Origin of the sequence: Chryseobacterium echinoideorum, assembly GCF_007474535.1 — a bacterium.
Taxonomy (GTDB): Bacteria; Bacteroidota; Bacteroidia; order Flavobacteriales; family Weeksellaceae; genus Chryseobacterium; species Chryseobacterium echinoideorum.
Genome location: NZ_VKNW01000002.1, coordinates 230686 through 288356 on the forward strand (window position 1 = coordinate 230686; position 57671 = coordinate 288356).

At 35.9% G+C, this 57671-nt stretch carries 48 protein-coding genes (2 of these 48 only partly in view); 30 read left to right on the forward strand and 18 right to left on the reverse strand.

What is annotated here, in order from left to right:
- Positions 1 to 1591: the 5' portion of an outer membrane beta-barrel protein gene (locus FOL89_RS03420; RefSeq protein ID WP_144281446.1), read on the reverse strand. It extends 641 nt beyond the left edge of the window; the window shows 1591 of its 2232 coding nt (coding positions 1-1591); it begins with the start codon at positions 1589 to 1591; its stop codon lies beyond the left edge, outside the window.
- 75 nt (positions 1592 to 1666) lie between these two features.
- Entirely contained in the window at positions 1667 to 2503 is an 837-nt protein-coding gene (locus FOL89_RS03425; protein WP_144281447.1) for a DUF5694 domain-containing protein, read from the reverse strand.
- A gap of 185 nt (positions 2504 to 2688) precedes the next feature.
- On the opposite strand from FOL89_RS03425, the gene FOL89_RS03430 reads away from it, so the two are divergent.
- Both FOL89_RS03430 and FOL89_RS03435 read left to right on the forward strand, forming a co-directional pair.
- A complete protein-coding gene (locus tag FOL89_RS03430; RefSeq protein ID WP_144281448.1) occupies positions 2689 to 3705 on the forward strand; it encodes a sensor histidine kinase in 1017 nt (338 codons plus the stop codon).
- Positions 3692 to 4375, forward strand: coding sequence for a LytR/AlgR family response regulator transcription factor (locus FOL89_RS03435; RefSeq protein ID WP_144281449.1), 684 nt, complete (start codon positions 3692 to 3694; stop codon positions 4373 to 4375). The genes FOL89_RS03430 and FOL89_RS03435 overlap by 14 nt, the downstream gene beginning before the upstream one ends.
- Before the next feature lie 55 nt (positions 4376 to 4430).
- Here the strand turns inward: FOL89_RS03435 and FOL89_RS03440 are convergent, their stop codons facing one another.
- Entirely contained in the window at positions 4431 to 6698 is a 2268-nt protein-coding gene (locus tag FOL89_RS03440; protein WP_144281450.1) for an aconitate hydratase, read from the reverse strand.
- 311 nt (positions 6699 to 7009) lie between these two features.
- Positions 7010 to 9790 (reverse strand): bifunctional aconitate hydratase 2/2-methylisocitrate dehydratase, encoded by a 2781-nt coding sequence (locus FOL89_RS03445; RefSeq protein WP_144281451.1) that lies wholly within the window; start codon positions 9788 to 9790, stop codon positions 7010 to 7012.
- Between the two features lie 312 nt (positions 9791 to 10102).
- Here FOL89_RS03445 and FOL89_RS03450 point away from each other — a divergent pair, with 312 nt between their 5' ends.
- From FOL89_RS03450 to FOL89_RS03505, 12 genes are all read left to right on the forward strand, one after another.
- Positions 10103 to 10873 carry a WG repeat-containing protein gene (locus tag FOL89_RS03450; RefSeq protein WP_144281452.1) on the forward strand — a complete coding sequence of 257 codons (771 nt, stop codon included), beginning with the start codon at positions 10103 to 10105 and terminating at the stop codon, positions 10871 to 10873.
- A 254-nt stretch (positions 10874 to 11127) separates the two neighbouring features.
- Complete coding sequence (locus FOL89_RS03455; protein WP_144281453.1) at positions 11128 to 13230, forward strand: TonB-dependent receptor; 2103 nt, start codon at positions 11128 to 11130, stop codon at positions 13228 to 13230.
- Between the two features lie 211 nt (positions 13231 to 13441).
- The gene (locus FOL89_RS03460) at positions 13442 to 14206 is read left to right on the forward strand and encodes an HU domain-containing protein (protein ID WP_144281454.1); all 765 of its coding nucleotides are present in this window, start codon (positions 13442 to 13444) and stop codon (positions 14204 to 14206) included.
- Positions 14194 to 14721: an acyl-CoA thioesterase gene (locus FOL89_RS03465; protein WP_144281455.1), complete on the forward strand. Its 528-nt coding sequence runs from the start codon at positions 14194 to 14196 to the stop codon at positions 14719 to 14721. Before FOL89_RS03460 ends, FOL89_RS03465 begins: the two co-directional genes overlap by 13 nt.
- Positions 14722 to 14742: 21 nt before the next feature.
- Complete coding sequence (locus FOL89_RS03470) at positions 14743 to 15942, forward strand: beta-ketoacyl-[acyl-carrier-protein] synthase family protein (protein WP_144281456.1); 1200 nt, start codon at positions 14743 to 14745, stop codon at positions 15940 to 15942.
- Entirely contained in the window at positions 15939 to 17000 is a 1062-nt protein-coding gene (locus tag FOL89_RS03475) for a beta-ketoacyl synthase N-terminal-like domain-containing protein (protein WP_144281457.1), read from the forward strand. The genes FOL89_RS03470 and FOL89_RS03475 overlap by 4 nt, the downstream gene beginning before the upstream one ends.
- 147 nt (positions 17001 to 17147) lie before the next feature.
- Complete coding sequence (locus FOL89_RS03480; RefSeq protein WP_144281458.1) at positions 17148 to 17903, forward strand: polysaccharide deacetylase family protein; 756 nt, start codon at positions 17148 to 17150, stop codon at positions 17901 to 17903.
- Positions 17896 to 18522, forward strand: coding sequence for a LolA family protein (locus FOL89_RS03485; protein WP_144281459.1), 627 nt, complete (start codon positions 17896 to 17898; stop codon positions 18520 to 18522). Before FOL89_RS03480 ends, FOL89_RS03485 begins: the two co-directional genes overlap by 8 nt.
- A 19-nt stretch (positions 18523 to 18541) precedes the next feature.
- Positions 18542 to 19129: a hypothetical protein gene (locus FOL89_RS03490; RefSeq protein ID WP_228444849.1), complete on the forward strand. Its 588-nt coding sequence runs from the start codon at positions 18542 to 18544 to the stop codon at positions 19127 to 19129.
- Position 19130: 1 nt separating this feature from the next.
- A complete protein-coding gene (locus FOL89_RS03495) occupies positions 19131 to 19505 on the forward strand; it encodes a 3-hydroxyacyl-ACP dehydratase (RefSeq protein ID WP_144281461.1) in 375 nt (124 codons plus the stop codon).
- Positions 19502 to 19987: a hypothetical protein gene (locus tag FOL89_RS03500; RefSeq protein ID WP_144281462.1), complete on the forward strand. Its 486-nt coding sequence runs from the start codon at positions 19502 to 19504 to the stop codon at positions 19985 to 19987. Before FOL89_RS03495 ends, FOL89_RS03500 begins: the two co-directional genes overlap by 4 nt.
- Entirely contained in the window at positions 19987 to 21159 is a 1173-nt protein-coding gene (locus FOL89_RS03505) for a DUF2062 domain-containing protein (protein ID WP_144281463.1), read from the forward strand. Before FOL89_RS03500 ends, FOL89_RS03505 begins: the two co-directional genes overlap by 1 nt.
- 46 nt (positions 21160 to 21205) lie before the next feature.
- Here FOL89_RS03505 and FOL89_RS03510 read toward each other — a convergent pair whose 3' ends face one another.
- The gene (locus FOL89_RS03510; RefSeq protein WP_144281464.1) at positions 21206 to 22405 is read right to left on the reverse strand and encodes an endonuclease/exonuclease/phosphatase family protein; all 1200 of its coding nucleotides are present in this window, start codon (positions 22403 to 22405) and stop codon (positions 21206 to 21208) included.
- 239 nt (positions 22406 to 22644) lie between these two features.
- Here FOL89_RS03510 and FOL89_RS03515 point away from each other — a divergent pair, with 239 nt between their 5' ends.
- From FOL89_RS03515 to FOL89_RS03555, 9 genes are all read left to right on the forward strand, one after another.
- Positions 22645 to 25374 (forward strand): TonB-dependent receptor, encoded by a 2730-nt coding sequence (locus tag FOL89_RS03515; protein WP_144281465.1) that lies wholly within the window; start codon positions 22645 to 22647, stop codon positions 25372 to 25374.
- 10 nt (positions 25375 to 25384) lie between these two features.
- Positions 25385 to 27481 (forward strand): DUF5689 domain-containing protein, encoded by a 2097-nt coding sequence (locus tag FOL89_RS03520; protein WP_144281466.1) that lies wholly within the window; start codon positions 25385 to 25387, stop codon positions 27479 to 27481.
- Between the two features lie 345 nt (positions 27482 to 27826).
- Positions 27827 to 29269: a tetratricopeptide repeat protein gene (locus FOL89_RS03525; protein WP_144281467.1), complete on the forward strand. Its 1443-nt coding sequence runs from the start codon at positions 27827 to 27829 to the stop codon at positions 29267 to 29269.
- A gap of 290 nt (positions 29270 to 29559) precedes the next feature.
- Positions 29560 to 30006: a helix-turn-helix transcriptional regulator gene (locus tag FOL89_RS03530; RefSeq protein WP_144281567.1), complete on the forward strand. Its 447-nt coding sequence runs from the start codon at positions 29560 to 29562 to the stop codon at positions 30004 to 30006.
- Positions 30007 to 30047: 41 nt separating this feature from the next.
- Positions 30048 to 30617, forward strand: a complete 570-nt coding sequence (locus FOL89_RS03535; RefSeq protein WP_144281468.1) for a hypothetical protein — start codon at positions 30048 to 30050, stop codon at positions 30615 to 30617.
- Positions 30618 to 30682: 65 nt separating this feature from the next.
- Positions 30683 to 35824 (forward strand): vWA domain-containing protein, encoded by a 5142-nt coding sequence (locus FOL89_RS03540; RefSeq protein ID WP_144281469.1) that lies wholly within the window; start codon positions 30683 to 30685, stop codon positions 35822 to 35824.
- Positions 35825 to 35904: 80 nt separating this feature from the next.
- A complete protein-coding gene (locus FOL89_RS03545; RefSeq protein ID WP_144281470.1) occupies positions 35905 to 36453 on the forward strand; it encodes a hypothetical protein in 549 nt (182 codons plus the stop codon).
- A 169-nt stretch (positions 36454 to 36622) separates the two neighbouring features.
- Entirely contained in the window at positions 36623 to 39154 is a 2532-nt protein-coding gene (locus FOL89_RS03550) for a DUF6923 family protein (RefSeq protein ID WP_185146903.1), read from the forward strand.
- Positions 39155 to 39179: 25 nt separating this feature from the next.
- Positions 39180 to 39698 carry a hypothetical protein gene (locus tag FOL89_RS03555; RefSeq protein WP_144281472.1) on the forward strand — a complete coding sequence of 173 codons (519 nt, stop codon included), beginning with the start codon at positions 39180 to 39182 and terminating at the stop codon, positions 39696 to 39698.
- Between the two features lie 187 nt (positions 39699 to 39885).
- Here FOL89_RS03555 and FOL89_RS03560 read toward each other — a convergent pair whose 3' ends face one another.
- From FOL89_RS03560 to FOL89_RS03595, 8 genes are all read right to left on the reverse strand, one after another.
- The gene (locus FOL89_RS03560; protein ID WP_144281473.1) at positions 39886 to 40647 is read right to left on the reverse strand and encodes a sulfite exporter TauE/SafE family protein; all 762 of its coding nucleotides are present in this window, start codon (positions 40645 to 40647) and stop codon (positions 39886 to 39888) included.
- The gene (locus FOL89_RS03565; RefSeq protein WP_144281474.1) at positions 40638 to 41090 is read right to left on the reverse strand and encodes a FixH family protein; all 453 of its coding nucleotides are present in this window, start codon (positions 41088 to 41090) and stop codon (positions 40638 to 40640) included. The genes FOL89_RS03560 and FOL89_RS03565 overlap by 10 nt, the downstream gene beginning before the upstream one ends.
- 10 nt (positions 41091 to 41100) lie before the next feature.
- On the reverse strand, positions 41101 to 42555 hold the full coding sequence (gene ccoG, locus FOL89_RS03570) for a cytochrome c oxidase accessory protein CcoG (RefSeq protein ID WP_144281475.1): 1455 nt from the start codon (positions 42553 to 42555) through the stop codon (positions 41101 to 41103).
- Between the two features lie 92 nt (positions 42556 to 42647).
- Complete coding sequence (locus FOL89_RS03575) at positions 42648 to 43526, reverse strand: c-type cytochrome (protein WP_144281476.1); 879 nt, start codon at positions 43524 to 43526, stop codon at positions 42648 to 42650.
- Between the two features lie 10 nt (positions 43527 to 43536).
- Positions 43537 to 43734: a cbb3-type cytochrome oxidase subunit 3 gene (locus FOL89_RS03580; RefSeq protein WP_144281477.1), complete on the reverse strand. Its 198-nt coding sequence runs from the start codon at positions 43732 to 43734 to the stop codon at positions 43537 to 43539.
- Positions 43735 to 43751: 17 nt separating this feature from the next.
- Positions 43752 to 46013, reverse strand: a complete 2262-nt coding sequence (gene ccoN, locus FOL89_RS03585; protein WP_144281478.1) for a cytochrome-c oxidase, cbb3-type subunit I — start codon at positions 46011 to 46013, stop codon at positions 43752 to 43754.
- Between the two features lie 5 nt (positions 46014 to 46018).
- Positions 46019 to 46243 carry a cbb3-type cytochrome oxidase assembly protein CcoS gene (gene ccoS / locus FOL89_RS03590; RefSeq protein ID WP_089741651.1) on the reverse strand — a complete coding sequence of 75 codons (225 nt, stop codon included), beginning with the start codon at positions 46241 to 46243 and terminating at the stop codon, positions 46019 to 46021.
- Between the two features lie 109 nt (positions 46244 to 46352).
- Positions 46353 to 48731 (reverse strand): heavy metal translocating P-type ATPase, encoded by a 2379-nt coding sequence (locus FOL89_RS03595; protein ID WP_185146904.1) that lies wholly within the window; start codon positions 48729 to 48731, stop codon positions 46353 to 46355.
- A gap of 89 nt (positions 48732 to 48820) precedes the next feature.
- On the opposite strand from FOL89_RS03595, the gene FOL89_RS03600 reads away from it, so the two are divergent.
- From FOL89_RS03600 to FOL89_RS03610, 3 genes are all read left to right on the forward strand, one after another.
- A complete protein-coding gene (locus FOL89_RS03600) occupies positions 48821 to 49534 on the forward strand; it encodes a Crp/Fnr family transcriptional regulator (RefSeq protein WP_144281480.1) in 714 nt (237 codons plus the stop codon).
- A gap of 111 nt (positions 49535 to 49645) precedes the next feature.
- Positions 49646 to 50461, forward strand: a complete 816-nt coding sequence (gene panB, locus FOL89_RS03605; protein ID WP_144281481.1) for a 3-methyl-2-oxobutanoate hydroxymethyltransferase — start codon at positions 49646 to 49648, stop codon at positions 50459 to 50461.
- Positions 50461 to 50787 carry a hypothetical protein gene (locus FOL89_RS03610; protein WP_144281482.1) on the forward strand — a complete coding sequence of 109 codons (327 nt, stop codon included), beginning with the start codon at positions 50461 to 50463 and terminating at the stop codon, positions 50785 to 50787. Before panB ends, FOL89_RS03610 begins: the two co-directional genes overlap by 1 nt.
- A 66-nt stretch (positions 50788 to 50853) precedes the next feature.
- Here the strand turns inward: FOL89_RS03610 and FOL89_RS03615 are convergent, their stop codons facing one another.
- The 5 genes from FOL89_RS03615 to FOL89_RS03635 form a co-directional block, all read right to left on the reverse strand.
- The gene (locus FOL89_RS03615) at positions 50854 to 51198 is read right to left on the reverse strand and encodes a hypothetical protein (RefSeq protein WP_165450388.1); all 345 of its coding nucleotides are present in this window, start codon (positions 51196 to 51198) and stop codon (positions 50854 to 50856) included.
- Between the two features lie 18 nt (positions 51199 to 51216).
- Positions 51217 to 51405: a hypothetical protein gene (locus tag FOL89_RS03620; RefSeq protein ID WP_144281483.1), complete on the reverse strand. Its 189-nt coding sequence runs from the start codon at positions 51403 to 51405 to the stop codon at positions 51217 to 51219.
- 6 nt (positions 51406 to 51411) lie between these two features.
- The gene (locus tag FOL89_RS03625; RefSeq protein ID WP_144281484.1) at positions 51412 to 53454 is read right to left on the reverse strand and encodes a S9 family peptidase; all 2043 of its coding nucleotides are present in this window, start codon (positions 53452 to 53454) and stop codon (positions 51412 to 51414) included.
- 85 nt (positions 53455 to 53539) lie between these two features.
- Positions 53540 to 54280, reverse strand: a complete 741-nt coding sequence (locus tag FOL89_RS03630; RefSeq protein WP_144281568.1) for a uroporphyrinogen-III synthase — start codon at positions 54278 to 54280, stop codon at positions 53540 to 53542.
- Positions 54281 to 54291: 11 nt separating this feature from the next.
- Positions 54292 to 54939: a DUF4271 domain-containing protein gene (locus FOL89_RS03635; protein WP_228444850.1), complete on the reverse strand. Its 648-nt coding sequence runs from the start codon at positions 54937 to 54939 to the stop codon at positions 54292 to 54294.
- 98 nt (positions 54940 to 55037) lie between these two features.
- Here FOL89_RS03635 and FOL89_RS03640 point away from each other — a divergent pair, with 98 nt between their 5' ends.
- The 4 genes from FOL89_RS03640 to FOL89_RS03655 form a co-directional block, all read left to right on the forward strand.
- Positions 55038 to 55754 carry a polyprenol monophosphomannose synthase gene (locus tag FOL89_RS03640; RefSeq protein ID WP_144281486.1) on the forward strand — a complete coding sequence of 239 codons (717 nt, stop codon included), beginning with the start codon at positions 55038 to 55040 and terminating at the stop codon, positions 55752 to 55754.
- Between the two features lie 72 nt (positions 55755 to 55826).
- Positions 55827 to 56201 carry a DUF4296 domain-containing protein gene (locus FOL89_RS03645; protein WP_144281487.1) on the forward strand — a complete coding sequence of 125 codons (375 nt, stop codon included), beginning with the start codon at positions 55827 to 55829 and terminating at the stop codon, positions 56199 to 56201.
- Positions 56202 to 56250: 49 nt separating this feature from the next.
- Positions 56251 to 57381, forward strand: coding sequence for a tRNA guanosine(34) transglycosylase Tgt (gene tgt / locus FOL89_RS03650; protein WP_144281488.1), 1131 nt, complete (start codon positions 56251 to 56253; stop codon positions 57379 to 57381).
- Positions 57382 to 57390: 9 nt separating this feature from the next.
- Positions 57391 to 57671 carry the start of an LptF/LptG family permease gene (locus FOL89_RS03655; RefSeq protein ID WP_144281489.1) on the forward strand. It continues 832 nt past the right edge of the window, so only the first 281 of its 1113 coding nucleotides appear in the window; it begins with the start codon at positions 57391 to 57393; the stop codon falls past the right edge of the window.

The following is a 57671-nucleotide window of genomic DNA, read 5'->3' on the forward strand; positions in this document are numbered from 1 at the left end:
CATTACTTACGCTGTAACCTATAAAAGCATAATCAAAAGCCGAAATTTTCAATTCAAAATTATCAAAAATAGTAGGCTGAAGGAAGGGGTTTCCGTTTACTTGGGTATTCGGTCCCTGAAACGTACTATTGTTTGGGTTTAATGCGGAAATACTCGGCAGATTAATTTTTTTATTATAATTAGCCAGTGCATATACCTGATTCATCACATTATACTGTACACTTGCATTAGGAAAAAGCTTGAATTTGTTGAACGGAATTAAATTATCTTCTATAATAGTATTTCCATCTTCAATTCTGGTAATACCGGAAATGTCATAATTTTCTGCCCTTGCGCCGGCAATAAAATCAAATTTCTTATATTTTGCCTGAAATTCCAGGTATGTTGAAGCTGTTTGCCTTTGATATTCCAGATTGGTTAATTCTTTACTTTCTGTATCAAAATTTTGTTTTTCATACAAACCGCCCATACTTACTTTTCCTTCATCAAGTATTTTTAAAGGCTGCGAATAATCTATTTTGAAATTAGCAATTCTCATATCTGAGCTGTTTTCCAAAACATTTCCGGCAGTAAAATTAAATGGTTCTCCAATCGGTGAATCTGTGAAAATTCCTTTCCTGAAAATATTATTCTGACCAAACTTACTGTCTGATTTGGTATAACCAAACTGAAAGTCGAGTTTTTTATTTTTATCGTCTGAAAAACGTTTTTGGTATGTTGCTACAGCTTCCTGTCTAAGATTATTGGTCTTTGCCGCATCAAAAGCATCAAAATCAATTTCTCTGAAAAGATCAGGATTTTGTGATACTAAAATATCTGCAAAACCATTACTTGCAGTATAATTACTGTTTTTGTTGTGGTAAATATCGTAGTTAAGTAATAATCTGTCTTCACCCAGATCAAATGTCACTCCGGATTTTGCAAAATATCCTCTTCCGATTCTGTCGGTATTTGCAAACATTAAGTTATCCTGGTTAGAATTGAGCATGCTTTCACGGTAGTTTTGCCCAACACTCAGCTGCCACCCGAAAAGTTTATTTCTTGCATTCAGATTCAGGGAATTGCTTGTTCTACTTCTGAATTTATCATAATTTGAAAAATTGTAGTTTCCGGAATAGGTAGCAGAAAGATATTTATTGGCATTCTTGTTTGTGATAATATTCATGATGGCACCTCCTGAAGTGGCAGGAAATTCTGCTCCGGGCTGGGTAATGACTTCAATTTTTTCAACGGAATTGGCGGGCATTCCTTCAAGAAAAGAATTGAGCTCGTTGCTTGAGATATTCAGTGGGCGACCATTGAGATATACATCAAGAATTTTTCCCTGATACATCATTCCGGCAATATCTGTAGAAACCAGTCCCGGAAGTTTTTTTATTCCTTCCAGAACATTTCCGTTGTTGAGGTGCGGCTGCTCGGAAAAATCGAAAATTGTACGATCTGCTTTTTGTTCAACGGCTTTTTTAGTTTTGGTGATGACAACGCCTTCGATATCCTTTTCTTTTACTTTGGAATTTGTATTGTCTTTGGTGTCCTGTGCAAAATAAACTACAGAACTTAAAATAGAAATAGCAAATATGGTTTTCTTCATTGCGTGAGTAAGTATACCTTGTTAGACGACGAAAAATCTTTTTTGTTACAGAATATGGAGAATAAAAAAGAGGTTCTATTTTAGATATTTAAAAGTTTCCTCCAGCTTATACTTGGGACTTCTTTTAAGAAAATCATTGAAAAATGCAGTATGAGTTCCTCCCATCAGTATAAATATTCGGTCATTTTTGTCAACAGGGATCTGATTCAGATTAGAAAACATCACAAGATTACGATGATAGAATTTTGAAGCTTCATCGGCGCCTTCAGATTTTCCTCTAGTGGAAACATACGTGAGAATATCTGCATTGATGTTGATGAGGCTTTCAAGATATTGAGGATGATTGTTTAGTTTAAATAATTCATAAAAAGATATTCCTTGTTCAGGATTTATTTTTTCGTTTTCGTCTAATAGTTTCCAGTATTCTGCTGTAGTTTTTTTATCAACTTTATCAGGAACAAAATATTCGATTCTATAGTTGTAGCTTTCCTTATAATCAATTCCATAAATTTTTTTTGCCCCGCTTAATCTGCCCACCTCATACGCTAAAAGTTCTATTTCATCAGGATTTTCAAATATTAACTTTGGGTTTTGAACGTATTGTTGATAATTTATATTTCTTATACTATCATTCTTAGGCAGATTTTCAATGATAATTATAGTTGGCTTGAACTCAGCTAAAAGTCTTGCAACTTTTTTTACTTCATTTTGGTTTTGAATATTGTGTTCGTCAAATACCGTACTTACTGCATCTGAAGTTTGCCCCATGTGAAAAGTAGCAATATTCAGAACAGGAACGGCATCGTCAAATTTTGTTTTATAAATACTAGTTTTATCGTAAGATTTTTTTTGTGCAAAAAATTTTCCGGCTAATAAAGTTAACAGTAAAATAAGGAGTTGTTTGAAGTTCATTTTTTTATTTTTTTATTGTTGAACTCAAAATTAGCGGTTGATGAAATTTTATAAAACAGCGTTTAGATAAACGGTAATCTAACTCTGCTTAAATCCATTTCATCTGAAATATAAGTATGTTTGTCGAAAAATAGTTTCCCGGTATTGTTGATACTTATAATTTTACAACCTGAGATAAAAAGAACATGAAAGTTAATAAATTTGTTTATCTGCATATCTTTTTCTGGCTGATTTACCTCGTTGGCTCAATTATAATTCCGGCAATTGCCTATGGTTTAGAGTCTGTTCTTCTGGATGTTACCTTCTTTTTGGCAAGCTTTATCTGTTTTTACGTTAATTATTTTTTTATCGTTCCTGCATTTTTTAATGCAGATAAAATCTATCGCTCGATCTTTGCTTTTTTTATCAGTGTAAGCTGTTTTGTGGCAGTACGCTATTTTATTGAGCAGTTAGCATTTCCTTTTCTTTTTAATATCATTAATTATCCAAAAGGGACTAATTTTTTTTATTATTTTTTTGATAATGTTTTTTACAGCAGCACTACCATTTTTATCAGTACGGCGTTCTGGTTCTTTAAATATTTCATTCAAACAGAAAAAGAAAAAACCAAATTGATTGAAGCGAGGAAAAATGCCGAATTACAAGCCTTAAAAACACAGATTAATCCTCATTTTATCTTTAATTCTTTGAATAATATTTACTCATTAGTGTATCAAAACTCAGACAAATCTTTACCCGCAATTGAGGAATTGGGACGTTTATTAAGGTACAGCACTAAGGATCTGGAAAAAGACTGGATCAGTCTGGATAAAGAAATTGGCTATCTCGACAGTTTGATTGAGCTGGAAAAGCTGAGGCTTAAAAATCCCGAATTATTGGTCATTGAAAAAAATATCAATCATCCAAAATTGAATATTTCGCCGATGATCCTGATTCCTTTTGTTGAAAATGCTTTTAAACATGGAGATTTTAGAGAAAAAGGATTTAATATGAAAATTTCAGATGAAAATAAAATTCTGCATTTTTACCTTATGAATTTTAAAAAAAAGCAATTGAAAGACTCTGCTTCAGGTATCGGAATTGAAAATGTCAGAAAAAGACTTGAGATTTTGTATACTAAACAATATGAATTGAATATTCTGGAAACTGAAACTGATTTTACGGTTGACTTGAAAATTAATTTAAAAAATGAATACCATTAAATGCATTATTGTAGATGATGAGCCATTGGCGGTTTCGTTGCTGGAAAGTTACGTGCAGAAAGTGCCTTTTTTAGAACTGGTTTTTTCTGCTGAAAATCCGATTGAGGCTTTAGAGTATATTCAGAATCATCAATCTGATCTGGTTTTTCTGGATATTCAGATGCCGGAACTTACAGGAATCAATTTTATGAAAATACTGGGAGATCAACAAAAATATATTTTAACGACAGCTTATTCAGAATATGCTTTGGAAGGGTATGATCATAATGTTGTAGATTATCTTTTGAAACCGATTTCTTTTGAAAGATTTTCGAAAAGTGTATTGAAAGCTCATGAACGATTTTCGATTAATGAAAATAAAGAGGAATTTTATTTTTTTGTAAAATCTTCAGGACAGCAGCATAAAATTATTTTCGAAGATATTCTGTATGTGGAGAGTATAAAAGATTACGTAAACATCAAAACTGAAACTCAGGAATATATTATTTTGGATACACTGAAATCTATGGAACTTCAGCTTCCGGAACATTTTGTGAGAATTCATAAATCTTTTATTATTAACCTGAATCATATTAAAAGCTTACGTACAAGAAAAGTCACCTTAATATCCGAGCATGAAATCCCAATAGGCGAGAGTTATAGAATGAATTTTCTGAATAAAATAAAATAAAAGCAGCTTCCGGAGAAGCTGCTTTCTTATGGTTAATACCAACCTGAAAATTTAATTAATTTTCCTGTTGTTTGATTAGATTCAGGGCAGATCCTGCTTTGAACCACTCAATCTGCTGATTGTTGTAGGTATGGTTTGCTATAACGATGTCTTTAGTTCCGTCTGTATGAATAAACTCTAAAGTTAGTTGTTTTCCCGGAGCAAAGTCCTCGAGATCAAGGAAGTTTACAATATCGTCTTCCTGGATTTTGTCATAATCTGATTCATTATCAAATGTTAATCCAAGCATACCTTGTTTTTTAAGGTTGGTTTCATGGATTCTTGCAAAAGATTTTACCAAAACAGCTTTTACGCCCAAATGTCTTGGTTCCATCGCAGCGTGCTCTCTGGAAGAACCTTCACCGTAATTTTGGTCTCCAACAACAATAGACGGGATCCCTGCAGCTTTGTAAGCTCTTTGTACAGCAGGAACTTCACCATAAGAACCATCTAGCTGGTTCTTAACCTTGTTGGTTTCCATATTATATGCATTTACAGCTCCGATCAGCATATTATTTGAAATGTTATCCAAATGACCTCTATATTTCAGCCATGGTCCCGCCATAGAAATATGGTCGGTTGTACATTTTCCGAAAGCTTTAATCAAAACTCTTGCACCGGTAATATTTTGACCATCCCAAGCCGGAAATTCTTCTAACAGCTGAAGCCTGTCAGAATTAGGATCTACTGCGACCTCAACTTTAGAGCCATCTTCTGACGGAGCCTGATAACCGTTATCTTCCACGGCAAACCCTCTGGCTGGTAATTCAGAACCTTTTGGTTCGTTTAATTTTATCTGTTCACCCGCTTCGTTAGTCAAAGTATCTGTGATAGGGTTAAAATCCAGTCTACCTGAAATTGCAACAGCAGCCACCATTTCTGGTGAAGCTACGAAAGCGTGGGTATTAGGATTTCCATCTGCTCTCTTAGCAAAGTTTCTGTTAAAAGAATGAATGATGGAGTTCTTTTCACCTTTCTCAGCACCTTCTCTGTCCCATTGTCCGATACAAGGTCCACAAGCATTGGTAAAAATTCTTGCATTTTCAAACTTTCTGAATGAGTCTAAGAATCCGTCTCTTTCTGCAGTAAATTTTACCTGCTCAGAACCAGGATTTATTCCCAAGATAGCTTTAGGTTTTACTCCTTTTGCAACTGCATCTTCTACAATAGAAGCTGCTCTGGATAAATCTTCATAAGATGAATTGGTACAAGAACCAATTAAAGCCCATTCTACTTCAATAGGCCATCCGTTGGCTTCAGCTTTTGCTTTGAATTCGGCTACTGGAGTTGCCAAATCCGGTGTAAAAGGACCATTAAGATGAGGAGTTAATTTAGAAAGGTTAATTTCAATCAGCTGATCAAAATATTGTTCAGGATTTGCGTATACTTCAGGATCGCCAGTCAGATGCTCTGCAATCTGATCTGCCGCATCAACAATGTCCTGTCTTCCGGTTGCTGCCAAATATCTTCTCATGGAATCATCATATCCGAAAGTAGAAGTGGTAGCTCCTATTTCAGCACCCATGTTACAGATCGTCCCTTTTCCGGTTGCCGAAAGAGATTCTGCTCCTTCACCGAAATATTCTACGATGCAGCCTGTTCCTCCTTTTACGGTAAGAATTCCTGCCACTTTTAGAATAACATCTTTTGCGGAAGTCCATCCGTTCATTTTACCGGTTAGTTTTACTCCGATCAATTTAGGCATTTTCAGTTCCCATGGCATTCCTGCCATTACATCAACTGCATCTGCACCGCCGACTCCGATGGCAACCATTCCCAATCCACCTGCATTTACGGTATGAGAGTCAGTTCCGATCATCATTCCGCCCGGAAATGCATAATTTTCAAGAACAACCTGATGAATGATTCCTGCTCCCGGTTTCCAGAAACCAATTCCGTATTTGTCACAAACTGAACTTAAAAAATTGAAAACTTCTGAATTTTTGTTGATGCCTTCCTGCAAATCTGCTTCTGCGCCAACTCTTGCCTGAATAAGGTGATCTGCATGAGCTGTAGAAGGAACTGCAACTTTAGCTTTACCAGCCTGCATAAACTGTAAAAGAGCCATTTGTGCCGTAGCATCCTGCATCGCCACTCTATCCGGAGCGAAATCTACATAAGAATTTCCTCTTTCATGTTCTTCGGTGGCACTGCCTTCCCAAAGATGGGTGTAAAGAATTTTTTCTGAAAGTGTCAATGGCTTTCCTGTAATTTGTCTTGCTGCTGCAATTCTTTCAGGGTAGCGTTCGTACACTTTTCTGATCATGTCAATGTCGAAAGTCATATCTGTTGTAATTTTTCTCTTTAATTAAATTCTGCTGTAGGTTTTATAAACAAAAACAGAAATTCTCGTCATTATTCATCAAATTCCGTTCCTCAGGAATAAAATATTGATAAATATAATGAATGACAAAGATTATTTATAGTGATCAAGTTAAGGAAAAATAAAATTTTAGTCGTTGATTTACATCAAAATAATTAATATTATTGTTAAATAGAAATGTTCTAAACAAGAAAAAACAAAAGATTCTAATCCTTAGACTAAAATCTTTTTGTTTTTAATGAAAAGTCTTTTTGACCTTAACTCAAAATTTATTAATGACCAACAGCTACCAATTCTTTGATTGGAGGCACAAATGTAGTCAGGTTAATTCCTTCTACAGCAGCCTTATATTCTTCGATATTAGGAATTCTTCCCATAATAGCAGATAATACGACTACCGGAGTTGATGCCAATAGAGATTCTCCTTTTTTACGCTCTGAATCTTCTACGACTCTTCCCTGGAAAAGACGGGTAGAAGTTGCTAAAACTGTATCTCCTTTTGCCGCTTTTTCCTGATTCCCCATACAAAGGTTACAACCTGGTCTTTCAAGATACATCATGTTTTTATATTCCACACGTGCTTCACCTTTTGGAGCGGTGTCGTCAAACTCAAAACCGGAATATTTTTCCAAAAATTCCCAGTCGCCCTCTGCTTTTAATTCATCAATAATGTTATAAGTTGGAGCGGCAACAACAAGAGGAGCTTTAAACTCAACAGTTCCGTTTTGTTTTTCAATATTTTTAAGCATTTGAGAAACAATTTTCAAGTCTCCTTTGTGAACCATGCAAGAGCCTACGAAACCAAGATCAACTTTTTTCTCACCTCCGTAATAAGTAAGATCTCTTATGGTGTCGTGAGTATATCTTTTAGAAACATCTTCATTGTTTACATCCGGATCAGCAATCATTGGCTCTGCAATCGCATCAAGATCTACAACGACTTCAGCGTAATATTTTGCATTAGCATCCGGAGTCAATGCTGGTTTTTCACCAGATTTAATTTCAGTAATTCTCTTATTTGCTTTGTTGATTAATCCCTGAAGCACCTGATTATGATTGTCCATTCCTTTATCAATCATGATCTGGATTCTGGATTTTGCAATTTCTAAAGATTCTATCAAAGTATCATCCTGAGAAATACAGATAGATGCCTTAGCTTTCATTTCGGCAGTCCAGTCTGTAAATGTAAATGCCTGATCTGCAGGAAGGGTACCGATGTGAACTTCAATAATTCTGCCTTGGAAAACATTTTCTCCACCAAATTGTTTCAGCATTTGAGCCTGAGTTGCATGAACAACATCACGGAAATCCATGTGTTCTTTCATATCGCCTTTGAAGGTAACTTTTACGGACTCAGGAATTGGCATTGATGCTTCACCTGTTGCTAATGCCAAAGCTACCGTTCCGGAATCAGCTCCGAAAGCAACTCCTTTAGACATTCTCGTGTGAGAGTCACCACCGATGATGATTGCCCACTCGTCTATGGTAATATCATTCAGAACTTTGTGGATAACGTCTGTCATTGCATGATATTCACCTTTCGGGTCACGAGCGGTAATCAAACCGAAATCGTTCATAAATTTCATTAGCTTAGGAATATTTGCCTGAGCTTTTTTGTCCCAAACTGAAGCCGTGTGACAGCCCGACTGATAAGCTCCGTCAACAATTGGAGAAATAACAGTTGCTGCCATTGATTCTAACTCCTGCGCTGTCATCAAACCTGTAGTATCTTGAGAACCAACAATGTTAACCTCTACACGTACATCAGAACCAGCATGTAAAACTTTCCCGGGAGCTAAGCCAACTGCATTTCTGTTGAAGATTTTTTCTACTGCAGTAAGACCCTGTCCTTCGATAGAAACTTCTTTTGAAGGAGCAAAAACCATCGGGATTTCAACGCCTAAAATTTGTGCTGCAATAGTCTGGATTTTTTTACCGAAAACAATTGCATAAGAGCCTCCCGCTTTGATAAATTCCATTTTTTGGGGAGTGAAAGATTTACTAAGATCAATCAGTTCTATGTCTCCGTTATATAATTTTTTCTTTTTTGTATTGATGGTCAATACAGTTCCTGTTGCTACTGAGTAAGCCTGCTCAAGAACAACCTCACCGTTTTCGTTTCGTACAGGATCTCTGTTTTCATCTACTTTTTTTACCCAGTTTTTAAGGTCAATACCAATTCCTCCTGTTACATCCACCGTTGTAAGGAAGATGGGTGAAATACCGTTTGTTCCGCCAACAATAGGCGCAATATTAACAAATGGAATATACGGACTTGCAGGTTTTCCTGTCCACAGAGCCACATTGTTTACTCCTGACATTCTGGATGAACCCACCCCCATGGTTCCTTTTTCTGCAATCAGCATTACACTTGCATCAGGATGCTGAGCCTGCAAAGCTTTGATTTCTGCCTGAGCTTCAGGAGTGATCATGCATTTACCATGCAGCTCTCGGTCTGATCTGGAGTGTGCCTGGTTTCCCGGAGATAATAAATCTGTAGAGATGTCTCCTTCACCGGCAATAAAAGTAACTACTTTAATTTCTTCCGGAACTTCGGGTAGTTTGGTGAAAAATTCTGCTTTTACGTAGCTTTCCAGAATATCTCTGGCGATTGGATTATTATTTTTAAAAGCTTCTCTTAAACGATCTGTGTCTGCATCATAAAGAAAAACCTGTGTTTTAAGAACTTCAGCTGCCTGTTTTGCAATTTCTTCATTATGTCCTAATGCGAGATCAAGCAAGACCTCAATAGAAGGACCGCCTTTCATATGAGATAAAAGTTCAAAAGCAAAAGCAGGGGTAATCTCTTCTATAATAGATTCTCCAAGAATAATTTCTTTTAAAAATTTCGCTTTAGCACCGGCTGCACTTGTTGTCCCGGGTAAAATGTTATAAATAAAAAAATTAAGCGACTCAGCTCTGTTTTCGTTTGTCTGATCTTTAATCTGTGTAATAATTTCGCTTAATAGTTCAGCACTGTCAATTGGTTTCGGATGCAGTCCCTGAATTTTTCTTTCTTCAATCTCCTGGAGATAATCCTGATAAATACTCATATTCTCTTTTCTTTTTTATAAATCAGATAATGCTTTATAGTTATTAAATACATTATCTACATTTTTAAATAAACAAGAATGTTTTCTGCAGAATCAAGTAAAAGTTATTTTCTGCTAAAAATTCTTTGCGACAGTGTTTCAGAATGCTTTTTTGATTGTTCTTTGATCAATAATTTATTCTGATGTTCACTATAACCAGATATTTAAAAATGATCCCAAAATTACGAAAAATTAGAATTTTGTAAGAATTAAATTATTTAGATTGTTTATAAATATGAAATTTTTATTTTATATTTTTGGCAAAAAATAATAATGAAGGTGGTGAAAAAAATTAAAATTTTAGTTCTCGTTTTGTTTTCGGCAATAGCTTTTTGTCAAGGGAAGCAACCTAAGAAAAAGATAATAAGAAAGGCAAACGGACATCATAACACAGTGGCTTCAGTCAAAAAAAACATTAGTCTTCCTGTTGTAAATGAAAATATTCCATTATTAATTCCCAAAAAGATAAACGGAAAGTTTGGGTTTGTCAATCAAAAAGGGAAATTTGTAATTGCTCCTGAGTATGATCTTGTCATGTTTTTTGGGGAAGACTGCAATCTTTTAAACTCATCAAACGAAAAGATAAAACACTTTGGCAACAATCTTTATGCAACTGTAGAGAAAAACGGGGTTGCTTTCAGGATCAATAACGCCGGAAAACGTGTTTATCAGTACAGGAATGATGATTTAGGCAGATGTAAATCAGGGATGAACAAAGCTTTATTTCATGCTTATATTCTCAATGGAAAATATGGTGTCATTGAAGATGCTAAATTTAAAAACCCTTCAGATCATTCTCAATTTACTATTTTTCCGAAATATCAATATTTATATGTTCTGGAAGGAGATGATATCGCAAACCCTATGATTATTGCAACCCATAATGATAAATTTGGAGTGATTGATGTAGACAATAAAATTGTAATTCCGTTTGAATATTCAGATATAAAAAGAAATTACAGCTGGAAACTGGGCAAAATGTTTGAAGTAACCAAAGACGATAAAAATTATTATTTCATTGATTCGTACAACCGGTCATACTGATAAAAAAATTATTTTAATTTAATGATAAAAAGTTGTACTTTTGCCGCTGAAATAAAGGGGTGCTCCTGTCGGGGCTGAGATTATACCCAATGAACCTGGAACAGATAATGCTGTTTAGGGAACTTTGTAAGTGTACCAATCTATTAATGTATCAGTTTATCAATGTTTCGGCATTGCTGCATTGTTAGATTTTTAAATTGCTACATTTTTTTAATCGCCCCTTTTATTCCATTAAATTTTAAAAATTTATAAGAATGAAAGGATTATTTTTTTTAGGGCTTACCGCAGGCTCACTGAGTTTTTTACAGGCTCAGAATTCAGACTCTCTTACGATAAGAGAAATCGAAACCGTCAGTTTTACTAAAAGACTACCCGTTGCAAAAGAGATTATCAATGTTCAGAAAGATTTGGACAGCAGAAATCTGGGGCAGGATCTGCCGATTCTTCTCAAAAATCAGACTTCCATTATTTCAACATCAGATGCAGGAAATGGAGTAGGGTATACCGGTTTCAGGATTCGTGGTGTGGCAGGAAGAGGGATAAATGTTATGATGAATGGCGTTCCGTTTAATGATTCCGAAAGTCAGGGATCTTTTTTTGTGAATGTTCCGGATCTTACCAGCTCAGCTTCGCAGATCGTCATTCAGCGGGGGGTAGGAACCTCCAATAATGGAGTTTCCGCATTTGGAGCCAGCATCAATGTAATTTCAAAGGAACCGGAAGAAAAGTTTTATTTTAAAACGGATGACAGCTACGGTTCTTTTAATACCTACAAATATTCAGCGGAAATAGGCTCCGGGAAATTCTGGAAAGACCGTTTATCGGTTATGGGAAGATATTCTCATATTCATTCTGACGGGTATATCGACAGAGCATTTTCAGATCTGCATTCGTACAACTTTACCGCTTTATTTGAGGAAGGAAAAACTAAACTTCGTCTGATGGCATTTGGAGGGAAGGAAAAAACGTATCAGGCTTGGAACGGAGTCGACAGAAAGACATGGGAAGCCAATCCGAGATATAATTTTTCTGGAGCAATTTATGATGCAAACTGGGAAAACATTATAGGATTTTATGATAATGAAACAGATAATTACAGACAAAATCATTATCAGCTTTTATGGGAACAGGGACTGAACGAACGATGGAATCTTGAAACAACACTTCATTATACCAAAGGAAGAGGCTATTATGAAAATTACAAACAGGGAGATCCTTATGCAAGATATAATCTGCCTGATATTAACGGCGAAGAATATTCAGATTTTATCAGAAAAAAATGGCTGAATAATGATTTTTATGGTGTAGTATCTACCTTGTACGGAAAATTTGATAATCTGGATCTGAATTTTGGTGTTGTTGGAAATCAATACTACGGAAGGCATTACGGAAATGTGAGAGATGTTTTCGTTTCTCAGATAGAGCAGCATGAGTACTACCGAAACCGTTCGGTGAAGAATGAAGTTGCCGGATTTGCTAAGGCTTTAGTGAAAATCAATGATTTTGAACTTTTTGGAGATCTACAGCTTAGGAATATTGATTATGATACCAAAATTCTTTTGCAGGGTGACGGCGAAGGTGCAGATTTGAAAAGAAACTGGCTTTTCTTTAATCCCAAAGCCGGAGTAAATTACAGATTAAATAATGGGAAAGTGTTTCTTTCTTATGCTCATGCACAGCGCGAACCCAATCGTGATGACCTCTTTTCCAATAATGACGTGAAAGCTGAGAAACTTCACGATTTTGAAGCCGGAATTGAAAAGCGTTTCGGGGTGGTTGAATTAACTGCCAATCTTTATTATATGTATTATATTAATCAGCTGGTGTTAAACGGGCAGATTAGTAGTATCGGAGAATTCATCAGAACCAATTCAGGAAAAAGCTACCGAAGAGGAATTGAGGTTGGAGCTTTGGCAAAATTAGGAAAGCAATGGGAGATATCCGGTAATGTAAGTTTAAGTCAGAACAGAAACTTGGAGTTCCGTATAGAAAATGAAAACGGAATAAATAATTTAGGAAATACAGAGATCTCGTTTTCTCCCAATGTTATTACCAATCTAAGTCTGAAATATAATCCGACTAAAAATTTCCAGTTTGCACTGATCAATCAATATGTAGGAAAACAATATCTTGATAATACAGAAACTGCTGATTTACAATTGAAAGACTACCTTCTTACTGATTTTAATGCACAATATCAGTTTAAGATCAATAAGCATGATGTTGCGTTGAAACTTTTGGTTAACAATATTTTTGATCAGAAGTATGTAAACAATGGTTATGTGTATGATGGACCAATTTACTTTGCTCAGGCAGGAATCAATTTCATGTTTGGAATCAGCTGGAAAATTCAATAACCAAATCGACACCATTTCACTACCTATATTATAAGTTAGTTACATTAATTTTTTTTAAAGACTGTTGAGGCAGTCTTTTTTTTGTTTAATAAGTTTAAAGCTATTGATTGAAATTATATGTTTTTCAGATCATTTTCTCAATATAATTAATGAATCAACTTGCACAGAAATCATTAAAAAAGTCACGAAAAAATCATAAATTTGCTGCCTAATGAATATTTCAGCATACATTTTAGAATATTTGAAGCAATTCGGAACGGTTGCTGTTCCGCAGTTTGGCGTATTCTCTCTGGAAAACACCAAAGCTGTTATCAATTCTGAAAACGGAAGTATTCTTCCGCCTTCAAGCAAAATTGCTTTTCAGCCGGATTATCAGGTTCAGAATGATGATTTTATCAGCTTTTTGAGCCGCCAGAAAGAGATTTCAAAAGCTTCGGCAGAAAGAGAACTGCATCTGCAGACTGATTTTTGGAAAAAAAGACTGCAGTCTGACAAAACTTTAGAAATTTCCGGTCTTGGAACTATTGTCATAGAAAACGGAAACACAACATTCAAAGGAAATCGTTTAGAATCAGACTATCCGGATTTTTATGGTTTGGAAGAAATCAGATTCTCAGATATTAACGACAAGCCTTCTGAAATTTCTGAAAAAACATCTGAGAAAGATTACCGATTCAATACATCGGTTTTATGGATATTCCTTTTCATTATTCCCGTTTTAGGAATATTGTATTTTGCTTATACACAACAGGAATTGCTTTTCGGAAAAAAATCTTTAGATGACGTTTCTGTGCAGACAAAAACACAGCGGATTGAGAAAAAAGCTCCTGTAACAATAGACTCTGCCCAGATCAGACGACAAGATTCTATACAGGCTTTTAAAGCAGATTCACTTAAGCAGGACTCTATTAGAAAAAGGTCTGCTAAAAACTGGAGACCCACTTCATATAAAAGAAAATCACGATGGCAAAAATAAAAAAAGCGTCAGAATCTCTCACGGTAATGACGAATATCGTTCTTCCGAACGATACCAATCAGCTCAGAAACCTTTTCGGTGGAGAGCTTTTGGCAAGAATGGACAGATGTGCTTCTATTTCTGCAACAAGGCATTGTGAAAGAAGAGTTGTGACAGCCTCTGTAAACCATGTTTCATTTGATCACCCTATTCCAGAAGGCGGAATTGTGGTAATGGAATCTAAAGTTTCACGCGCATTTTCAACATCTATGGAAATTTACGTGGATGTCTGGTTGGATGATCCTATCAATCACAAAAAGATTCAGACGAATAAGGGGATTTATACTTTCGTAGCAGTTGATGAATTCAACAGACCTATACCTATTCCCGAAATGGAACCGGAAACAGAGCTGGAAAAAGAAAGATATGCAGCCGCTCTAAGAAGAAAAGAGCTTTCTCTGATTCTTTCCGGAAGAATGAAGCCCGCAGATTCTGTAGAACTGAAAAAGCTTTTCCAGGAGTCGCAGGAAAAATAATTGTGAAATATCCCAAAGTATATGAGTCAAAAAATTGCCATAACAGGAATGGGCATCATTTCCGCCATCGGGAACAATGTAGAGGAAAATTTGAGTTCTCTGAAATCCGGAATACATGGAATTTCAGACATTAACTTGTTTGAGACTCGTCATTCCGGAAAGATTAAAACCGGCGAAATCAAATTGTCTAATGAAGAACTTGTACAAAAACTTCAATTGAATGAAGACAATAAGGCGACAAGAACCTCTTTATTGGGAATGGTTGCGGCTAAAGAAGCCGTAGAAAGTGCCGGAATTTCGGATATCAATGAATATAAAACGGGACTGATCTCCTCAACCAGCGTTGGCGGAATGGATGTTACCGAAAAATATTTCTACTCCTACGAAGACTTTCCTGAAAAGCAAAAATACATTGACGCTCACGACGCGGGAAATTCATCATTGCTGATCGCAGATTATTTGAGGTTAAAAGGTATGGTTTCAACGATCAGTACAGCCTGTTCGTCTGCAGCCAATGCGATTATGATGGGGGCAAAACTGATTAAAAATGGCGTTTTAGATCGTGTAATTGTTGGTGGAACAGATTCTCTTTCAAAATTTACGTTGAATGGTTTCAATACCTTAATGATTCTTACGGATTCTTACAATACACCTTTTGACAACGACAGAAAAGGTCTTAATTTAGGTGAAGCAGCCGCTTTCATTGTTTTGGAATCTGATGAAATCGTAAAAAAGGAAAATAAAAAAGTCTTAGGTTACCTTTCAGGATACGGAAATGCCAATGATGCGCATCACCAAACTGCTTCTTCGGAAAACGGACAAGGCGCATTTTTAGCGATGGAAAAAGCATTGAAAGTCTCAGGTTTAGATAAAGAAAATATTGATTACATTAATGTTCACGGAACGGCAACACCAAATAATGATTTATCCGAAGGAATTGCAATGATCCGCATTTTTGGAGAAAATCAGGTTCCGGAATTCAGTTCTACGAAAGCGTTTACAGGTCATACTTTGGCAGCAGCGGCAGGAATTGAAGCGGTGTATTCGTTATTAGCTATTCAAAATAATATCATTTTTCCTAATCTGAACTTTAAAACAAAAATGTCAGAATTTGATTTGACACCTGTAACTGAACTCAAAGAGAAAAATATCAACCATGTTCTTTCCAATTCGTTTGGTTTTGGAGGAAACTGTTCAACTTTAATTTTCTCAAAATCATGAGTGCCGTTTACATCAACAGTGCAGCCTGTATTTCAGCTCAGGACACTTTAAATGAAAATTTTTTCCAGAATCTCAAACCTGAAAATTCAACTCAGGTGTTAAAAGCGATCGAACCCAATTATAAAGAATTTATTCAGCCTGCAGCAAGCAGGAGAATGTCTAAAACAGTAAAAATGAGTTCTGTAGCTTCACAATATGCTTTAAAAGAAGCCGGAATCGAAAATCCCGATGCTATTATTGTTGGAACCGGAATGGGCTGTTCCCAGGATTCTGAAAAATTTCTGAAAAACGTATTGGATAATCATGAAGAGTTCCTGACTCCGACGTTTTTTATTCAATCGACACACAATACAGTTGCGGGACAAATTGCTTTAGGGCTTCAATGCCATGCTTACAATTTCACTTATGTAAATACTTCTTCATCGCTGGAATTTTCATTTCTGGATGCAAAATTGCAGATCAATGACGGCGAAGCTTCAACTATTTTGGTAGGCTCAACAGACGAGCAAACTGCCCGAACCATGGAATTGTATACATTAAACAAGACCATTAAAAAAGAAGAAAATCTTCCGGTTGATTATTTGAATTCTAAAACTGATGGTGTAATCTGGGGTGAAGGTTCAAGCTTTTTCGTTTTAGGAAAAGATAAAACAGAAAACTCTTATGCTCAATTGAAAGATATTCAAATCAGCAGCAGATTAGATTTAGAAGAAACTCAACAATTTATTGAAGAATTTTTGGCTAAAAATAATTTGACGAATGACGATATTGATGCAGTGATTTTAGGGTTTAGCGGAGATTTCAAATCGGATGTTTATTATAAAAATGCTTTGACATTGTTTCCCAATACTTCACTGCTATATTATAAACATTTGAGTGGAGAATTCAATACTGCGAGTGGATTTTCAACATTTATGGCTTGTCATATTTTAAAGAATCAGCAAATTCCTGAAGTGATGATGATCAATGATTTGAAAAAAGCAGAGATTAAAAACATTCTGCTTTATAATCATCTTGGAGGGAATGACCATAGCTTGGTTTTGTTGGGGAAAGTCTAGTTTTTAACGCAAGTTTTGTCTTTCTGACGAAGGAAGAATCTCTGTTTTTTTATTTTAGATTCTTCATTTCGCTTCGCTACATTCACAATGACATTGCGAATACAAATTGTAGATATTTTAAACCAAAACTCAAGAACAATAAAAAAGATGAAACATTATTCATTTATCCTTTTTTATCTTTTCTGTAACGTTTTTATTTATGCGTTTCAAGGGACTTTTTGGGTGTATTTGTTTTGTTTTCTGATGTTTTCTGCGATTGTAGTTTGGGGTTCTTTTGATATTGGATTGGGATATTTTGTCAACAGCATTACTCATAAAAATACGAAAACAAGAGAGGTTGCCTTAACTTTTGATGACGGACCCACAGAATTTACGCCGAAGTTTTTGGATCTTCTGAAAGAGAATAATATAAAAGCAACGTTTTTCTGCATCGGGAAACAGATTGAAAAATATCCTGAAACGTTTCAAAGAATTATTGCTGAAGGTCATTCAATTGGAAATCATACGTATTTCCATTCCGACAATACCGGATTTTTATCGACTAAAAAAATGATTGAAGAAATCGAAAAATGTGATGATGTCATGTTGAAAATCGGTAATTTAAAGACTCATTTATATCGACCACCTTTCGGAGTTACCAATCCGAATATTGCTAAAGCGATTAAAAAAACTCACAAGAAAAGCATCGGCTGGAATGTGCGTTCATTAGATACGATTACAGAAGATGAGAAAAAAATTTACCATAAAGTTATCAAAGGATTAAAAAAAGGAAGTATCATTCTTCTCCACGACACTTCAGAGAAAACGTACAATGTTTTGGTAGATTTATTGCTATTTTTGAAGCGTGAAAATTATTCAACCTTCACAATCAATTCAATGAATAAGTCTAAAAATAATGGTTAAAAATATAGCTTTCATCGCCTATTTATTAGTTTCAAGCTTCTTTTTTGCACAAAATACAGCAATGTCTGGAGCTGAAGCTAAAGTTTTTGTTTCCAAAGTTTCATCAGAAACCAAAAAGATAAAAACATTACAAAGTGATTTTACCCAAACCAAGAAGATGGATTTTTTGGATAGAAGCATCATTACTCACGGAAAAATGTCTTTGAAATCTCCAAATATACTGAGCTGGAAGTACACAAAACCTTATCAGTACAGTATTGTTTTCAAGGATAATAAGATTTTTATTAATGATCAAGGGAAAAAATCTTCGGTTGATGCCAAGAGTAAAACTTTTGAGAAAATCAATAAACTGATTGTAGGAAGCTCAAATGGACAAATGTTCAAAGATCCGGAATTTACTGTCAGTTATTTCAAAAATGCGAATTACAACATTGCGAAATTTACTCCGAAGTCTGCGCAGCTCTTGAAATATATTAAGCAAATTGAGCTGCACTTTCCTAAAGACGAATCAACCGTTTCTCAGGTCAATATGACGGAAGCTTCTGGTGATACAACGAATATTGTTTTCAAAAATACCAAGATCAATGCGCCGATTGCTGCTTCGGAGTTCAGTTTATAGTCTGATTTTCTTAGGCTTTATGTCCTGCAAAACATACGAATTGACAGGCGTGAAACCTGTTATGAATTCGGAAAAAACAGTCGAAAATCTCTATTTTTCTTCCACTGCAGATTATGTTTACAAATGTCAGATGGATATTTATAACAATCACATCAGTGGCATTGTAATCATCAAAAAAATTAACGAGAAGACACATCGTGTTGCTATGACTTCGGATTTCGGAAATAAATTAATTGATTTTGAAATTTCTGATAATGATTTTAAACTTAATTATGTTCTTCCCGATCTGGATAAAAAAATGGTGATTAATTTCCTGAGAAATGATTTTCAGAGATTATTGAAAAGGGAATATCCTGTCTTAGATAGTTTTGAAGATGATAATTCAAAAATCTATCTTTCCAAAATTGATAACCAATCTTATTATTTATTTTATAACAAACACAACTCTTTGCTAAAAAAAGTTGTTTACACTAAGAATAACAAAGAAAAAATCAATTTTACTTTTGATGCGAAAAAACATATCTTCGCAGATAGTATTGATTTACAACACAAAGATTTCAATATCAAGATCAAACTATTTCAAATTACAGAAAACGAAACTGAATAAAATGCAGACCATACTTACAGATTTTTATACCTTAGATAGCTACGAACAGGCAGAAAACGGAAGTTTCCTTGCAAACATCAGACTAAATAAGGAGCACGATATTTTCAAGGGACATTTTCCGGGAAATCCTGTCACACCGGGAGTTTGTATGATGCAGATCGTAAAGGAGCTTACCGAAGAGTTTACGGGTAAAAAACTGTTTTTGAAATCTGCTTCCAATGTAAAGTTTATGGCAATCATCAATCCCTTTGAAACACCGGAACTGACGATTAATCTGGATATTAGTGAAAACGAAAATAGTATTAAAGTAAAAAACACCACCGCTTTTGGCGAGACTATTGCATTAAAAATGTCTGTAAATTATACCCAAATATGAAGTTTTTAATTTCTTTATTTTCAATCGTATTGTTAATTTTTCAAAATGGTGATCTTGAAGCCTTGAGGAATGCTTATTCAAAAGCTAACTCGTCCAACGAAGGGGCAAAGAACTTCATTGAGCTTGCTGATAAGAAAAATTCTTCAGATCCTGTAATTTCTGCATACAAAGCGGCGGCACAAATTCTTGAGGCGAAAGTAACAACTGATAAGAATAAAAGAAAATCTTTTGTAAAAAAGGGTGCAACCTCGTTGGAATCTGTGATTAAAAATAATCCCAATAACGCAGAACTTCGGGTTATCAGAATGAGTGTGCAGGAAAATATTCCCAAAATTGTAGGCTATTCTAGAAACTTAAAGGAAGATAAAATTTTTATTATCAGCAACTATTCTAAGCAGAGTGCAGCTTTGAAAACGTATATCCGCAAATTTGCGATGCAGTCTAAAACCATGACGGCGGCAGAAAAAAATTCATTAAGATAATGACACTTTTTGAAGTTCGGAATGTAATTTATGAAAAAAAAATCTGCATTCTTGTACCTACTTACAATAATCATAAAACTTTAAAAAGAGTACTTGACGGTATATTGAATTATACCGAAAATATTATCGCCGTCAATGATGGCTCTACCGATTCTACCTTAGAAATTTTGGAAAGCTATTCTCAGATTTCAATCATTAATCTTCCTGAAAACAAGGGTAAGGGCAATGCGCTTAAAACCGGTTTCCGAAAAGCAATTGAACTGGGCTACCGTTATGCTATTACAATAGATTCTGATGGACAGCATTATGCGGATGATATTCCGGTTTTTGTTGAGGTTTTGCTTAAAGAAAAAGAAGATGTTTTATTAATCGGAAACCGCAATATGTCTCAGGACGGTATTCCTAAAAAAAGCAGCTTCGGAAATAAATTTTCTAATTTCTGGTTTTGGTTTGAGACGGGAATTAAACTTGAAGATACACAATCTGGTTACAGATTGTATCCTTTACATAAAATCCCTAAAAAATATTATACTCCTAAATTTGAATTTGAAATTGAAATCATTGTAAGAGCTGCCTGGAGGCATATTCCGGTAAAGAATGTTCCGGTGAAAGTGCTTTACGATCCTGCAGAAAGGGTTTCGCATTTCAGACCTTTCAGAGATTTTACGAGAATCAGCATTTTGAATACAATTTTGGTTGCCATTACCTTGGTTTACATCATTCCGAGAAATTTTGTCAATAATTTCAAAAAAAAAAGCTTTAAAAAATTCATCAAAGAAGATGTTCTGGAAAGTGACGGCAGCAACAGAATAAAGTCATTTTCAATTGCTTTAGGCGTGTTTATTGGTTTGACTCCTCTTTGGGGATTTCATACATTATTGGTCATATCGCTTTCAGTTTTATTTAAGCTCAATAAGGTTTTGGCGTTTATTGCTTCCAATGTGAGCCTGCCGCCGTTTATTCCGTTTATTATTGTTGCTTCTCTTATTTTGGGATCTCCTTTTGTAAGTGGAGACAGTGATCTTATCCATCAGGAATGGAATTTTGATCTGGTTAAAAACAATATTCTACAATATGCAATCGGAAGTTTTATTCTCGCTTGTATCATGTCGGTAATTTCGGGGGTTGCCGCTTTTTTATTTTTGAATAAAGTAAGTCCTGAAAATAAATAAAGATACTTTGTCACAAAAAAGCACTCATTACAGAGTGCTTTTTGTTTTATTTTTTGATGTATTCTTTCTGAACAATCGAAACAGCGGGGAAGTGGTCGCTGTATCCTCCGGTAAATCTGTCACCGTCCCAAGATCTGAAAGGGTAGCCTTTCCATTGTCCTTCTTTATTGATTAAATAAGATGGCGCATAAATCTCTGCCTTATAAATAGTATATGTTGGTGTAATTTTCTCGTCAGAATATAAGTTTTTAGAAACAATAATCTGATCAAACAAATTGGGTGAGTCTCTGTAAGCCAAAGAAGCAACACCGGCTTTGAATAGTTTATACATCAGATTGTAGTAAGGTGTTTTCTCAGATAATTCTGAAGGACTTGCCACTGCTCCCAAATGTTTTTTAAGACTCGGGCTTACCGGATCATCGTTAAAATCACCCATTGCAAACAATTTAATTCCAGGATTTTCTGATGAAATTTTATCCATCTCATTCTTCAAAACAGTAGCAGCAGCATTTCTTTTCGCTTGGGAAACCGCCTCACCACCTCTTCTAGAAGGCCAGTGATTCATAAAAACTGCAGTTTTTTCGCCATCCAGATAGCCAATTGCCACCAATACATCTCTTGTATATTCTCTTCTTCCTTCTTCGTTATAGATTTTTATTTCTTTGGTGTAAGAATCTTCCAGTACAAATCTGTTTTTCTGGTAAATCATGGCAATATCTATTCCTCTGGCATCATAAGAGTTATAGTGTACAATACCATAATTGCTCTTGGCTAATACGGGCTGCTTGATAAGGTCTTCAATTACCTGACGATTTTCTACTTCAATCAGTCCGCAGATTACCGGGTTGTCGTTGGTGTATTGTCTTCCCAGTTCGGAAATTACCTTTGCTTCGTTTGCCAGTTTTTGGTTATAGTATTTAGACCCCCATCTTTTGGGGCTGTTTGCTGTAAAATCATCTGCAAGAATCTGTTTTCTTACTACTTTTTTGCCCACAAGAAGCTCATTGCTCCATTCACCTTTGTAGTCTTCTGTTACTTCAAGGTACTTAAGAGAATCTACGGGAACGCTTCTGTGAAATTTAGGATTGGAAAAAGGTAGAGTACCGTCTATATAATCTGCAGAAACAATAGTGTCCCATAAGTTTTCAACATTCAGAAACCCAACAGCAGCTCTCTTCACTTGTTTTTGCTGGGAAAATCCTACTACAAAACTTAATATTGCAAAAATCGATAAGAATTTTTTCATGATATTTATTAAATTCAAAAAATTGAGGGGCTAAAATTACACATTTTTAAAATAAAAGAAGATTAAATTAACTTTAATAAACCTTTTTTTGATTTCAATCATAAAGGACATGTTTATTGGGATAATTATTGATTGTTAAGAACATTTAATAGAATAAAGCCTTAAAAATGTTTGAGTTAATGAAAATAATACTAAATTTGTTGCCCCTTAAATAAAGAAGGTGCTAAAATAAGTTTATTATGATTAAAAAACTATCCCTAATCTCTTTGTTTACTTTGCTTCCTGCATCGTATTACTATGCGCAAACTACTGTTTATGCGTATGTTAAAGGTCAGGACGGTAAACCTGTAGAGAGAGCAGAGGTTGATCTTGAACAATCTGTAAATGACGTTACCGCAGACAAAATTGGTTATTTTCAGTTTGTAGATTTAATGCCCGGACATTATCTTATTACAATTACAAAGCCAAACTTCGAATCGAAGACAGTAGAATTTGATGTTACTGCTAACGAAAAAAGAAAAGATTTAGGTGTAATTGTACTCAATAACAGCACAGGAAATGATGCCGGTGTTGTTGTGATTGATGATTCTCAGGGAGACTCAGAAGATGCAGGTTCTGCGATGCAGCCTACAGTAGGTCTTTTAAGTGCAGGAAGAGACGCATTTCAGAATGTCTCTGCATTTGAATTGGGGGCGTACTGGTTTAGACCGAGAGGAGTGGATAATCGTTTTGAAGATGTTTTGTTTAATGGAGTTTCTATGTCTAAAAACGATGACGGTAGAATAGACTTCAATAACTGGGGCGGTTTAAATGATGTTACAAGATATCCTTATGAAAATGCAGATAATATTACACCTTCTGAATATGCTTTTGGTAATTTAGGTGGAGTAGTATATTATAATACAAAAGCTTCTTCTTACAGAAAGCAAACTTCATTGGCATATTCTTTTACAAACAGAAGTTATTTGCATAGAGCCATGGCAACTTATTCTTCGGGAATGAGTAAAAATGGATGGGCATTTACATTCTCTGGCAGTAGAAGATGGGGAGACCGTGCAATTATTGATGGGGTTTATCAGGATGCTTATGCATACTTTGCTTCGGTTGAGAAAAAATTCAGTGAAAGACACTCTATCAACTTTACCGGTTTTGGTTCTCCTACATACAGGGCTTCAAATTCACCGAATACTCAGGAGGCTTATGATATCATGGGTAAAAATTATAACTCATATTGGGGATGGCAAGACGGTGAGAAGAGAAATTCAAGAATCAGAAAGGTTTTTGAGCCAATGTTTATGCTGACAGATTATCTGAAAATAGGTAAAAACTCAAACTGGACCAATACCGTTTCTTACCAAATCGGAAGCGATGCAAGAAGTAGATTAGACTGGTTCCACGCAGCTGACCCGAACCCAACTTATTACAGAAAACTTCCAAGCTACGGATTGTTATCAGCTGATGAATTCAGAGCTCAGGCACAAATCGACTGGAACAGTCTCTATCAGGCAAACTATCTTAACAATCAGAACATGGACGGTTCTAAAAGAGGAGCCGTTTATAGTATTGTTGAAGATGTAAATAAAGATAAAACATTCAACTTTGCGTCTCACTTTGATACCAGACTGAAAGACAATTGGAAATTAAATATCAATTTTAATTATCAAAATCTTAAATCTGATAATTTCAGAAGAGTTAAAGATCTTTTGGGTGCAGAATATGCATATAACTTGAATGCATTTAATAATGACGTAAAATATAATGTAGATGACGAAAATTACGAAGTAAGAGTGGGTGACAGAACTCAATACTCTTATGAATTTACAAGAAATCATTATTCTTTGAATGTATCTTCTGAAGTAGATTTCAGCAAATTTAACGTAGTAGCTTCAATTTTTGCATCTTACACAGATTCTCAGAGAGATGGGCACTTTAGAAGTGGTTTAGCAGCTTTTATGAATAATTCTAAAGGAAAAAGTGCTGTTTACGATGCGATGAATGGAGGTCTTAAAGGAAAATTAACGTATAAAATTAACGGTAAAAACTTTATCGTATATAACGGTGCATTCTTTAGTTTAGCTCCAACATTGAATGAGCTATTCATTAATCCTAGAGCTGTAGATTATTTAACTCCTGGTGTGAAAAGTCAAATCATCAATTCTAATGATCTGAGCTACATTATGAGAAGCCAAATTTTGAAATTAAGATTATCCGCTTTTTATACAACAATCAGCAATTCTACGGAAATATCAAGATATTATGCTGCAGTAAGCAACGAAACGGGCTCCGTAAATACTTTGATTAATGAAGCAATGACGGGTGTCGATAAAAAATATATGGGAGCCGAGCTTGGTTTTGATGTGAAAATTACACCAACTTTAAATGCAACCGGGGTAGCAAGTATTGGTGAATATACTTATACTAACCGTCCTGACGTATATTCTTTTGATGACTTAAATAATTTCAGAAGTTACGGAAAAGCTAATGTAAAAGATTATAAAGTTGCCGGAACTCCTCAGAAAGCTTTCTCTTTCGGGTTAAAGTATAATTCCCCTAAGTATTGGTGGATAGGTGCTTCTGCCAACTATTTGATGGATCAGTATCTGGATTTCTCAGCACTGAATAAGACTGCTGCAATGTATACAAACCCTGCAACTAATGACCCTTATGAGGGCGTTACTCCTGAGCTTATTCAGCAATTGACCAGACAAACCAAATTTGATGATCAGTTTATGCTAAATGCCAATGCAGGAAAATCTTTCCTGATTGGTAAATACAGAATGGGTATCAGTGTATCGGTGAATAATATTCTTAATAACAGAAATTATGTAACCGGAGGATTTGAACAAGGTAGATTAGCCAATTTTCCTGATGTTCTTGAGGAATCTCAAAGAGCAACACCTCATTTTGGTCCAAAACTTTGGTATGACAGAGGAACGACGTTCTTTACAAATGTTTATTTAAGATTCTAAAAAAGTAATAATGAAAAAATATAATTCAATTTTAAAGTATATTTTCGTTGTAATGGCAGCATTGTTTATTACGGGTTGTGTGCACGACGATAAATATGATGAGCCAAATCTTGATGGTTATCAGTGTGCAGATCTTACTGCTACAATGACATTGACTCAGCTAAGAGCAAAGTATACCAATACAGCATTTGTATTTCCTGATGATTCTAATGATATTGTAGAAGGGTATGTTTCTTCTACTGATGAAACAGGGAATATTTATAAGACGATTTACATTCAGGATAAGCCTGAAAATCCTACTCAGGGATTCGTAATCAGTGTAGATGCTGTGAGTACCTATACAAAATATCCTCAAGGTTCTAAAATTTATATTAAACTTGCCGGTTTAGCTTTAGGAACTTACGGAGGGGTTGTACAATTAGGTGTGAAAACAGGAGCAGAGACTTCGGCAGCTTCAGTATCAAGAATTCCCGAAAAACTCGTACCAGCAAAAATCTTCAGATCATGTACAGTAAGAGCGGAAATTATACCTAAAGTAATGACTTCATTACAGATGGTTTCTACAAACGATCAATATATCGGTTGTTTAATTCAGATGAATAATGCAGAGTTCGACAGCAGAGTTTTATGTACTAACTTTGCTCCAAACGGTGTTACTGTAGATAGAGTAATCAGAGATAATACCTCTACAACAGCCAGAGTGGTAAGAAACAGTGGCTATGCATCATTTGCCAATCAGATTCTTCCTTCAGGAAACGGTAAATTTGTGGGTATTTACAGTAAATTCAACAGTACTTACCAAATGTATATTAACAAGGTTACTGATCTTGAGATGAATAATTTCCCAAGATTAGATGGTATTGCATCTAACCCTTGCGAATACAGCGATAATGGTTTGACGCAGAAAACCGTTGCTGAGGTTAAGCAATTGGCATCCAGCCCTCTTACTTTAATTACAGGAGACTTTGTTTTAAAAGCAAAAGTGATTGCCAATGACAAAACAGGAAATCTATTCAAATATATTTATGTAGAAGACGCAACCGGAGGTATCAGAATCAATATTGATAAAAATGATATGCATAATGATCCTAGGTTTGTAGTTGGAAAAGAGGTTTACATTAAGCTTAAAGATCTTTATGTAGGAGCGGTTTCAGGTGAAATTCAGCTAGGATCTCCATTTGGTTTAATAGTTGGAAGAATTGCAGAAGCGGATGTTTACAAACACTTTTTCGATTCTAAAAAACAAATCACAGCAGTGATACCTACAGAAAGAACACTTTCTCAGATTACTATGGCTGATGTAGGAAGATGGATAAAAATTAAAGATCTTCAGTTCATAGATGGTGATTTAGGTAAAACTTATTCAGTAGGAACATCAGCCACCAACAGAACTTTAGAAGACTGCTCCGGAAATACTATTTTGCTGAGAACCAGCGGTCAGGCAGATTTTGGGACTAATGATAATCCGCTAAAACCAAGTTTTATAGAAGTTGAAGCAGGTAAAGGCGATGTATATGCTGTTTTAAGTGTATTCAACGGGACTTATCAGCTTTGGATTACAAAATTAAGCGATATAGATCTTGATGATCCTAGATGCGACGGTTCAGTCTATGTTCCGCTTCCTGTTTTGTACAGTGAGAATTTTGCTGCCGGAGGATTTAATGCAGACTGGACAAAAGTAAATGTTTCAGGAGCTCAGGAATGGAAAACTTCGAACCAGGGAAATGGAACTAATTACTATGCAGTAATGAACGGTTTTGAGGGAGGAAATAATGCAAACGAAGACTGGCTAATTTCAAAATCAGTAAGTTTGGTTGGAAAGACTAAAGCAGCAGTAAGTTTTACAAGTGATGTAAGATACAACGGAAATGCTTTACAGGTGTATGCAACAGAAAATTATACAGGTAATCCTTCTACAACAACTTGGGTACTTTTGCCGGCAACATTAGATACCAACAGCGGTGCCTTTGGTGACTGGGTAAGCTCAGGAAATGTAGACTTATCAGCATTTTTAGGTAAAAATGTGAGAATTGCATTCAAATATACATCAACAACTTCTGCCGCAGCAACGTGGGAAATTGACGATTTTAAAATTAAGGGACAATAACCTCTTTTAAATAGCTAAAAACTGAAGACGGGCAGAAATGTTCGTCTTCTTTTTATAGTGATGTGAAACATAAAAAGAGACCTCATATAAAATCAATCTGATGATGGTTTAAGGGAAAGCAAAAGCTCATTATCTGTCGTGAATTTGGTATCAATATTTTGGTGTTTGCCAAAAAAATAAAATAAAACTTACAAATATTTATATATTTGGTAAATAATATCGTTACTTACTCCTATTTATAAACTACAAAATATTGATGATCTTAGTTTGAAAGAATATCAATACTCACCAGCTTACAAAATAAAAATTTATAGAATAGCATTTGAATTTATAAATTATATTATAATGTTTCGCTTATCATTTATTTTGCTTTTTGTTCTGCAATTCATTTTTGCACAGGATAAGTCATATCCTGACATAGATAGTGCGTTGATGTTCAAGAATCATGAATTACAAAAAGAAGGGAAATTAAAAGAAGCAATTGCATTCAATTTTCAATTAATTGAAAAATCCCGTCAAAAGAATTATAAAAAAGGAATTGGATGGGGATATGTTAATATTGGTAATTTGCTCAGTAGTCTTGATCATTATGAAGAAAGTTTAAAATATCTTGAATTAGCAGAAAAAGAACTACGTGAAACCGACAACCCCTTCCTGAAGGCGACAATTCAGACCGAGATTGGTAAAATCAATCATTTTTTAGGATTATATGAAATCGCATTGAAAGATTATAATAATGCTATTGTTGAGGCTAAAAAAAATAAGGATACAGAATTAAAAAAACATCATCTGAACTACATATATAGCTGCAAAGCAGACAATTTTGAATTCTTGAAGCGATATGATTCTATGCAAATCTATTTTCTGAAAGCATACAAATTAAGTGAGGATCCTATAACAGCAGCGAATATTGCTCATTATTTTATCACGTATAAGAAAGATGAGATAGATTCAGCTAAATATTATTTAGATGCTGCCAATGTTGAATTAAAAACAAATGATTATGATTTACATCAAAAATTAGTGGTTCTGCAAAAATACGGTAATTATTATTATGAGCTGAAAGAATATCAGAAAGCCTTAGACTACTATTTACAGTCTCTTGAAATAGCTAAAAAAATAGATAAAGGGGACGAAAAAAAAATAATTTATCAACTTTTATCAAAAACATACAAATCGCTGAATGATGATTATAAATCAGCAGAATATCTGCAAAAATACAGTATTTTGAACGACAGTCTCAATGCTGTTAATAAAAACGCACTGAGCATTTCTGTTGATCAACTGGTAAAAGAAAAAGAAATTGAAAAAGAACGGCTTAAAAATAAAAATCATAATACATTAATTATAATATCTTTATTAGCTGTTACTTCTCTGTTATTCGGTTCTTTCTTCTATATAAGAAAGAAAAAGGAAAAAGAAAAAATCATAAAAAATCAACAGGAAGAAATAACACAAAAAGAAATCGAAAAGAAAAACTTAGAATATAAAGTGAATGACTCGTTTGACGAAATTATTCAATTAGCTAAAAGCAATTCTCCCTCTTTCCTTATCCGCTTCAAGGAAGTATATCCTGAATTTTGTGAAAGAATTTTGATCTTGTATCCGGAGATTCTCAATTCTGAATTAACTTTCTGTGCCTATTTGAAACTGAATTTTTCAACAAAAGAAATTGCAAAATATACCTTTGTTACCGAAAAAGCGGTACAGGCAAGAAAAAGCAGAATCAGAAAAAAATTCAATATTTCTTCTAATGAAGATATTTATGTCTGGTTTGGTAAGATATAAAAACAATGAAAATGCCAGTGTTTTTTTGAATCCGAAAGTTATCTTTCGGATTTTTTTAGCTGTTATGAATTCCTAAATTCCTTAAGCAACGGATTTCTATTGAAGAAGACAAAAATAAGCCGGGGTTAATTTATTTATCTGTATTTCAGTGTTTTAAATTGTGTATGGGATGTGTGTAGGGTGTCTTTTTTTGTACGGTATGGTTATATTTCTTTTCATTTGCTAAGTTTTTCAAAACAAAGTAAGAGGCTGATTATTTTATTTGATGGAAAACATGTAAAAGCACAGGAATGAGAAAAAACATTTTTATCAGTTATATAGGAATTGCCTTTGTCACCGGAATAATTTTTTTCTTCTTTCAAAAAAGGAAAAGCAGAATAAAACCGGGAAGACAAAATACTTTTGAAGCCAATCAGGTTTTAAGTCATTATGCAGAAAATTTCAGTGAGAGTGTTAAAGAACTTTTCTGGCTTGCCAAAATAAATGACCCGTCTTTTCTCGTCAAGTTTATAAAAGTATATCCTGATTTTTGCAACAAGATTTTCACGCTATATCCCAATATTCTCAATTCAGAGCTTGCTTTTTGTGCATATATCAAGCTGAATTTTTCAACAAAAGAAATTGCCAACTACACCTTTGTTACCAAAAAAGCAGTACAGGTAAGAAAGAGCAGGCTACGCAAAAAATTTAATATACCGTCCAACGAGGATCTCTATATCTGGTTTAAAAAGCTATAATCATACATGTACAAGTAGACATTAGAACGATGAAATTATATATGAAAACAGCATTCCGTAATTACTCTATACTTTTTAGTATAGGGTATTTGGGGCTGTTCATATTTTTTCTTTCTTCCTTTTCTTTCGTTAAGGCTCAGATATACGTACAGGGAGATGCAAAGATCATTACGGAAACCAATAAGAAAGTTTCACAAAATCAGATCTATATAGCTGAAGGGTCATATATTTTTGACTTTTCTGAAAACAATTTAAAAAATAAAAAAGCAACTCCCACAAAACGGATTACCCGAAAGGCAAAGCCAAAAAGCAGCCAGAATGTAGCCTCACATCATCCAATAAAACATAAAATACTTATTAAAAGTCTTTTTAAGCAGGCAAAAAACACATTTTTAAAAAACGGCTCTTCGGGCGCAAACAATATCGGTGTAGTCAATAGTCATATTACATCAAAAGATGGTTTAATGTCAAGAAAATATACGTTAAATATTTTCTCATTTCGTCTATACACCAAGTTTTCGAATATTACAAAATGTGTAAAAATACATAACTCAGTAAAAAATCATACGGTAAGACCGCCCCCTTTTTATTATTCATCCATACGTGCCTGATGTAACAGGCAATAAATACAAATAGAAAAATAATTTTCTAAAACACATACAATAATAACAAAACGATGAAACGTAAAAATAATTTTACATTGTTAAGAGTCTTTTCTATACTCTTACTATGTATTTCAACCTTTTTATCAAATATAAAAGCTCAGTGTGGTGCCGATATATTTATACTGAATGATAATTCTGCCTCTGTAGATGCTCTGGAATATAGCCAGAGTAAACAATTCATATCCCGATTGGCTATAGAAATGTCTCCGCTTGGTAACGCAACCAACCAGACAAGAATAGCCATAGGAGATTTTTCTAATACCAACCAATATTTACAATACGATTTTCCCGGCTCTACCAACAATTACACAACCCTGTTAAGCGATGTTGTAAGCTATGAAAATGCTCCGAGAATTTTGAATGGAGCGACCAACGTAAGTTACGGAATGAACGCAGCAAGTGTTGTTGCGGGTTTACCCCAGATACCCGGTCGTAATGTAGCTCAGGTAATGATTATTTTAACGGATGCTTATCCTTCACAATTGCCACAGTCTCTTGTTACTACTGCTGCTGTACTTAAAAGCAAAGGCTTCAGTGTCATTGTAATGGCAATAGATGATGCAGTGCCTGATCAGACATTACCATTGGTTGCTTCGCCAGGAGGTTATTTTAGTGCAGTAGATTACCAGTCTTTGTCAACGAATGTTATCGCACGTGCAAAACAGTTGGCAGCACAGGCGTGTACTTATGTTCCTCCTACTCCAATGCCGGACTTAACAGTCAGCCTATCCAATTTTACAGTGAAAAACTGTACAACCACACCAGAATACAGCCTCAATTATGTAGCAAACAATATAGGAAATGCTGCCTTTTCAGGGAACCTCTATATCTCCTTATATGATGCAAACCCACATATTCCCGGGACTAATTTATTAGGCGTTTATAATGCAGGTACAGTAAATATTGCAACGGGAGCATCTTCTTCCGGAACCATTACCGGGGTTAACATACCGAACCTGAAAACAGCACAGACTGTATTTGCTTTGGTTAATTATAACGGGAATACAGCCGGGAATCAGGTACCCGTTTCTTCTTCTATAAGTCAGGCTCAACTTTCTGTATCGCCAGAGAAAGATGCTCAGAATAATCTATCAGCAGGAACCAACTTAATAAGTGGTACAGGGTGTGATATGGCGATCCTTAATACTTCAGTAACTTCAGAAGGAGGGGCGTGTGATGACATTGTGAAATACACCGTGCAGATATGCAATAGCGGACCACAGCCTGCCAATATTACCAATGTTTTGCCTTTTGCAGCACCCAACTTTGTATTAACAGGAAGTACATCGCCCACTTGTGATATCATAGGAAATACATTTACTCAATTAGGAACTGATATTGACGGATTTGCAGGGGAATATTTCGGTTCTGACGGTGTTTATTTATCTAATGATGGTTTAACCGTGTTAGCTGGTTCATTTACGAATCGCAGAGTCTACAGTTATAATGGAACCGACTGGGTTCAAAAAGGGTCAGATATAACAGGTAATGATGTGTCTGGTGCCTATTTGTCCGGAAATGGAAATACGGTAGCCATAGCTGATCTTAGCGCAACTGGAAGCCCAGCATACTCTCCTGTTGTAAGAATCTATGACTGGAACGGATCAAGCTGGCAACAGCGTGGATTAGATATTTCTGAGAATTTTAGTACATCTACTGGTTCAATTAGTCTTTCCGATGATGGAAATACCTTAGCAGTTGTAAATGATGGGGCTAGTTCCACCACTTCAAAAGTATCCGTTTACAGATGGAATGGGACAGCTTGGGTATTGAAAGGAGCTCCTATTATTGGTGCAACAAACGATCGACTTTCAACTGTTGCCATGTCAGGGGATGGAAATTTCTTATTGACAGGAGGTGATATAATAAATAATGGAAAGGGACTTCTTAAATCTTATGCTTGGAACGCTTCAACATCCCAGTGGGTACAGCGGGGTCAAACAATAGTTGGGACTGTTACTAATCAATTATTAGGGTTTAGTGTTGATATATCGGATGATGGCAATACACTTGCTGCCGGCGCACATACTTACAGCTCAATTGGTGGTGCTGTCAAGCTTTATACCTGGAACTCTGCAACAAGCCAGTGGGTACAAAAGGGGGCTACTCTTACAACCGGCGGTAGTAATGACTATTTTGGTTTTGATGTAGCCTTGTCATCTTCCGGTAATACAGTGGTTTGTGGACCTAGTAATCCCACTATCGGAACAGTACGTGTATATGACTATGTGGGAAGTGCTTGGGTTTTGAGGAATTCTATCCCTCAGGAGCAGCCGGCAGATCGTTGGGGACTTTTTGTGGCAGTATCAGCCAATGGACAAATTGTTGCTGGTAGCGCATATGAAAACAATGGAGCAGGTACAGACGCAGGACAGGCAAGAGTTTTTAAATTTGGCGCAACATGCGCACCATTGGCATCCGGGGCTTGTGCCACTTATACTTATACCTATGATGTGACCAGTGCAGCAGCCGGAACGTATGATTTTGATGCGATCGTACAGGCTACAAAAACCAATGCGGCACATTTCAACCCTATTATCAATCCGGATAAGAACTTTACAGCACAAAACTCAGCTACTGTAGGTGATGGTTTTGATGGTTCCAACCATTTGGATGATAATGTTACCCTGTTTGATAATGCATTCTGCTCTACAACACATACTATAGATGTTGCAGTAAGCTTGAACCCGACATCAGTCTGTGCAGGAGACTTTTCGGCTGCAACGGTTACCATTACCAATCCATATCCGGTTGCTATTTATAATACTCAGCTCAATCTTAATCTGAATAACGGTTCTCTTTATGTTTCTGAGCCTTATAATGTGAGCAATATTATTTTACCTGGCAATTTAGGTTTTACCAATACGACAGGTGCAAAAACTTTTGCGGTGTACTCATTAGCTCCGGGTGTTAATTCTTTCAAGATTGATATCAGTGCAGCAGCAGGAACCACAGCTTTGACGGCACAATTAACCGATATAGATCCAGCGTACAACAATAATTCTGCAACAACACCAGTAGTAACATCTAATGTTGTTGGAGTTGCCGCACCAGTACTTACAGGAGGAACTTGCCCGGCAACCGTTACCAGTACAGCTACTACGATTAATCTTAGCTATAGCTTCTCGGGGGCTGCTTCTTATAAGTGGTCATCCGGAACCAATGGAGTTTTTGCGAACAGTACCAACCCGATAACGACCTATACCATCAATCCGCAGGATTATGCGAATGGTTATGTAGATTTTGTATTGACGGCTTACTCATCAATAGGTTGTGAAACCGTTATCCCTTGCCGTGTCAATATTTCGGGAGTACAAAGAGATTATGGGGATGCTCCGGTAAGCTATGATTTGAATGAAAGAGCAATACCAGTTGCCGCAGCACACTCGTTATTTACAGGATTATATTTAGGAGCGTTACCGCCTGATGCAGAAGTACAAAACCAACCTTCTTCTGCAGCAAATATAGAACTTGAAGATGACGGTTTGCAATTGACTAAATTAAGTATTTATCCATCAGCAAGCACCTATAGTTTGCCAATATCAGTTACCAATTCAACTACTAATGGAGCTTTTGCAAACGCATTTATTGATTGGAATTTAGATGGAGATTTCCTAGATGAAGGCGAAACCGGTACACTAGTGCCAGTACCCGCAAGTACAGGAATTGCAAATTATAACATCAATTTTGCGATTCCATCGGGAGTTATTTTGCCATCAAATACCTATGTAAGATTAAGAGTTGCACTTGAAGAATCTGATGTGCTGAGACCTTTTTCAGCAGCAGGCGGAGGAGAGGTGGAAGACTATTATTTGAATCTTGAAATTGACCCATGTATTATTACCACATCCAACCCGGATTCAGATGGAGATGGAATAAGTGACAGATGTGATCTTGATGATGATAACGATGGTATTTTAGATACTTTAGAATGCCCAACTACAGTTAATGATTTTATCACAGCATTTGGAGCAGGGGCAACAAAAGATATTTTACCTTCCGATTTTGGATTAGCCTTGAATGTTAAAAACCAAAATGTAACAGCAGATTTAAGCGCAAAATTTGGTTATCCGGTAAACTCAGGAGCCGTAATTATTAATATTACCAATGCGTCCGTACACCCTACACAAGATATTTGGTGGACAAAGAACGGCGAACAACCTTCTATCTGGAAAGTTTCGGGAACAATGAGTGCATTTTTAGGGATGGCTCACGATCTTCTGTATTATGCGAATGATAATAAAACCATTCATATTTATGACAATGCAGATGTGATTCCGGTAACTACTCCCGGTTTAGCCAATCAAACAGCTATTGCAGGGCAATGGAGCATCATTGATTTACCATCTCAAAAAACATTAAATAATCTTAATAGTAATAATGGAACCGTTGAAAATGGAAATTGGAGATACATCAATATGAATTTCGGTCCAAAATCATTCGGATTTTCAACTACTGTCGCATCCGGAGAACCAAACTATGCAGTTACCATGTTACTAGAATGTGATACAGATAAAGATGGTATTCCTGATCGTTTAGATTTAGATTCAGACGGAGACGGTTGTAGCGATGCTATCGAAGGTGGCGCAGCATTCACTACATCAAATTTGGTAACTTCTACATTGTCTGGAGGAAATTCAGGAGCAAGTTACACAGGAACTTCTACGACACCTGTTATCCAAAATCTTGGAAATACAGTTGGAAATACCGCTACAACAAATGGAGTTCCTACAGTAGCAGGAACAGGACAATCCATAGGAGATTCGCAAAATGGAGCAGTAAGTTCACAATGTTCTTCTGCCTGCTACAAACCTGGGGTTCTAGATGCAGGAAACACTTATCCGACGAAACACGGTATTACCTCACTAGGAAGAGCAGGTTCCAATGGCGACAACTGGCCAATGGTAAGAGAAAGTGCTTGGACGGTTCTTGAGGCAAAAACTAAAGGCTTTGTGGTCAACAGAGTAGCTTTCAGCGATTCAGATAGCGATCCTCTTACCCCGCAGGTTCCTATAGGAATTTCGCCTTCAAACTTTGTTGAAGGAATGATGGTGTATGATACGACCAATAATTGTTTGAAGGTATATACTACAACAAACGGAGGAACCTCGTTCGCTTGGTATTGCATGTCTACACAAACATGTCCGCAGTAAATAATGTTAATACAACTTTGTCAAGGCTTATAAACTTTGACAAAGTTTTCTAAAAGTCAAACTTTTACAAATTCAAAAAAATGAAAAAATTTCTCATAATCAGTGCACTTTTTTTCTCGACTATTGCATTTTCTCAAGTAGCCATAGGAAAAAGTAGTGTAACCAATAGTTCTGTTTCCTTAGAATTCGGAACGGGTAACAAAGGCATTGTTTTGCCTTGGACAAATGCTACCAGCAATGTTGCTCCGTTTATTACCGGATATTCAGGCGCAGAAACCATTGTAGACGGAACTATTGTATATGATGCTACAGACAAAAAAGTAAAATACAAAAAATCAGGATCTTGGTTTGATCTTTCCGTAGATGGAAACGGAGCTGTGAATACCTCTTTGCAAAGTTCTATAACAGAGCTTACATCAGCCAAAGCAGCCATAGGAGTTAACGGATCCACAGATACAACACCCGGGATATTGGTTTTAACGGATCCGGACAAAGCAATGATTCTTCCGAAAGTTGCAGAACCACATCTGAACATTAAAAATCCATCTGCAGGAATGTTGGTTTATGATACGACAAATCGTCAGTTAGCAGTATTTAACGGAACGAATTGGAGTTTTTGGAAACCATAATTTTATATTCAATTCATAGAAAGATGAAAATTGGTCTATAAAATATAATGCTGTACAAAAATGGAATCTGGTATAGAAGTAGGTAGTAATGCGATGCTTCTATCAAAACATATTTGATATAGCAAATAACGAATACGCAAAAAAATTTCCAATCTTCAAAATAATAACAATGAAAGAAAAAAATAATTTTACGCGGTATAGAGTTCTTTTAACACTACTCCTATGTCTATTTACAATCACAGCAAATTTAAAAGCACAGGGAGTAGATGCTGTATTTCTATTAGATAATAGTGGGTCAATTGATGCCTCAGAGTGGACAAATATGTCCAATTCTACAAAAACACTTATTGATGATGTATTACAATGTAATCCATCCAATAGAGTTGCGGTAGTAAACTATTCATCAACTTATAATACAAGTGATGCACACTTATATATTGAGTCTGAATTTACTAACAACGCAACTACTGCAAAGAGTTTCGTAAGACGAGGAGGTTACTACACGGCAATGGGACATCAAACTCTCACCTATGGGGCAGCCGAAATACTGAAAAATGCTTTAGATGGATCCGTTAATGCATCAGTTTTAAGTCCACAAAAAACTTTGACAAAGACCCCCAATAATAGGCTTGTAATTTTCGTTTTTACAGATGGAACTTCAGCGGATACAAAAAACTATACTGGAATTGGTGGTGACTTTGATATTTATAATAATTTAAAAATATTAAACGGAGCAACCTTTGTTGTCTTGCAAGCTCCCAGCTCGTCCACTGCTACCGCAGCAGAGCTGGCTGCCAGTCGCAGTACTTCAGCTGCGGTGGCATCAGTAGGGGGAACTTATACGGGAAGTATAGATCCAAATCCCGGAGATCCTCAAGGAAGTGGGACAAAACCCAGAAAAATGATTTTTTCTAGTACTTTCAATGTTTCGACTTTAGATCTTAATACAGTTGCTGAGGGTATATGCAAATCCTGTGCTCCAGTTGTATCAATTTCTGCTGTAACACCTCCTACGCAAAATGTTTGTTTAAATGGAACTCCACAAACTTTAGTTGCTTCAGCTAGTGGAACAGGTACACTTTCATATCAATGGTATAGTAATACTACGAATAGTAATATTGGAGGAACTTTAATTTCAGGAGCAACTTCTTCCACTTATAATCCGCCAACTTCTGTGGCAGGAACAAAATATTACTATGTAGTAGTCAAAGACTCTTATTGTGAAGGGACAACGACATCCTCTGTATTAACGGTAACGACCAGTAATAGCCCATGTTTCAGCTGCAACAGCAATATGTATTTATCCACAATAAGTTCCGGCAGCACCACTCTTTATACGGTAGATACTTCTGTATCTCCTTTTACCTACTCATCAATAGGTGCGGCAGCGATTGCCTACAATGGTATTGGGCTTAATCCTTTGGATGGTAGAATGTATGCAATGCAGCAGTCAAGCAATAATTTGCGGGTGGTCAATACCGATGGCTCTACCACCAACCTCGGCGCTGTTACAGGATTACCTTCTGCAAACTATTTCGGAGGAGAGATAGATAACTCCGGCAATTATTATGTGATTGCAAATATTGCCGCAGGTACCAGCACACTCTATAAAATCAATCTTATTACCCAAACAGCTTCGGCAATTTCTTTAAAGTATGCGAACAATACGACGGCTACCCTTTACCTTCCTGATATGGGATACAGTATAACAACAGGTCTTCTTTATGGAGTACATGGTATAACCGGTCAGCTTGTTACGATCAATCCTACCACAGGAATTGTAACTCCTGTAGGCAGTCCATCAGGAGCAGGTCAAAATTTCGGAGCCATGTACACTTCGAGTACAGGAGAGGTATTCGGAATCCGAAATATCGGAGGTTTTTATCAGTTTAACCTGACCACGGGTGAAAGAGTTTTGATATCAGATGCGACTCCGAGCACTGGTAACGATGGAGCCCATTGTGTGACCATGCCTATTACATTCACGACAGATTTAAGAATCGAAAAGACAGATAACACGTTAACGTATGTTCCGGGAAGCAGTACGACCTACACGGTAGTAGTTAGCAATCAGGGACTTTACGGGGTGGTGGATGCATTGGTTAAAGATGCGGTTCCTGCAGGGATTCCTGCAGCAAACGTAAGTTATACCGCAGTGGCATCTTCCGGTTCTACGACCACTGTTTTAGGAACACAAACAGGTGCCATCAATGATTTGGTGGGTCTTCCGGCAGGAGGTTCTGTTACTTATACGATTACGGTAAATATTCCGATAGACTTTACAGGTGATCTTGTCAATACAGCCAGCGTTACTGCTCCGGCTAATATTACAGATTCTAATCCTTCAAATAATGCGCAAACGGATACCGATAGCTCCAGTGCTTGTTTCAAGCCTGCTCAGACCACCGGAACTGTTTTAGAAACGCAGCATGGGATTACTTCTCTGAACAGAGCAGGGAATACCGCCTCAGGCAGCAATTGGCCAATGGTAAGAAAGGGGGCATGGACCGCTCTCGAATCTAAAACCAAAGGATTGGTGGTCAACAGGCTTACCACTGCACAGATCGCCAGTATTCCTTCGTCTAACCTAGTAGAAGGGATGGTCGTGTACAACACTACGTTGAATTGTCTTCAGGTCAATACAACGGGAACTCCATCGGGATGGAGCTGTATGTCTACGCCAACCTGTCCTTCTAACTAATTTGTTTAATGCTAAATAATATCTTATGAAAAATATTCTCAATATAGCTTTTCTTTTTTTATCGGCTTATGCATTTTCTCAGGTAGCGATAGGGAAGTCAGCGGTAAGCAACTCGTCAGTATCATTAGAATTTGGAGACGGAAATAAAGGTCTTATTTTACCTTATGTGACTTCGGCAGCTTCGGTGAGCGGAGCGGTAGACGGAACGATCATCTTTGATTCTTCGGATACAAAAGTAAAATACCTCAAAGCAGGAACCTGGTTTGATCTGACGAGAGACAGTGGAGGATCTGTAGATACTTCATTACAAAGCAATGTCAGCGAAAATGGTTCTGCGAAGGCAGCTATTGGCACCAATGGAGCTACCGACACCACTCCCGGAATATTGGTACTCACCGACACCGATAAAGCGATGATACTTCCCAGAGTGGCAAGTCCTCATCTTAATATTGTAAATCCTTCGTCAGGGATGATGGTGTATGACACCTTCAATCATATGCTGGCGGTATACAATGGCACCGTGTGGTCTTTCTGGAAACCGTAAGATAATTTATCCTGTGCTTATAAAATAAAACGCAGCTGTAATGGAATTTAGATTCTAAAAACTTTCAAATGAAGAAACTTATATAGAATGAATAAAAAAAGATAAAATTGTAAAGTTCAGGGGTTACATGTTGTTACGGCTTTTAATTACGAAAAAAAGCCATTCTTCCAATAAGTGTTAAATCTAATTAATGACAAGTTTCAGGATCGTGTTTATGATTGGGGTCTGTATTGGTGCAGTCAAGGTCATGTCCGGGAGATACCTTCATTGCTTCTGCTCGTGGTGAAACATAGGGAATTCCAAGTTCTAAACCCCGTACAATAAAAAGACCTCCTAAAATAATCATGACCACCGGAACTACTTTAAGAACTTTTATCCTGAATGTCTGGCTCATCAGATTGCCAACCAATACCACCGTAAACATAAAAGGAAGGGTTCCCAGTCCGAACAAGGTCATATAAAATGCTCCCTGCCAAATACCACCACTTGCCAGACTTGCTGTGAGCGCCATATAAACCATTCCGCAGGGTAAAAATCCGTTGAGAATTCCGGTTGAAAATCTTGACCGGTAATCTGCTTTTTGAAGTAATTTCCCCAAATTAGATTTTACTTTAAAAAGAAATTTTGAAATAAACGGAATTTTTGAGGCAAAATCTTTTCCGCCAAATGAAAACAAAGCCATGATGATGAGCAAAATTCCAACACCAATAGTAAGATAGCGTTGGAATCCTGCCATTTCAAATCCTTCGCCTATAATGCCGAGAATTCCTCCCAATAAGGCGTAGGTAAAAATTCTTCCGAACTGATAGGTGAGATTCTGAAGATAATAATTGGTTGCCTGCTTTTTGGTTAAACCCATTGATAATGCAATGGGACCGCACATTCCGATACAATGAAAACCGGATGCGAAGCCTAAACCTATTGCAGATATAATCAATGCTATTTCCATATCACATCGTAGTCGAGTCGATAGTCTGTTTTATCTTTTGTCCAGCTCAGTCTCAGGGTATAATTTCCGTTTTTTAGAACAGATGAAGGGATTGTAAAAGAATTGTCTGATTCTAGCTGAACAGTCTTTTTTATATCTAAATTCTGATCATCCGATCTGTTTAACACAAAACTGACTGCTGAATTAGAATTATTAATTCCAGAAGGAAAGGTGAGAGTAATTCCTTTTGGTGATTGTGAATAGACCGGCTTCTCTTCCAGTTTATCCGCACGGTTTTTTGCATCAATTACCGATTGGTACTGAAGCTCTTCTTCATAATAATGTTCTGTCACCATTTCTGAATTTTTTTGTCCGTTCGGAAAAAGAAAGAGCATTGATAAAATAAATATAATAAACGAGGCAAGCGCTAAAACAATACCGTGTCCCCACGTAAAATTCTTCATAATTTTTTCTTTAAAACTGTAATTTAAAAGGTCCTTCAAAATAAGTCTGGTACGAATCAATCAATTTACCGTTCATATCATAAACACCAATGGTAATATTTTGTTTTGATAAATTCATTTCTGCTTCCGGGAAACTGATGCTAATGGTTCCTTTGGCAATTTTATCACGGTCTACTGTGATTTTGCTAGAACCACTGAAACCTATTTCGGCATGAGATGGCTCAATTACTTTTATGGTAACAATTTTTTTATCATTGGTTTTATTAAGAAATGTATAATTATACGTATTGGTAATTTTTCCTTCTCTTACAAAGAACGTACTTCCTGCCGGTTTGATGAATTTTGCTTCCATTTCGCCACGGTTATAAAGTAAAAATCCTAAAAATCCTACCAAAAATATCAATACTATAGAAAATCCTTTCATTCTTCCGGTAAATTTGAAAGGGATTTGCTTTTCTATTTCATTTTCAGAAGCATATCTTATCAATCCTTTTGGCAAGCCTACTTTTTCCATGACTTCATCACAGGCATCTATACAGGCTGTACAATTTACACATTCCAGTTGCTGACCGTCTCTGATATCAATCCCTGTAGGGCAAACCACAACACACTGAAAGCAGTCGATACAATCTCCTTTTCCTGCCGCTTTTCTGTCTTCGCCTTTTCTCCATTTAGAACGGTTTTCACCTCTTTTAAAATCATAAAAAACATTGATGGTGTCTTTATCAATAAGTACTCCCTGTAATCTTCCATACGGACAGACCAATGTACACACCTGCTCTCTGAACCATGCAAAAACAAAATAAAATGCTGCTGTGAAGAGAATCATCACGATGAAATTGGTAGGATTGGCAAAAGGACCCTGCGAAATTATATTTAAAACTTCTTCATATCCCACAATGTACATAAACATAAAATGGGTAATAATTAAAGAAACGATAATATATATAGACCATTTCAGACTTCGCTTCCATATTTTTTCACTGTTCCATTCCTGTCTGTCGAGCTTCATTTGCTTATTACGATCTCCTTCAATAGCATACTCAATTTTACGAAATATTGATTCTAAAAAAATTGTCTGAGGACATATCCATCCGCAGAAAATTCTTCCGAATGCAATCGTAAAAACGATGATGAAAACAAGTGAGGCAATAGCACCCAAAGTAAGAATGAAAAAGTCTTGTGGGTAGAAAGGCTGCCCGATAATATAAAATTCTCTGTCGATGACATTGAACATGAAAAAAGGATTCCCGTTAATTTTAATAAATGGAATTGAAAAGTAAATCAGCAATAAAATAAAGCTCACTAAATTCCGGTAGTTAGTATACTTTCCTTTAGGTTTTCTAGGGAAAACCCACTTTCTTTTACCGGACTGTTCCATTGTACCTATAGAATCTCTATAGGTTTCAGGATCTAATACCTGACCTTGTCCGCCTCGAAGGGCTTCATTCTCTATTTTTGACATTTTTTGGTATATTTTAAAAACGAAAAAACATAATTCGTTACTATTTTTATCTAATAACAAATTATGTTTTTTTCATATATTTTTAAATTTAATTACTGTTTTTCCCAATTCGCTTCATCCCCGTAAGGAGGGGCTCCGCCTTCTGCCGGAGTAATAGGCTTTTTAAGCTGATTGATTGAGTAAACATACGCTGCAACATTCTGAATGTCATTACCTGTAAGCACACCATTTTTACCCCATGCCTGCATCGCTGTTCCGGTAACTCCGTTTTCTACAATATGGAAAACATTTTTAAACAGTTTTTTCTCAGGCTGATTTTTCCAGAAGTTATCAGTTAAGTTAGGACCAATTCCTCCTCTTCCTCCTTCAGAGTGACAAGATACACAGTTGGTCTTGAATACCTCTTCTCCTGCAGCAATATTATCTTCAGAAAATTCTGCACTTTCGATAGTTACAGGCGGCTGATCTTTCATATAAGCTGCAATACTTGCTTCCTGTTCCTTATATTCTTTTTCATATTCCTTAATTGGACTTGCAAAATCTGTGAAAGAAAAAGCAAATATATATACTACACAGAATACGGTTCCAAACCAGAATAAACCAAGCCACCATTTAGGGAGCTGATTATCTAGCTCCATGATGCCATCAAAACCGTGGTCAATAAGGATGTCTTTTTCTTCAGTTTCAGATTGCTTTTTAAATGCAGCCATATACTGTCTCTTAAGAAAAGGTATTTTCTTTTCAGCGAGATAAGCTGCTTTCTCTTCCTCTGATAATTTTCCAAACTTCTTGTTTTCTATCAAATCTCCGATAGCACTGTGGATGTAGGCCAAGATTCCGCCAATAATTACAGTACCCCAGAAATAGAGTGATGAAAAAAACGAATAGCTTTGTACAAACAGATAATAAAAAACAATTAAAAGTCCTGTTATAATTAAAATGTTTACAAAAACCGGTGTTCTTTGTTTCATAATAAGTAGTTTAATTTTTTAAATTAAAATCATCCTCGTCATCCCCAAGTGGCGCATGTTCTTCTTCTCTGTAATATTTTTTTGGTCTGCTGAAAACATATATTACAAGAGCCACGAAAAACAGCATAAAGAATATCAGAGCCAGGGTCTGATAAAAACCTGCATTATCAGTATTGGATAATATATCTTTAAAGTTTTGAGGAATCATTAGTAACTTTTAATATTTTAGTTATTACTTGCTGTTTTTATTTCAGTTGTTTTAATATCGGTACCTAATCTTTGTAAGTAGGCAATCAAAGCAACAATTTCTTTTTTCTCAAGTTCACCTTTTGGTCTCTTTGCATATTCATTTTTCAAATCTGCAGCTTCCACAAAGATGTCTTTTACAATATTCGCAGCCTGATTATCTGCCCATTTATCAGCAGAGTCAATCTGAGCTTTTGTGTAAGGAACATCATATACCTGTTTCATGAAAACAATTTTATCTACCATTTTTGAACGGTCTAAATTGTTTGAAATCAACCAAGGATAACGAGGCATGATAGAGCCTGCTGATGTAGATCTCGGATTGTACATGTGCTTATAATGCCAAGAACTTGGGTTTTTACCTCCTTCTCTGTGTAAATCCGGTCCTGTTCTTTTAGAGCCCCACAAGAATGGTCTGTCGTATACAAATTCGCCAGCTTTGGAATATTGTCCGTTTTTACCGTTAAATCTTACGATCTCATCTCTGAATGGTCTTACCATTTGTGAGTGACAGGCATTACAACCTTCGCGGATATAGAGATCTCTACCTTCCAGTTCAAGCGGAGAGTATGGTTTTACTGCTGAAATTGTTGGTACACTTTTCTTTAATGAAAGCGTCGGAATAATTTCTACCATACTTCCTATAGAAATTGCTACGAAAGATAAAATACCTAATAATAGAGGCATTCTTTCCAGCCAAAGGTGAGTACCTTCTCCCTCTTTTCTCTTGTTGCTGATGTTTGCCAGTGCAGGAGCTTCCGCAGGAACTTCTTTTTGGAATGATCCTTTTTTAATAGTCATATAGGCATTAACAACCATTAAAAGACCTCCTGAAAGATAGAATAACCCTCCTACAAATCTCATTTTATAATATGGAATAATAGCTGTAACAGTATCTAACCAGTTTTTCCATAGCAGAGTTCCGTCCGGATTAAACTGTTTCCACATCAAACCTTGTGTAAATCCTGCAATATACATTGGGACTGCATAGAAAATGATTCCTAAAGTACCTAACCAGAAATGCCAGTTAGCTAGTTTTACAGACCAAAGTTTTGTTCTCCACATGATAGGGATCAAATAGTAAATAACACCAAATGCCATGAAACCATTCCATCCTAAAGCACCCAAATGTACGTGTCCGATTACCCAGTCGGTGAAGTGACCGATTTTATTGATGTTTTTTGTAGCCAAAAGCGGTCCTTCAAAAGTTGCCATTCCATAACAGGTAACAGCTACAACAAAGAATTTAAGAATAGGATTTTCTCTTACTTTGTCCCAAGCTCCTCTTAAAGTTAATAAACCGTTAAGCATTCCGCCCCATGATGGTGCTATAAGCATAATTGAGAAACCTGTTCCCACCGCTTGAGCCCATGCCGGTAAAGCAGTATACTGAAGGTGGTGAGGTCCTGCCCAAATGTATACGAATATTAATGACCAGAAGTGAATGATTGATAATTTATATGAAAACACTGGTCTGTCTGCTGCTTTTGGTAAGAAGTAATACATCAAACCAAGAACTGGTGTTGTCAATACAAATGCAACAGCATTGTGACCATACCACCATTGTACGATAGCATCTTTTACTCCAGCGTAGGCAGAGTATGATTTCCATCCTGTGAATGATAAAGGAACCTCAAGATTATTGAAGATATGAAGCATGGCAACTGCGATCCATGTCCCGATATAGAACCAAATAGCAACGTAAAGGTGACGAACTCTTCTTTTTCCTATTGTTAAAAACATGTTGATCCCGAAAATTACCCATGAGAAAGTAATCAGAATATCAATTGGCCACTCATGCTCAGCATATTCTTTAGAGGTATTGATCCCCATAAAGAATGTGATGAAAGTAGCAACGATCATGATCTGCCATGTCCAGAAGTGGATCCATGAAAGCGTATCGCTATACATTCTTGTTTTTAGAAGTCTCTGTAGTGAGTAATAAACTCCCACATAAACAATGTTACAAACGAATGCAAAAATTACCGTTGTGGTGTGAAGCATTCTGATTCTTCCAAAACCTAATGCACCGTTGGTATTAATTAAGCCTTGTATGTTTCCTGACGCCAGACTTTTGATTGTTTCGTCATCGGTCCCGAACAAAAATTCAGGCAATTCAGGATAGAAAAGCATCAATGCTGCTGTAAGCCCGAATACGAAACCAATAATTCCAAAAACTATGGTTGCGTATAGGAATGCACGAACAATATTGTTGTCATAACTAAACTTTTGTGTCTCCATATTAACTATTCACTTTTTTCTTCAAATTTATTACTATCACCTTTTTTCTTTTCGCTATCGTTGCTCGAAAGGTCTTCTGTTTCCTTGATTTCTTCATTATCAAAGAGGATTCTCACAGCAGGAGATTCGTCATCTTCAAACTGTCCTTTTCGGGCATACACTATAAATACGACCAGAAAAACGGCAGCCAAAGAAACGCTGCACAGGATCATTAAATATAGAATATCCATCTGACAACAAAATTAACCTATTTTCGGGGTTCAAATTTAGTGAAAAATAATGACTTTCGTCACGAAATACGGGTTTTGGTTAATTTAAAATCAGTCTAAATAAGCCGGTTTAAGCTGGTTTTTTAAAATGCTTTCTACCCAAAATCCATGTTGAAACCGTAGTGAAAGTGATGACTGTGATAGAGCTTATCGGCATGATAATAGCGGCAAAGAGTGGGCTCATATTTCCGGTTACAGCGAAACTCAAACCTACAATATTGTAAAGAAAACTGATTACGAATGTTAATTTAACAATTGTAATAGAGCCTTTGCAGACATCAAGGTAGTGATTGAGCTGCGTTACTTTTTCTCCATTCATAATCACATCTGAAGATGGAGTGAAGCTGTTGCTGTCATCTGAAATTGCAATTCCAACGTTGCTTTGCTTCAGCGCACCTGCGTCATTCAGTCCGTCACCAAGCATGATTACTTTAGAGCCGTGATTCTGAAGTTTTTGTATGTAGTTTAATTTATCTTCGGGACTTTGATTAAAAGCCATAGAACTACAGTTCGGGATAATTTCTTTCAGCTGATTTTCTTCTGACGAATTATCGCCGCTCAAAATGTAAATCTTATATTGAGTAAGTTTGGTAAATAAGTCTTTGAGGTTGTTTCGATACTCATTTTTGAAAATAAATTTACCTAAAAACTGGTCGTTTTTGCTGATGTAAACAGCTGTTTCCAGGTTTTTTGACTCTTGATTGTTGTATTTTGCGGAGCCGACTTTATATGAATTTCCTCTTATTTGAGCCTCATATCCTTTTCCTGAAATCTCTTCGAAATTTTCAACAGGATAATATTCGTCAGGAACATTCAAAAAGTCATACAGAGATTTAGATAATGGGTGATTTGAGTTTTTGACTAAACTTTTAATATTTAATAAATCAAATTCCTGAATATCAGAGCCTTCATATTTTAAATTTGATTTTTTTCTATGAGTAATTGTTCCTGTTTTATCAAAAACAAGGGTGTCAACTTTAGCAATTTTTTCTATGGTTAAAGTATCTTTTACATAAAACTTGTTTCTGCCTAAAATCCGCATAATATGTCCGAAAGTAAACGGTGAAGATAGTGCTAAAGCACAAGGACAGGCAATGATAAGAATGGCGGAGACAACCTGGAACATTTTTTCAAGATCAATAAAATACCAATAAGTTCCTGCAATAAAGGCAATGCCTAAAATGATGAATGTGAAGTATTTACTGATGTTGTTGATCAGTGTATCAAGTCCGGTTTCATGCTTTTTGAACGCCTCTTTATTCCATAATTGAGTAAGGTAGCTTTGGTCTACGTTTTTGATGACTTCAAGCTCCAGAGAAGAGCCGATCTGTTTTCCTCCGGCAAAAATTTTATCACCCGGATTTTTAGAGATGCTTACACTTTCACCTGTGATGAAACTGTTGTCTATATTACCGTTTCCGCTGATCAAAATTGCATCTACAGGAATAATTTCCTGATTTCGCACCAGAATTCTGTCTCCGATTTTAATTTCGGAGAGCAAAATGTTTTCCTGTTTTCCGTTAAAATCAACTTTCGTTACAGCAATTGGATAAAAGGATTTGTAATCTCTGTCGTAGGATAGTGAGCTGTAGGTTCTCTTTTGGAAAATCTTGCCTAAAAGCATAAAAAATAAAAGACCGCATAGGGTATCAAAGTAACCGGGACCATAGTCTGTAGCAATCTCGTAGATGCTTCTTCCAAACAAAACGAAAATTCCTAAAACAATAGGGACATCAATATTGACAATCTTATTTTTTAAGCCATACCAAGCTGATTTGTAATAATCTGAAGCTGAGTAAAATACAACGGGTACTGATAATAAGAACATTAAAATTCTAAATAAACCCTTGTAGTGCTGCATCCATACGTCTTCTCCACCGATATATTCGGGGAATGCCAGAAACATTCCGTTCCCGAAAGCGAAACCTGCAATTGCCAGTTTTACTAAAAGCGATTTGTCTAAGTTTTCTTCACTTTTTTCTGCTGTTTCAAGGTTTATGGCTGGTTTGTATCCGAGGTTGGTAAGGAATTTTGCCAGTTCGCTCAGTTTCAGTTGGGTGTGATCAAAAGAAATCTGAAGTGTTTTTCTGGTAAAATTAACTTGCGAATACTTAATGTCTTTGTGTAGGGTATGAAGACTTTCTAAAAGCCAAATGCATGACGAACAATGAATAACGGGGATTCTGAATGTTACCAGACTGGTATTTCCTTCTGAGAAATCTGTTATTCTATCAAAAATTTCCTGAGTGTCGAGATAATCAAACTGAGATGAGTCGTCATCTGATGGCCTGATTCCTGCTTTTTTATTGAGTTCGTAAAAATTACTTAGATTATTGATATTCAGAATTTCATAGACAGATTTGCAGCCTGTGCAGCAGAAAATTTTTTCATCGAAAGAAATTCTCTCCTTTTCTATCTGTTGCCCACAATGAAAACAGTTTTCGCTCACCTTCATAAATTATTGACTTACAAAATTATAACAATTTTTTTTGTTTATCGGATTAAAATGTTCTATTTTTGTGATAAATGTCATATAAAATGTCGCAGGAACAACAGATTGCCATTGAAGAAAGATTTGCAAGAGTTTTCAATGATAATTCATTCAAAGAAAGGCTCAGCAGTGCAGATTTTGAAAGATATATTAAAGCTAAAAAAAAGCTGACTTTCGGAAAGCACGATATTATTTTTGATGATGGAGAAGCACCAAAAGGTGTTTTTGTTCTAGAAAAAGGGGCAGCAAAGCTTTCAAAATCCGGAGCTTTCGGAAAAGATCAGATTCTCAGATTCATTAAAGAAGGTGATATCTTGGGATACCGATCTCTGCTTTGTGGTGAAAATTTTCAGGCAAAAGCTGAAGCAATGACCGACATTGAAGCTACCTTTTTACCGGCTGACGTTTTTATGTATCTTCTTGAGGTAGATTCTCAGCTGTCCTTTGTAATGCTTCAAAAGATTTCTTACGAGCTGGGAGAATCTTCCAATACCATTACTTTTTTAGCGCAAAAAACAGTGAGAGAAAGGCTTGCCGAAATTTTACTGCTTCTTGAACAAAAATTGGGTACTGATCCTGAAGGTTTCATCAAAATTTCTTTAACGAGAGAAGAAATTGCCAACATTATTGGTACTGCTACGGAGAGTGCCATCAGATTGATTTCCGAATTTAAAGGAGATCAGCTTATTGAAGTCGATGGCAGAAATATCAAAATTCTTAATCACGAAAAATTAATGAAGCTCGGTCACGTTGTTTTGTAAATAATACGAGATGATTGATTATTAATAAATCAATCATCATTTTTTTTATGAGCAAAATTTGTGACAAATATGGTTTTTCTTATTTATTAAATATCAATCATCTCTTATACTATGTCTGTACATTCTGAAATAAAAAAAGTTACGACTGAGACCTTACGAAAAATGAAATTCGATAAGGAAAAAATCACCATGCTTACCGCTTACGATTTTACTACTGCAAAAATGGTGGATGCAGGAGGGATAGACACTGTATTGATCGGTGATTCTGCGGCAAATGTAATGGCGGGTTTTGAAACAACGCTTCCTATAACACTGGATCAGATGATTTATCATACGCAGAGTGTCGTAAGAGGGATAGACAGGGCGCTAATTGTGGCGGATCTTCCATTCGGAACTTACCAAAGCAACCCGGATAAAGCACTGGAATCTGCTGTAAGAATGATGAAAGAAGGTGGGGCTCATGCTGTTAAAATTGAAGGAGGAAAAGAGATTTCAAAATCTATTAAAAAAATTATCAATGCGGGTATTCCGATTATGGGGCATTTAGGCTTGACTCCGCAGTCTATTTATCAGTTCGGAACATATAAAGTGAGAGCCAAGGAAGAGGCTGAAGCAGAAAAGCTGATCAATGATGCAAAACTGCTTGAGGAATTGGGGTGTTTCGCTGTTGTTTTAGAAAAAATCCCTGCTGATTTGGCTAAAAAAGTTACCGAGAGTATCACCATTCCAACTATCGGAATAGGAGCCGGACCGGATTGTGACGGGCAGGTTTTGGTGTATCACGACATGATCGGTATGAATAAAGGTTTTTCACCGAAGTTTTTGAGAAGGTATTTAGATTTATACACAGAAATTACCGGAGCGGTTTCGCAGTTTGTACAAGATGTAAAGACATCGGATTTTCCAAATAAAAATGAAAGCTATTAATGAGAAATAATTTACAGGCAGCTCAGGGAATTCTGTCAATTTTAGCCATCATCTGTATTGCAGTGGGTTGGTTTAATCTTTTTTCGGAGGATATTAATTCTTTTCTTTCCAGAAGATTGTTTTATATCCTTATAGGACTAAGTTTTATTTTACAGGCTCCGCTTTTAGTTAATACTAAATTTACCTATCCGATGTATGCAGCTGCTGCATTATGTATTATCGGTGCTGCATTACCATTAGATTCCAGCTTTGCCTCTATCAAAACATTAGGTCTTTTGGGAGGTGTTGTTATTTCTTTTACCAACAGGTCGCAGATGAGACAATAAATAAATCATTTAATAATTAAAAAAAACATCCGTTAAAGCTATTTAGATAGCTTTAACGGATGTTTTTTAGATCAATTCTTCATCCTGAAAATATTGGATAATTGCTTTTTTCATCAAAAGCTGCTGTTCGTTGGGTTTTAATTCCGGGAGTTTTTCTACTTCCTCAAAATGAGGATAACCATCATCATCGTAATGCGAAAATTTAAAATATCCGAAGGGCTCCAGCAAACGGCAGACTGCTATGTGAAGGAGATTTACCTTATCGTCTTTAGTATATTTCTGCTGTCCGCTTCCAAGTTCCTGAACTCCAATTAAAAAGAGATAGGTTTCAATTGGTGCATTTTTTTCGGTATCAAAATTTTCAATGAAAAACTGTTCTATTTTTTGCCAGTATTCTGATTCGTTGATCATAATTTTATCAGTTAATTATCATTTTTCATTTGCTGTATCTTTCTTTGAGTTTTCCTGATCCTGTTTTCTGGCAAGATCAAGCAACTCACCAAATTTTTGATTTTTCCTTTCCTGTGCGTATTCTTGTTTTTCAATCCTTTTTATTTTACTTTTCTGAAAAAGATAATAAGAAATAAAAAGACAGAGAAAGATAATTGCCCATGTCATCGTTTTCTATTGTTTGTCAATTTTCAAGAGAAAGGCGTATTCCAGCGCATCTTCTTTTAAAGATTCAAATCTTCCGCTTGCTCCTCCGTGTCCGGAACTCATATCGGTTTTAAAAATCAGAATGTTATCATCTGTTTTCAGTTCTCTTAATTTTGCAGTCCATTTTGCGGGTTCCCAGTACTGCACCTGAGAGTCGTGAAAGCCTGTTGTAATCAGAATATTCGGGTAATCTTTTGCTTCCACATTGTCATAAGGTGAGTATTCTTTCATGTAATCATAGTATTCTTCATCATTTGGATTTCCCCATTCATCATACTCACCGGTTGTTAAAGGGATGGTTTCGTCAAGCATTGTGGTTACAACGTCTACAAAAGGAACCTGTGATATAATGCCGTTGAATAAAGAAGGTTCATAATTCATTACCGCACCTACCAAAAGCCCGCCTGCACTTCCTCCCATAGCGTACAAATGTTTTGAGGAAGTATAATTTTGTTGAATTAAAAATTTTCCGGCATCTATAAAATCAAAAAATGTGTTTTTCTTGAATAACATTTTTCCGTCCTCATACCATTCTCTTCCCAGGTATTCGCCGCCTCTGATATGAGCAATAGCGTAAATAAATCCTCTATCAAGGATTGATAGTCTTACATTAGAAAAACTTGCGTCTACTGTATGACCATAGCTTCCGTATCCATATAAAAGAAGCGGAGTTTCGGCTGATTTTTTGGTATCTTTATGATATACCAGAGAGAGTGGGATTTTTGTTTCTCCATCTCTGGAATCTGCCCATATTCTTTCGGAGATATAATTTTCAGGATTAAATTTTCCGCCTAAAACTTCCTGCTGCTTCAGCATTTTGGTCGTTTTATCTTTCATATTATACTCATACGTTGTGTTTGGTTTGGTGAGAGAAGTATAGCCGTAGCGGAGAACTTCTGTATCAAACTCAAGATTAATGCCTATGTAAGCGGTATAAGTAGGATCTGAAAAACTGAGATAATGAGATTCCTGATTTTTTTCGTCAATAATTTTAATCTGAAGCAAGCCTTGTTCTCTTTCTTCAAGTACAAGATAATTTTTAAAAATCTCAAAACCCTCCAGTAAAATTTCCGGGCGGTGAGGGATGACATCTACCCAGTTCTCCATCCCGCAATTATTGATTTTTGTCTTTACCAGCTTAAAATTGGTAGCATCATCAGCATTGGTAATAATATAAAATTCATCTTCATAATGCTCCACAGAGTATTCAAGATCGTCTATTCTTGGCTGAATGATTTTCCACTCTGCAAAAACATTGTCTGCGGGAATAAAACGATGCTCATCTGAAATAGTACTGGAACTCGCCATGAAAATATATTCCATAGATTTTGTCTTAAACACATTCACGTCGAAAGTTTCGTCTTCCTCATGAAAAATCAGTACATCTTCTGCTGCATCGGTTCCCAATTGGTGTCTGTAAACCTGAAATGCACGTAAACTTTCATCTTTCCGGATGTAAAACACATGCACATTATCATTAGCCCAGACTGCCTTTCCTGTAGTGTTTTCTATAATGTCAGGAAGAATTTCTCCGGTTTTTAAATCTTTAAAATTGAGGGTGTAAATTCTTCTTCCTACATTATCAGATGAAAAAGAAGCCAATTTGTTGTTGGGACTTACCGCAACATTGGCTACTTCAAAAAACTCTTCTCCTTCGGCAAGGGTGTTTACATCTAGTATTATCTCTTCTTCATGGTCAAGGCTTTTGTATTTTCTGCAGAAAATAGGATATTCTTTTCCTTCTTCATAACGAACAATATACCAATAGCCATTAAAGAAATAAGGCAGCGACTCATCATCTTTCTTGTATCGGGCTTTCATTTCCTCAAACAGTTCCTCCTGAAGCTGTTCCGTATCTTTCATTATAAAATCCGAGTAGGCATTCTCTGCTTCAAGGTATTGTAACACTTCTGGATTTTCTCTTTCGTTCATCCAGAAATAGGCATCTGTTCTTTTATCGCCATGTATTTCAAGTGTTTTTTCTATTTTTTTTGCCTGTGGAGCTTTCATCTGATGTAATTCTTGTTCAAATGTAGTTAAAAAAAAGCCATCTTACCTGTTATGGAAGACGGCTGTATCATGTAAAAATCTTACTTTACTTATGTAAAACTTTAATGTATTTTTCTAATGCCATAGTCATAGAAGGGGTTTCTTTTGTTGGAGCCATCAAATCTACTTTCAGTCCTGCTTCTTCGGCAGCGGCAGATGTTGTAGGACCAAAAACACCTATTTTGGTATCTTCCTGCTTGAAGTCCGGGAAGTTTTGCTGTAAAGATTTGATTCCCTGCGGACTGAAGAAGATCAGCATATCGTAATCTTTTATACTGATGTCACTTAAGTCACTGCACACTGTACGGTACATAATTGCTCTTGTCCAGTCAACATTAGATGCTTCCATTGTTTTTACAATATCCGGGCTCAAAAGATCTGAAGAAGGCAATAAATATTTTTCGGAAGGAAATTTTTTGAAAAGTGGCAAAAGATCTGAAAAATTCTTTTCACCAAAACTTATTTTTCTCTTTCTGTAAACGATATGTTTCTGAAGATAGTTGGCAATTGCCTCAGACTGGCAGATGTATCTCATCGTATCAGGAACTGCAAACCTCAATTCTTCTGCAAGTCTGAAATAATGGTCAATAGCATTCTTACTGGTAAAAATAATACCGGTATACTGTGTAAGGTCTATTTTCTGTGTTCTAAGTTCTTTGTTGTCTACACCTTCTACGTGGATAAACGGGCGGAAGTCAATCTTTATTTTTTCCTTCTTCGCAATTTCCAGATAAGGAGAAGACTCACTAGGCGCTGGTTGAGAAACCAATATTGATTTTATTCTCATCATGTACTTTATTAAATAAATAATAACTTCCATAGCATCAGAATTGGTGCCATTTGGAGCGTGCAAATATACAAAAATTTATAATACCATTTTTGGGGTAAGATATTGTTTCTGTGAAACAAATAGAAAAATACCTTGAAAATGAACGTGAAACAAAAAAAGCTGAGATAATAAATAAATGTTTCATTTCTGTCAATCGGGAAATAATAGTGTGCTATGCACAAAATAATCAGCAGAATAGAAAAAATAAAATAGAATTTGGTGGAAGTAAAATAAAATATGCTCCATTTTTTTCCATCGCCGATAGATTGATAAAAAAGATACCCGAGTAAGGCTCTTGTAATATAAAAAAGAGATACAATGACCAGAGTATAGCCAATTTTATTGAGTTGGTAGCCGAAAGGCTGTATTTCTGCAATATATTTTGGAACAATAGGAATGTACTGCGAAATCAAAATACTCATACAGAGTACTGTCACTACAGAGGTGATGATCCAGCTTGGGAGATTATTGCTTGCATTATAATATTTCTGAAGCAGAAAATCTTTGAGATTTGCCTCTCGCTCCACCACATTCATCATAAAAATGTATAGAAATATACATATAATAAGGGTAAAGACAACCCAATCATTATTTTCGGGTATTCTTACGTGATTCACAAAATTACGGGTTAGTGGCAAGAGAATATTTTTTTGCAAAATTATAGATTATTTTGTATAAAATAAAAAGCTTAAATAAACTATCTTTGCAAACTGAAATGAAAAAACTTGTCATCATTCCGACTTACAACGAAAAGGAAAATATTACCAATATTATTTCTGCAGTTTTTGCGTTGAATGAAGACTTTCATATTTTGGTGGTTGATGATTCTTCGCCTGATAAAACAGCGGATATTGTGAAAGGTCTTCAGGCAAAGTTTCCGCATCATCTTCATCTTTCTGTAAGACATGTGAAAGACGGGTTGGGAAAAGCTTATATCCATGGGTTTAAATGGGCGCTGCAGAATCAGTATGATTATATATTTGAAATGGATGCCGATTTTTCTCATGATCCGAAAGATCTCCCGAGACTTTTTGAAGCGTGTAAAAATGCTGATATGGCGGTCGGATCGCGCTATTCTAAAGGAGTAAATGTAGTCAATTGGCCAATGGGAAGAGTTTTGCTTTCTTATTTTGCTTCTAAATATGTGAGATTTATTTTAGGGCTTCCGATTCATGATACAACAGCGGGTTTCGTTTGTTTTTCAAGAAAGGTATTAGAAGAAATAGGATTAGATAATGTGAAATTAAAAGGATATGGCTTTCAGATTGAAATGAAATTCAGAACTTTTAAAAAAGGATTTAAAATTGTAGAAGTTCCTATTATTTTTACCAACAGAATTTTGGGCGAAAGTAAAATGAATGGCGGAATTATTCATGAAGCAGTTTTTGGAGTTTTAAACTTAAAGTGGAAATCTTTAATTAACAGGTTGTAAAATCAGAATTTTTCACAATTATCAATGATTGATTTTTGAGATACAATTCCTTTAATACATAATAATATACATATGAAAAAGCTTATAGGATTTTTTATTTTTCTGTTTGTTTTTTCCTGTACGGAATATATAGATAAACCAAAGAATCTTATTGATCAGGATAAGATGGCAGAGATTATTGCAGAGATGGCAATCAACGATCAGATAATTTTCCTTTATCCGGACAAAAATCTGGAGAGCGGAACAAGATTTATCCTTAAATCTTATAATATCAAAGCGGATGATTTTGTTGAAAGTTATAAATATTATGTTATTAAACAAAAGATGAAAGGCATCGTAGAAGAGGCTCAGGAAATCCTTGAAGAAAAAGATCCAAAAGCTGTTGATAAAATAAAAAAAGAATCTGGGCAGGTCATTAATGATCTTCCGAAACTGGAACGCAGATAATTGTTTTTACCATCATTGGGAAATGACGGATTGTATTAAATGTTATATAATGAATTTTTTTAATATAGAAAAAACCTCAGAAGGGAAAGCAAGAGCAGGTGTTTTGTCTACCGATCACGGGAATATTCAGACTCCTATATTTATGCCTGTGGGGACAGTTGCAAGTGTGAAAACAGTGCATCAGAGAGAGATTAAAGAAGATGTAAAGGCGCAGATTATCCTCGGAAATACCTATCACCTATATCTTCGCCCGGGAATTGAAGTCATGCAGGAAGCAGGAGGTTTACACAAATTTATGAATTGGGATCTTCCTATTCTTACCGATTCGGGAGGTTTTCAGGTATTTTCGCTTTCTGGAAGCCGAAAGATGTCCGAAGAAGGCGTGAAGTTCAAATCTCATATCGACGGAAGTTATCATTTATTCACTCCGGAAAAGTCTATGGAAATTCAGAGACAGATCGGAGCAGATATATTTATGGCATTTGATGAGTGTGTGGCTTATCCGTGTGATTACAATCAAGTGAAACTATCAATGGAGATGACGCACCGCTGGCTGAAAAGATGTATGGAGTGGAACGAAAAAAATCCTGAACTTTATGGTTATAAGCAGAGGTTTTTCCCGATTGTTCAGGGTTCTACATATTCAGATTTAAGAAAAATTTCAGCAGAAGTAATTGCTGAAGCCGGTGCTGAAGGAAATGCAATTGGCGGTCTTTCTGTTGGTGAACCGGAAGAAGAAATGTACAGAATTACAGATGAGGTCACGGATATTTTGCCTAAAGAAAAACCAAGATATCTGATGGGAGTAGGAACCCCATGGAATATTCTGGAATCTATCGGTCTCGGAATTGATATGATGGATTGCGTTATGCCAACCAGAAATGCAAGAAACGGAATGCTTTTTACATGGCAGGGTGTTATCAATATGAAAAACGAAAAATGGAAAAAAGATTTTTCGCCGCTGGATGAGTTTGGGACAAGTTTTGTAGATCAGGAATATTCAAAAGCCTATGTAAGGCATTTATTTGTATCTAAAGAATATCTTGCAAAGCAGATTGCTTCTATTCATAATCTTGCATTTTATCTTGATTTGGTAAAAGTGGCAAGAGAGCATATCTTAGCAGGAGATTTTTATCAATGGAAAGATTCTGTAATTCCTGTATTGAGACAAAGGCTTTAAATATTATTTATGCTTAAAATAATAGACGGATATATCGTTAAAAAATACCTCGGAACCTTCGGGTTTATGCTGGTATTGCTGTCTATTGTCGTTTTGGTAATTGATGTACAGCAAAAAATTCCGCGAATAGAAAGAGCAACGCAAATTGATCCTAAACTGGATGTTAGCTATTTTTTGGTTAATTTCTATCCGTTCTGGATTATAAACCTTGTGGTTACATTTTTGGCAATTCTTGTTTTTATTTCGGTTATTTATTTTACCTCAAGAATGGCAAATAACACCGAGATTGT

What these genes read in the sequence shown, in the direction of transcription:
- FOL89_RS03425 (WP_144281447.1), bottom strand. Translation starts at nt 2,503, where the DNA reads ATGAACTTCAAACAACTCCTTATTTTACTGTTAACTTTATTAGCCGGA.
- FOL89_RS03430 (WP_144281448.1), top strand. Translation starts at nt 2,689, where the DNA reads ATGAAAGTTAATAAATTTGTTTATCTGCATATCTTTTTCTGGCTGATT.
- FOL89_RS03435 (WP_144281449.1), top strand. Translation starts at nt 3,692, where the DNA reads ATGAATACCATTAAATGCATTATTGTAGATGATGAGCCATTGGCGGTT.
- FOL89_RS03440 (WP_144281450.1), bottom strand. Translation starts at nt 6,698, where the DNA reads ATGACTTTCGACATTGACATGATCAGAAAAGTGTACGAACGCTACCCT.
- FOL89_RS03445 (WP_144281451.1), bottom strand. Translation starts at nt 9,790, where the DNA reads ATGAGTATTTATCAGGATTATCTCCAGGAGATTGAAGAAAGAAAAATT.
- FOL89_RS03450 (WP_144281452.1), top strand. Translation starts at nt 10,103, where the DNA reads ATGAAGGTGGTGAAAAAAATTAAAATTTTAGTTCTCGTTTTGTTTTCG.
- FOL89_RS03455 (WP_144281453.1), top strand. Translation starts at nt 11,128, where the DNA reads ATGAAAGGATTATTTTTTTTAGGGCTTACCGCAGGCTCACTGAGTTTT.
- FOL89_RS03460 (WP_144281454.1), top strand. Translation starts at nt 13,442, where the DNA reads ATGAATATTTCAGCATACATTTTAGAATATTTGAAGCAATTCGGAACG.
- FOL89_RS03465 (WP_144281455.1), top strand. Translation starts at nt 14,194, where the DNA reads ATGGCAAAAATAAAAAAAGCGTCAGAATCTCTCACGGTAATGACGAAT.
- FOL89_RS03470 (WP_144281456.1), top strand. Translation starts at nt 14,743, where the DNA reads ATGAGTCAAAAAATTGCCATAACAGGAATGGGCATCATTTCCGCCATC.
- FOL89_RS03475 (WP_144281457.1), top strand. Translation starts at nt 15,939, where the DNA reads ATGAGTGCCGTTTACATCAACAGTGCAGCCTGTATTTCAGCTCAGGAC.
- FOL89_RS03480 (WP_144281458.1), top strand. Translation starts at nt 17,148, where the DNA reads ATGAAACATTATTCATTTATCCTTTTTTATCTTTTCTGTAACGTTTTT.
- FOL89_RS03485 (WP_144281459.1), top strand. Translation starts at nt 17,896, where the DNA reads ATGGTTAAAAATATAGCTTTCATCGCCTATTTATTAGTTTCAAGCTTC.
- FOL89_RS03490 (WP_228444849.1), top strand. Translation starts at nt 18,542, where the DNA reads ATGTCCTGCAAAACATACGAATTGACAGGCGTGAAACCTGTTATGAAT.
- FOL89_RS03495 (WP_144281461.1), top strand. Translation starts at nt 19,131, where the DNA reads ATGCAGACCATACTTACAGATTTTTATACCTTAGATAGCTACGAACAG.
- FOL89_RS03500 (WP_144281462.1), top strand. Translation starts at nt 19,502, where the DNA reads ATGAAGTTTTTAATTTCTTTATTTTCAATCGTATTGTTAATTTTTCAA.
- FOL89_RS03505 (WP_144281463.1), top strand. Translation starts at nt 19,987, where the DNA reads ATGACACTTTTTGAAGTTCGGAATGTAATTTATGAAAAAAAAATCTGC.
- FOL89_RS03510 (WP_144281464.1), bottom strand. Translation starts at nt 22,405, where the DNA reads ATGAAAAAATTCTTATCGATTTTTGCAATATTAAGTTTTGTAGTAGGA.
- FOL89_RS03515 (WP_144281465.1), top strand. Translation starts at nt 22,645, where the DNA reads ATGATTAAAAAACTATCCCTAATCTCTTTGTTTACTTTGCTTCCTGCA.
- FOL89_RS03520 (WP_144281466.1), top strand. Translation starts at nt 25,385, where the DNA reads ATGAAAAAATATAATTCAATTTTAAAGTATATTTTCGTTGTAATGGCA.
- FOL89_RS03525 (WP_144281467.1), top strand. Translation starts at nt 27,827, where the DNA reads ATGTTTCGCTTATCATTTATTTTGCTTTTTGTTCTGCAATTCATTTTT.
- FOL89_RS03530 (WP_144281567.1), top strand. Translation starts at nt 29,560, where the DNA reads ATGAGAAAAAACATTTTTATCAGTTATATAGGAATTGCCTTTGTCACC.
- FOL89_RS03535 (WP_144281468.1), top strand. Translation starts at nt 30,048, where the DNA reads ATGAAAACAGCATTCCGTAATTACTCTATACTTTTTAGTATAGGGTAT.
- FOL89_RS03540 (WP_144281469.1), top strand. Translation starts at nt 30,683, where the DNA reads ATGAAACGTAAAAATAATTTTACATTGTTAAGAGTCTTTTCTATACTC.
- FOL89_RS03545 (WP_144281470.1), top strand. Translation starts at nt 35,905, where the DNA reads ATGAAAAAATTTCTCATAATCAGTGCACTTTTTTTCTCGACTATTGCA.
- FOL89_RS03550 (WP_185146903.1), top strand. Translation starts at nt 36,623, where the DNA reads ATGAAAGAAAAAAATAATTTTACGCGGTATAGAGTTCTTTTAACACTA.
- FOL89_RS03555 (WP_144281472.1), top strand. Translation starts at nt 39,180, where the DNA reads ATGAAAAATATTCTCAATATAGCTTTTCTTTTTTTATCGGCTTATGCA.
- FOL89_RS03560 (WP_144281473.1), bottom strand. Translation starts at nt 40,647, where the DNA reads ATGGAAATAGCATTGATTATATCTGCAATAGGTTTAGGCTTCGCATCC.
- FOL89_RS03565 (WP_144281474.1), bottom strand. Translation starts at nt 41,090, where the DNA reads ATGAAGAATTTTACGTGGGGACACGGTATTGTTTTAGCGCTTGCCTCG.
- ccoG (WP_144281475.1), bottom strand. Translation starts at nt 42,555, where the DNA reads ATGTCAAAAATAGAGAATGAAGCCCTTCGAGGCGGACAAGGTCAGGTA.
- FOL89_RS03575 (WP_144281476.1), bottom strand. Translation starts at nt 43,526, where the DNA reads ATGAAACAAAGAACACCGGTTTTTGTAAACATTTTAATTATAACAGGA.
- FOL89_RS03580 (WP_144281477.1), bottom strand. Translation starts at nt 43,734, where the DNA reads ATGATTCCTCAAAACTTTAAAGATATATTATCCAATACTGATAATGCA.
- ccoN (WP_144281478.1), bottom strand. Translation starts at nt 46,013, where the DNA reads ATGGAGACACAAAAGTTTAGTTATGACAACAATATTGTTCGTGCATTC.
- ccoS (WP_089741651.1), bottom strand. Translation starts at nt 46,243, where the DNA reads ATGGATATTCTATATTTAATGATCCTGTGCAGCGTTTCTTTGGCTGCC.
- FOL89_RS03600 (WP_144281480.1), top strand. Translation starts at nt 48,821, where the DNA reads ATGTCGCAGGAACAACAGATTGCCATTGAAGAAAGATTTGCAAGAGTT.
- panB (WP_144281481.1), top strand. Translation starts at nt 49,646, where the DNA reads ATGTCTGTACATTCTGAAATAAAAAAAGTTACGACTGAGACCTTACGA.
- FOL89_RS03610 (WP_144281482.1), top strand. Translation starts at nt 50,461, where the DNA reads ATGAGAAATAATTTACAGGCAGCTCAGGGAATTCTGTCAATTTTAGCC.
- FOL89_RS03615 (WP_165450388.1), bottom strand. Translation starts at nt 51,198, where the DNA reads ATGATCAACGAATCAGAATACTGGCAAAAAATAGAACAGTTTTTCATT.
- FOL89_RS03620 (WP_144281483.1), bottom strand. Translation starts at nt 51,405, where the DNA reads ATGACATGGGCAATTATCTTTCTCTGTCTTTTTATTTCTTATTATCTT.
- FOL89_RS03625 (WP_144281484.1), bottom strand. Translation starts at nt 53,454, where the DNA reads ATGAAAGCTCCACAGGCAAAAAAAATAGAAAAAACACTTGAAATACAT.
- FOL89_RS03630 (WP_144281568.1), bottom strand. Translation starts at nt 54,280, where the DNA reads ATGAGAATAAAATCAATATTGGTTTCTCAACCAGCGCCTAGTGAGTCT.
- FOL89_RS03640 (WP_144281486.1), top strand. Translation starts at nt 55,038, where the DNA reads ATGAAAAAACTTGTCATCATTCCGACTTACAACGAAAAGGAAAATATT.
- FOL89_RS03645 (WP_144281487.1), top strand. Translation starts at nt 55,827, where the DNA reads ATGAAAAAGCTTATAGGATTTTTTATTTTTCTGTTTGTTTTTTCCTGT.
- tgt (WP_144281488.1), top strand. Translation starts at nt 56,251, where the DNA reads ATGAATTTTTTTAATATAGAAAAAACCTCAGAAGGGAAAGCAAGAGCA.